Source organism: Paeniglutamicibacter sp. MACA_103 (genome assembly GCF_045798555.1).
Taxonomy (GTDB): Bacteria; Actinomycetota; Actinomycetes; order Actinomycetales; family Micrococcaceae; genus Paeniglutamicibacter.
On sequence record NZ_JBIXLN010000001.1, the window covers coordinates 1 to 57,671 of the forward strand.

43 protein-coding genes and 1 pseudogene (1 of these 44 running past the window's edge) are annotated in these 57,671 nt (G+C 65.6%); 19 read left to right on the forward strand and 25 right to left on the reverse strand.

Going from position 1 to position 57,671, the window contains the following annotated elements:
* The coding region (gene rnc, locus ACIPVK_RS00005) for a ribonuclease III (protein WP_407609935.1) at positions 1–649 on the forward strand (649 nt) is incomplete at its 5' end.
* A gap of 3 nt (positions 650–652) precedes the next feature.
* Positions 653–1,570, forward strand: a complete 918-nt coding sequence (gene mutM, locus ACIPVK_RS00010; RefSeq protein WP_407609936.1) for a bifunctional DNA-formamidopyrimidine glycosylase/DNA-(apurinic or apyrimidinic site) lyase — start codon at positions 653–655, stop codon at positions 1,568–1,570.
* A 27-nt stretch (positions 1,571–1,597) separates the two neighbouring features.
* Here mutM and ACIPVK_RS00015 read toward each other — a convergent pair whose 3' ends face one another.
* On the reverse strand, positions 1,598–2,419 hold the full coding sequence (locus tag ACIPVK_RS00015) for a serine hydrolase domain-containing protein (RefSeq protein ID WP_407609937.1): 822 nt from the start codon (positions 2,417–2,419) through the stop codon (positions 1,598–1,600).
* 136 nt (positions 2,420–2,555) lie between these two features.
* Here ACIPVK_RS00015 and smc point away from each other — a divergent pair, with 136 nt between their 5' ends.
* The 3 genes from smc to ACIPVK_RS00030 all read left to right on the forward strand — a co-directional run bounded on the left by smc (position 2,556) and on the right by ACIPVK_RS00030 (position 9,018).
* Entirely contained in the window at positions 2,556–6,146 is a 3,591-nt protein-coding gene (gene smc / locus ACIPVK_RS00020; protein ID WP_407609938.1) for a chromosome segregation protein SMC, read from the forward strand.
* A 107-nt stretch (positions 6,147–6,253) separates the two neighbouring features.
* A complete protein-coding gene (locus ACIPVK_RS00025) occupies positions 6,254–7,669 on the forward strand; it encodes a glycosyltransferase family 2 protein (RefSeq protein WP_407609939.1) in 1,416 nt (471 codons plus the stop codon).
* 131 nt (positions 7,670–7,800) lie between these two features.
* The gene (locus ACIPVK_RS00030; RefSeq protein ID WP_407609940.1) at positions 7,801–9,018 is read left to right on the forward strand and encodes a polysaccharide pyruvyl transferase family protein; all 1,218 of its coding nucleotides are present in this window, start codon (positions 7,801–7,803) and stop codon (positions 9,016–9,018) included.
* Between the two features lie 153 nt (positions 9,019–9,171).
* Here ACIPVK_RS00030 and ACIPVK_RS00035 read toward each other — a convergent pair whose 3' ends face one another.
* Positions 9,172–10,446, reverse strand: a complete 1,275-nt coding sequence (locus ACIPVK_RS00035) for an MFS transporter (RefSeq protein WP_407609941.1) — start codon at positions 10,444–10,446, stop codon at positions 9,172–9,174.
* Positions 10,447–10,482: 36 nt separating this feature from the next.
* On the opposite strand from ACIPVK_RS00035, the gene ftsY reads away from it, so the two are divergent.
* From ftsY to ACIPVK_RS00055, 4 genes are all read left to right on the forward strand, one after another.
* Positions 10,483–11,676 carry a signal recognition particle-docking protein FtsY gene (ftsY, locus tag ACIPVK_RS00040; RefSeq protein ID WP_407609942.1) on the forward strand — a complete coding sequence of 398 codons (1,194 nt, stop codon included), beginning with the start codon at positions 10,483–10,485 and terminating at the stop codon, positions 11,674–11,676.
* Positions 11,677–11,682: 6 nt separating this feature from the next.
* Positions 11,683–13,836: an acyltransferase family protein gene (locus tag ACIPVK_RS00045; protein WP_407609943.1), complete on the forward strand. Its 2,154-nt coding sequence runs from the start codon at positions 11,683–11,685 to the stop codon at positions 13,834–13,836.
* A 230-nt stretch (positions 13,837–14,066) separates the two neighbouring features.
* A complete protein-coding gene (locus ACIPVK_RS00050; protein ID WP_407609944.1) occupies positions 14,067–15,398 on the forward strand; it encodes an ammonium transporter in 1,332 nt (443 codons plus the stop codon).
* Positions 15,395–15,733, forward strand: a complete 339-nt coding sequence (locus ACIPVK_RS00055) for a P-II family nitrogen regulator (protein WP_407609945.1) — start codon at positions 15,395–15,397, stop codon at positions 15,731–15,733. The genes ACIPVK_RS00050 and ACIPVK_RS00055 overlap by 4 nt, the downstream gene beginning before the upstream one ends.
* An 81-nt stretch (positions 15,734–15,814) precedes the next feature.
* Here the strand turns inward: ACIPVK_RS00055 and ACIPVK_RS00060 are convergent, their stop codons facing one another.
* The 4 genes from ACIPVK_RS00060 to ACIPVK_RS00075 all read right to left on the reverse strand — a co-directional run bounded on the left by ACIPVK_RS00060 (position 15,815) and on the right by ACIPVK_RS00075 (position 23,094).
* Positions 15,815–18,133 carry a cell wall-binding repeat-containing protein gene (locus tag ACIPVK_RS00060; protein WP_407609946.1) on the reverse strand — a complete coding sequence of 773 codons (2,319 nt, stop codon included), beginning with the start codon at positions 18,131–18,133 and terminating at the stop codon, positions 15,815–15,817.
* Between the two features lie 196 nt (positions 18,134–18,329).
* Positions 18,330–19,643: a glycosyltransferase family 2 protein gene (locus ACIPVK_RS00065; protein WP_407609947.1), complete on the reverse strand. Its 1,314-nt coding sequence runs from the start codon at positions 19,641–19,643 to the stop codon at positions 18,330–18,332.
* A gap of 208 nt (positions 19,644–19,851) precedes the next feature.
* On the reverse strand, positions 19,852–21,126 hold the full coding sequence (locus ACIPVK_RS00070) for a CDP-glycerol glycerophosphotransferase family protein (RefSeq protein ID WP_407609948.1): 1,275 nt from the start codon (positions 21,124–21,126) through the stop codon (positions 19,852–19,854).
* Between the two features lie 246 nt (positions 21,127–21,372).
* Positions 21,373–23,094: a glycosyltransferase gene (locus ACIPVK_RS00075; RefSeq protein WP_407609949.1), complete on the reverse strand. Its 1,722-nt coding sequence runs from the start codon at positions 23,092–23,094 to the stop codon at positions 21,373–21,375.
* A 488-nt stretch (positions 23,095–23,582) separates the two neighbouring features.
* Here ACIPVK_RS00075 and ACIPVK_RS00080 point away from each other — a divergent pair, with 488 nt between their 5' ends.
* Positions 23,583–23,933: a hypothetical protein gene (locus tag ACIPVK_RS00080; protein ID WP_407609950.1), complete on the forward strand. Its 351-nt coding sequence runs from the start codon at positions 23,583–23,585 to the stop codon at positions 23,931–23,933.
* A 28-nt stretch (positions 23,934–23,961) separates the two neighbouring features.
* Here the strand turns inward: ACIPVK_RS00080 and ACIPVK_RS00085 are convergent, their stop codons facing one another.
* The 7 genes from ACIPVK_RS00085 to ACIPVK_RS00115 all read right to left on the reverse strand — a co-directional run bounded on the left by ACIPVK_RS00085 (position 23,962) and on the right by ACIPVK_RS00115 (position 32,804).
* Complete coding sequence (locus ACIPVK_RS00085) at positions 23,962–24,984, reverse strand: NAD-dependent epimerase/dehydratase family protein (protein WP_407609951.1); 1,023 nt, start codon at positions 24,982–24,984, stop codon at positions 23,962–23,964.
* Positions 24,981–27,569 (reverse strand): alpha/beta fold hydrolase, encoded by a 2,589-nt coding sequence (locus ACIPVK_RS00090; RefSeq protein ID WP_407609952.1) that lies wholly within the window; start codon positions 27,567–27,569, stop codon positions 24,981–24,983. The genes ACIPVK_RS00085 and ACIPVK_RS00090 overlap by 4 nt, the downstream gene beginning before the upstream one ends.
* Positions 27,566–28,591, reverse strand: coding sequence for a 3-oxoacyl-ACP synthase III (locus ACIPVK_RS00095; RefSeq protein ID WP_407609953.1), 1,026 nt, complete (start codon positions 28,589–28,591; stop codon positions 27,566–27,568). The genes ACIPVK_RS00090 and ACIPVK_RS00095 overlap by 4 nt, the downstream gene beginning before the upstream one ends.
* A 312-nt stretch (positions 28,592–28,903) precedes the next feature.
* Positions 28,904–29,662, reverse strand: a complete 759-nt coding sequence (locus ACIPVK_RS00100) for a hypothetical protein (protein ID WP_407609954.1) — start codon at positions 29,660–29,662, stop codon at positions 28,904–28,906.
* A 70-nt stretch (positions 29,663–29,732) separates the two neighbouring features.
* Complete coding sequence (locus tag ACIPVK_RS00105) at positions 29,733–30,131, reverse strand: hypothetical protein (protein ID WP_407609955.1); 399 nt, start codon at positions 30,129–30,131, stop codon at positions 29,733–29,735.
* Positions 30,132–30,558: 427 nt separating this feature from the next.
* The gene (locus ACIPVK_RS00110; RefSeq protein ID WP_407609956.1) at positions 30,559–31,425 is read right to left on the reverse strand and encodes a hypothetical protein; all 867 of its coding nucleotides are present in this window, start codon (positions 31,423–31,425) and stop codon (positions 30,559–30,561) included.
* 11 nt (positions 31,426–31,436) lie between these two features.
* Entirely contained in the window at positions 31,437–32,804 is a 1,368-nt protein-coding gene (locus tag ACIPVK_RS00115) for an AAA family ATPase (RefSeq protein WP_407609957.1), read from the reverse strand.
* Between the two features lie 507 nt (positions 32,805–33,311).
* Here ACIPVK_RS00115 and ACIPVK_RS00120 point away from each other — a divergent pair.
* A complete protein-coding gene (locus ACIPVK_RS00120; RefSeq protein WP_407609958.1) occupies positions 33,312–33,476 on the forward strand; it encodes a hypothetical protein in 165 nt (54 codons plus the stop codon).
* Positions 33,477–33,914: 438 nt separating this feature from the next.
* Here ACIPVK_RS00120 and ACIPVK_RS00125 read toward each other — a convergent pair whose 3' ends face one another.
* Entirely contained in the window at positions 33,915–34,664 is a 750-nt protein-coding gene (locus tag ACIPVK_RS00125; RefSeq protein WP_407609959.1) for a hypothetical protein, read from the reverse strand.
* Between the two features lie 119 nt (positions 34,665–34,783).
* On the reverse strand, positions 34,784–36,202 hold the full coding sequence (locus ACIPVK_RS00130) for a glucose-6-phosphate dehydrogenase (RefSeq protein WP_407609960.1): 1,419 nt from the start codon (positions 36,200–36,202) through the stop codon (positions 34,784–34,786).
* Between the two features lie 115 nt (positions 36,203–36,317).
* On the opposite strand from ACIPVK_RS00130, the gene ffh reads away from it, so the two are divergent.
* Together ffh and ACIPVK_RS00140 are read left to right on the forward strand one after the other, a co-directional pair.
* Positions 36,318–37,868, forward strand: coding sequence for a signal recognition particle protein (gene ffh, locus ACIPVK_RS00135; protein ID WP_407609961.1), 1,551 nt, complete (start codon positions 36,318–36,320; stop codon positions 37,866–37,868).
* 22 nt (positions 37,869–37,890) lie between these two features.
* Positions 37,891–39,075: a hypothetical protein gene (locus ACIPVK_RS00140; RefSeq protein WP_407609962.1), complete on the forward strand. Its 1,185-nt coding sequence runs from the start codon at positions 37,891–37,893 to the stop codon at positions 39,073–39,075.
* Between the two features lie 64 nt (positions 39,076–39,139).
* Here the strand turns inward: ACIPVK_RS00140 and ACIPVK_RS00145 are convergent, their stop codons facing one another.
* From ACIPVK_RS00145 to ACIPVK_RS00155, 3 genes are all read right to left on the reverse strand, one after another.
* Complete coding sequence (locus ACIPVK_RS00145; protein ID WP_407609963.1) at positions 39,140–39,376, reverse strand: hypothetical protein; 237 nt, start codon at positions 39,374–39,376, stop codon at positions 39,140–39,142.
* Positions 39,377–39,713: 337 nt separating this feature from the next.
* A complete protein-coding gene (locus ACIPVK_RS00150) occupies positions 39,714–40,667 on the reverse strand; it encodes a Ku protein (protein WP_407609964.1) in 954 nt (317 codons plus the stop codon).
* 57 nt (positions 40,668–40,724) lie between these two features.
* Positions 40,725–42,260 carry an FAD-dependent oxidoreductase gene (locus tag ACIPVK_RS00155; RefSeq protein ID WP_407609965.1) on the reverse strand — a complete coding sequence of 512 codons (1,536 nt, stop codon included), beginning with the start codon at positions 42,258–42,260 and terminating at the stop codon, positions 40,725–40,727.
* Between the two features lie 922 nt (positions 42,261–43,182).
* Between ACIPVK_RS00155 and ACIPVK_RS00160 the strand changes: the two genes are divergently transcribed.
* On the forward strand, positions 43,183–43,767 hold the full coding sequence (locus ACIPVK_RS00160; protein WP_407609966.1) for a hypothetical protein: 585 nt from the start codon (positions 43,183–43,185) through the stop codon (positions 43,765–43,767).
* Between the two features lie 582 nt (positions 43,768–44,349).
* On the opposite strand, the gene speB is transcribed toward ACIPVK_RS00160, so the two are convergent.
* Positions 44,350–45,348 (reverse strand): agmatinase, encoded by a 999-nt coding sequence (speB, locus tag ACIPVK_RS00165; protein WP_407609967.1) that lies wholly within the window; start codon positions 45,346–45,348, stop codon positions 44,350–44,352.
* A complete protein-coding gene (locus ACIPVK_RS00170) occupies positions 45,345–46,742 on the reverse strand; it encodes an MFS transporter (RefSeq protein ID WP_407609968.1) in 1,398 nt (465 codons plus the stop codon). Before ACIPVK_RS00170 ends, speB begins: the two co-directional genes overlap by 4 nt.
* A 210-nt stretch (positions 46,743–46,952) precedes the next feature.
* Between ACIPVK_RS00170 and ACIPVK_RS00175 the strand changes: the two genes are divergently transcribed.
* Positions 46,953–48,452 (forward strand): PucR family transcriptional regulator, encoded by a 1,500-nt coding sequence (locus ACIPVK_RS00175; protein WP_407609969.1) that lies wholly within the window; start codon positions 46,953–46,955, stop codon positions 48,450–48,452.
* Positions 48,453–48,874: 422 nt separating this feature from the next.
* The gene (locus ACIPVK_RS00180; protein WP_407609970.1) at positions 48,875–49,744 is read left to right on the forward strand and encodes a VOC family protein; all 870 of its coding nucleotides are present in this window, start codon (positions 48,875–48,877) and stop codon (positions 49,742–49,744) included.
* 97 nt (positions 49,745–49,841) lie between these two features.
* On the opposite strand, the gene ACIPVK_RS00185 is transcribed toward ACIPVK_RS00180, so the two are convergent.
* Complete coding sequence (locus ACIPVK_RS00185) at positions 49,842–50,801, reverse strand: GlxA family transcriptional regulator (protein ID WP_407609971.1); 960 nt, start codon at positions 50,799–50,801, stop codon at positions 49,842–49,844.
* A gap of 70 nt (positions 50,802–50,871) precedes the next feature.
* Here ACIPVK_RS00185 and ACIPVK_RS00190 point away from each other — a divergent pair, with 70 nt between their 5' ends.
* A complete protein-coding gene (locus ACIPVK_RS00190) occupies positions 50,872–51,483 on the forward strand; it encodes a cysteine hydrolase family protein (RefSeq protein ID WP_407609972.1) in 612 nt (203 codons plus the stop codon).
* A 169-nt stretch (positions 51,484–51,652) separates the two neighbouring features.
* A complete protein-coding gene (locus tag ACIPVK_RS00195; RefSeq protein ID WP_407609973.1) occupies positions 51,653–52,426 on the forward strand; it encodes a CatB-related O-acetyltransferase in 774 nt (257 codons plus the stop codon).
* A 44-nt stretch (positions 52,427–52,470) separates the two neighbouring features.
* Here the strand turns inward: ACIPVK_RS00195 and ACIPVK_RS00200 are convergent, their stop codons facing one another.
* From ACIPVK_RS00200 to ACIPVK_RS00215, 4 genes and pseudogenes are all read right to left on the reverse strand, one after another.
* The gene (locus tag ACIPVK_RS00200; RefSeq protein WP_407609974.1) at positions 52,471–53,796 is read right to left on the reverse strand and encodes a hypothetical protein; all 1,326 of its coding nucleotides are present in this window, start codon (positions 53,794–53,796) and stop codon (positions 52,471–52,473) included.
* 388 nt (positions 53,797–54,184) lie between these two features.
* A pseudogene (locus tag ACIPVK_RS00205) lies at positions 54,185–55,045 on the reverse strand (diacylglycerol/lipid kinase family protein); the annotation flags it as partial.
* On the reverse strand, positions 55,042–56,610 hold the full coding sequence (locus ACIPVK_RS00210) for an FAD-dependent oxidoreductase (protein WP_407609975.1): 1,569 nt from the start codon (positions 56,608–56,610) through the stop codon (positions 55,042–55,044). The gene ACIPVK_RS00210 and the pseudogene ACIPVK_RS00205, both read right to left, overlap by 4 nt.
* Positions 56,607–57,221 (reverse strand): TetR/AcrR family transcriptional regulator, encoded by a 615-nt coding sequence (locus ACIPVK_RS00215; protein ID WP_407609976.1) that lies wholly within the window; start codon positions 57,219–57,221, stop codon positions 56,607–56,609. The genes ACIPVK_RS00210 and ACIPVK_RS00215 overlap by 4 nt, the downstream gene beginning before the upstream one ends.
* 17 nt (positions 57,222–57,238) lie before the next feature.
* Between ACIPVK_RS00215 and ACIPVK_RS00220 the strand changes: the two genes are divergently transcribed.
* On the forward strand, positions 57,239–57,671 hold the 5' end (the start) of the coding sequence (locus tag ACIPVK_RS00220; RefSeq protein ID WP_407609977.1) for an FAD-binding oxidoreductase. The gene runs 1,244 nt beyond the window's last position; 433 of the gene's 1,677 nt are visible here — the first part of the coding sequence; its start codon is at positions 57,239–57,241; its stop codon lies off the right edge, out of view.

Below are 57,671 nucleotides of genomic sequence, written 5' to 3' on the forward strand. Positions count from 1 at the left end.
CACGCTTCGTCTTGCACTCACACACCGTTCCTACGCCTACGAGCATGGTGGCATCCCCACCAATGAACGCCTGGAATTCCTGGGAGACTCGGTCCTCGGCTACGCCGTCACCGACCACCTCTACAAGAATTACCCGGACCTGCCCGAAGGCGATCTGGCCAAGCGTCGTTCCGCCGTGGTCAGCACCCGTGCCCTGGCGGGCATCGCCCGTTCCCTCGGCGTGGGGGAATTCATTCTGCTGGGACAGGGCGAGATCCTGACCAACGGCAAGGACAAGTCGTCAATACTTGCCGACACCATGGAATCCCTGATCGGTGCCACCTTCCTGAACCACGGGATTGAAGAGGCAAGGCAAATGGTCATGCGCCTGATCCTGCCGCTGCTGCACGACGTGGACGTATTGGGGGCTGGCACCGACTGGAAGACCGCCATCCAGGAGATCGCCGCAGCCAAGAAGCTGGGGACCATCGAGTACCGCGTCACGGGTTCCGGACCCGACCACGCACGCACCTATGTAGCCGTCCTTCACATCGGAGGCACGCCCTACGGCGAGGGAAGCGGTCCTTCCAAGAAGGAAGCCGAGCAGGAATCGGCCGCGGCGAGCTGGAAAATGGTCCGCCCGCAGGACGACTCAGCCAAGGCCAAGTAAGCAATGCCCGAACTGCCGGAAGTCGAGGTGGTTCGGCGCGGCCTGGACGACTGGGTCGTCGGCCGCACCGTCGAATCCGTCCAGGTCGTGGATCCCCGATCCGTTCGCCGACACATCGAGGGCCCTGCGGACTTCACCGCGAGTCTCGCCCACACCCGCATTGGCGCCGCCGTGCGCCGCGGAAAATTCCTGTGGCTGCTTCTGGACGGACTGCCCGCCCCGAGCGCACTGGTGGCGCACCTGGGCATGAGTGGCCAGCTTTTGGTGGAGGAACCCGCCGCGCCGGACGAGAAGCACCTCAAGGTACGCCTTGGGCTCTCTCCCGAGGCCGGCAAGCCCAGCGAGTTGCGGTTCATCGACCAAAGAATCTTTGGCGGCATGTTTCTCTCGCCGCTGGTACCCACCGATGACGCATTTCCCGGGGGTATGGGTGCCGAGGTTGCCTGGATTCCGGCGGCGGCGGCACACATTGCCCGCGACGTCCTGGATCCCGCCTCCACGCCGGAGGCCCTCTATCTGGCGTTGCGCAAGAAAAACACTCAACTCAAGCGCGCCATCCTGGACCAACAGGTCATTTCCGGCGTCGGGAATATCTACGCGGACGAGGCCTTGTGGGCGGCCAAGCTCCACGGACTGCGCTCCACGGCCACAATCCGGCGTCCGGACGTGGCCCGCCTTCACGCGGCCCTCGTCGACGTGATGGGCCGAGCGCTCGACGCAGGCGGAACCAGCTTCGATTCACTCTATGTGAACGTCAATGGTGCTTCCGGATATTTTGACAGGGCGCTGAACGCCTACGGCCGTGAAGGCAAGGACTGCCGGCGTTGCGCCGAGGAAGGTCTGGTCTCGGTGATCCGCCGGGATCCCTTCATGGGACGTTCCTCGTACAGCTGCCCCCGCTGCCAGCGCAAGCCCCGCTAAGCCGACGCGCCCGGCAGGGCGCGGCCCCTAACCGCGGCCCTGCACCTCGGAAACCACGCCATCGTTGAACGGCGCCCATGCTTCGACTGCCCAAGGGCCAAAGGGTTTGTCGGTCAACGTCACGCACGCTGCTCCCAACACCGGGTCAACCCAAAGGAACGTGCCCGCCTGGCCAAAATGCCCATAGGTCTCCGGCGAGTTCAGCAGGCCGGTCCAGTGCGGTGACTTTTCGGAACGGATTTCGAAACCCAGCCCCCACGTGTTGTTCGTTTGGCGTCCGTATCCGGGCAGGATCCCGGGAAGATCCGGGAAGACCACGTGCGTGGCCTGGGAATGGGTTTGCACATCCAGCAAGGTGGGGCTCTGCAGTTCGGTGGCGAACGCCACGAGATCGCCGAGCGTGGAGACGCCGTCCGCGGCGGCGCTGCCGTCCAGGGACGTGGATGCCATGCCCAGGGGTTGCAGCACGGCCTCGCCCAGGTAGTCGGCGAAGCTCATCTCTGTCGCCTGCTCGAGGGTCTCGGCAAGCACCTCGAAGCCGACATTCGAATACAGCCGCCGATCCCCGGGGGCAAAGCGGACCTTGCGTTCGGCGAAGTCGTAGCCGGAGGTGTGGGCCATCAGATGCCTGACGGTGGAGCCCTCGGGGCCGGCCGGGGTGTCCAGATCGAATGCGCCTTCCTCCAAGGCCACCAGGAACGCATAGGAACTAAGCAGCTTGGTGACCGAGGCCAGCGCAAAGCGGCGCTCCGCATCGCCGTGCGAGCCCAGGACGGCGCCGTCGGCGGCAACCACGGCCGAGGCCGCATGTGTCGAAGGCCATGAATCAATGGCCAAAAGACTCTTCAAGGGGTCTTCTCCTAGCATTCTTGATGAAAATACCTGTATGCGGGGCTTGACCTACGCCGTTGAGCGACGGTGACTCGATAAGATGGAGGCCAGCCCACCGACCACTTTAGCCACCAAAAACCCAGGACGCTTCCACGTGCATTTGAAAACACTCACCGTTCGCGGATTCAAGTCGTTTGCCTCGGCGACGACCTTTGAATTCGAACCGGGTGTCACGGCAGTGGTCGGTCCCAACGGTTCGGGCAAGTCAAACGTCGTGGACGCCCTGGCCTGGGTCATGGGGGAGCAGGGTGCGAAGACCCTGCGAGGCGGCAAGATGGAAGACGTCATCTTCGCCGGCACCTCCGGCCGTTCCCCGCTTGGCCGGGCCCACGTCTCCCTGACGATCGACAACGCCGACGGCGCGCTGCCCATCGAATACGCCGAGGTCACCATTTCCCGGACGCTGTTCCGGGCGGGCGGCTCCGAATACGCCATCAACGGCAATTCCTGCAGGCTGCTGGACATCCAGGAGCTGTTGTCGGATTCCGGCCTGGGCCGGGAAATGCACGTGATCGTCGGCCAAGGGCAGCTCGACCGGATCCTGCACGCCACGCCCGAGGACCGCCGCGGCTTCATCGAAGAGGCCGCCGGGGTGCTCAAGCACCGGCGGCGCAAGGAAAAGACCGTACGGAAGCTCGATGCCATGCAGGGGAACCTGAACCGGCTCGAGGACCTCACCACTGAAATCCGCCGGCAGCTCACCCCGTTGGGCAAGCAGGCCAAGATCGCCCGCCGGGCCCAGGGCGTGCAATTCGAGGTGCGGGATGCCAAGTCCAGGCTCATGGCCGATGACCTGGTGAGCCTGCGCAGCGCCCTGGAGAAGGACATTGCGGACGAGGCCGCACAGCGGGCAGCGCAGCAAGTGGTCCAGGGCCGGCTCGAGGAGTCCCGGGCCGAACTCACCACGCTTGAAGTTGCCGCGGCCCATGCCACCCCGGCCCTGAACAAAGCGCGGGACCTGTGGTTCGGGCTGACCTCCACCCGCGAACGATTCCGCTCCCTGGGTGCGCTGTCCGCCGAACGCTCCCGCTTGCTCGGAACCGACGACGTTGCTTTTGACCCGAGCCGCGACCCCGACCGCCTGGAGGCCCAGGCCGAACGCCTGCGCGACGAGCTGGAGGAACTCGAGGAAAACCTCGAGATGCGCCAGGACCTGCTCGAGGAGGCGCTCGAGGCCAAGTCGGAGGCCGAGGAAGCGGCCCATGCCGAGCAGCAGCGCCTGACCACCGAACTTCGGGTGGCCGCGGACCGGCGGGAAGGGCTCGCCCGGCTCGCCGGGCAGGTAGGTGCCTCACGCAGCAAGGTCGAGGCCGCCGAGGGGGAGCTGGGCCGGCTGCGCGAGTCGCTTCAGGGCTGGGCAGCACGCCGCGAGGGCACAGCCAACGAGTTTGCCGCGCTGGAGCAGCAGGCCGCATCCGTCCAGGACGGCGAGGAAGACCTGGACACGGCCTACGAACACGCCGCCGACCGCCATGAAGCCCTGGTTGCCCAGATGGATGGCCAGCGCCGGCGGGAACAGGAACTTGCAACGCGGCTGGGTTCCCTGCGCGGAAGGCTCGAAGCCCTGCGCGAGGGGGCGGTCCGCAAGGATGCCTCGGAAGACGTGTTGGCCGGTGGCCATGAAGGCTTGTTGGGTCGCCTCTCGCAATACCTGGAAGTCGAAGCGGGCTTTGAGGTCGCCGTGGCAGCCGCCCTGGGTCCGATTGCCGAGGCCATAGCCGTCGAGGAACTGGACCACGCGCTGGCGATCCTTGGCGGGCTCCGGGAAACGGACGGCGGACGTGTCCATCTGGTGAGCGGAAACCTTGACGCGGCTGCCCACAAGAGCTCCACGCCTCCCCACGGGAAGCATGTGCTGGAAGTCATCAGCGCGCCCGACTCGTTGCGCGGCACCCTGGCTCACCTGCTGGGCACCACGGTGGTTGCCACGGACCTCGCCGAGGCGCAACGGCTCTTGGCACACGATGCGAACGCCCGGGCGGTGACCTTGGCCGGAGACATTCTCACCGCGGGCTCCGCCAGCGGCGGAACCACCGCGGCCCCCTCGCTGATCGAACAGAACGCGGCGATCACGGAAACCGCAGCCGAACTTGCCGAGGTCGAGGAAAGCCTAGGCTCGCTGCGCCTTGAGGCCGCGGACCTCACCGCCCGGCTTATGGCCGCCGAGGAGGCCGCCGACTCGGCGCTGAGCCGGTTGCACGATTCCGATGCGCGGATCTCGGCAGTGGCCCAGCGAATGGAACAGCTGGGATCGCTGCTGCGCCAGGGCCACGAGGAACGCGAACGCCTCGAACAGCAGATCGCCGTTGCCCAGGAAAATCTTGAAGTCGAGCAGGAGAAGCTCGCAGAGCTCATCGAGCGCCTGGACATGGCCCAGGAAGCACCCGAGGACCACGAACCGGCGACCGACCGGCGTGACGAACTGGCCGCGGCCGCCTCCGCCGCCCGGCAAAAGGAACTTGACGCCCGCCTGGCCCTGCGCAGTGCGGAAGAGCGGGCCAACGGGCTGCGCGGCCGAGTCGAGTCGCTCAGGCGCGCAGCGGAGACCGAACGCCGCGCCCGCGCCGAGGCGCAGCGCCGGGCCGAGCTGCGCCGCACGCAGGCACTGGCCGCCCGCGAGGTCTCGGCCAAGGTCGAGCGCGTCGTGTCCTTCATGGACATTTCCATCGAGCTTGCCGACCGGGAACGGGAGCAGTTCCAGGCCCGCCGCGAGGAACTGGAGGCCGAGCTGTCCGTGGTCCGCGGCCGCGTCGACAAGCTGAGCCACGAGCTGGCGGAGCTGACCAACTCGGTGCACCGCGACGAGATGGCACGGGCGGAACAGCGCATGCGCATCGAGACGCTGGAAAACCGATCCATCGAGGAACTCGGATTGACCAGCGAGCACCTCATCGAGAACTTCGGACCGCACCTGCCGGTGCCGCAGCCCGCCCCCGAGGACGACAAATGGGCGGCCCTTCGCCAGGAAGTCGACGACGAGGGCAACGTGATTCCCGAGGGAATCCCGTTCGACCGGGTCGAACAGGAGAAAAGGCTGAAGCGGGCCGAACGGGATCTCTCGGCCCTGGGACGGGTCAACCCGCTGGCACTCGAGGAGTTCGCGGCGCTCGAGGAACGCCACCAGTTCCTCACCTCGCAACTCGAGGACCTGAAAAAGAGCCGCAAGGACCTGCTCGACATCATCAAGGACGTCGACGAACGAGTTGAGCGTGCCTTCACGGAGGCCTACGACGACACCGCGGCACAGTTCGAGCGGGTCTTCGGCAGGCTGTTCCCCGGGGGAGAGGGGCGCCTGGTCCTCACCGACCCGGAGAACATGCTGACCACCGGCATCGAGGTGGAGGCACGTCCGGCAGGAAAGAAGATCAAGCGTCTTTCCCTGCTCTCGGGCGGCGAAAGGTCGCTGACCGCGGTGGCGCTGCTGGTCGCCATCTTCAAGGCCAGGCCTTCCCCCTTCTACGTCATGGACGAGGTGGAGGCGGCCCTGGACGACACCAACCTGGGGCGATTGATCACGATCTTCGAGGAGCTGCGCGAATCGAGCCAGCTCATCGTGATCACGCATCAAAAGCGGACCATGGAAGTTGCCGACGCGCTCTATGGCGTCACCATGCGCGGAGACGGCGTTTCCATGGTGATCAGCCAGCGCATCGACCGCCCGGTGCACGATGCCGGACTGATATGATGCTTGTCAATCTTCGATTCATACGTTAAAGGGTGGGCATGCGCTTGTTCGGTTTTGGCAGGAATCCGTCGAAAGCCAGTATTGCGAAGTCCGTCGAGCATCCCGAGGTGGAGCCGTTGTCCGCTCCGGCCCCGGTGGCCGAATCGGCGACGCCTGCCGTACCTGAAACTGACGTCCCGGCCGGGACGGACGGCTGTGTCATCAGCGTCATCATCCCGGTCTACAACACCATGCCGTACCTGACCGAGCTGCTCAACTCGCTCGAGGCCCAGGACCTGGACAAGAAGCGCTTCGAGGTCATCGCCGTCAACGACGGTTCGACCGACTACAGCGGCGAGATCCTGGATGTGTACGCCAAGCGCAACCAGAACTTCCGCGTGGTCCACCAGGAGAACAGCGGATGGCCGGGCAAGCCACGCAATGTCGGGATCGACGTCGCCCGCGGCGAGTATGTCTTCTTCTGCGACGGTGACGACGTGCTGGGACGCGAGGCGCTGCGCCGCATGGCCGACTACGCCCAGCGCCACGACGTGGACATCCTGATCCCCAAGATGGTCGGCCTGGGCGGGCGAAAGGTCATGTCCGGCCTCTACCGGGCCACGCGGCTGGACACCCCGCTGGAAGTCGCGCTGCGTTCGCTGAACCCCATCAAGCTCATCCGCCGCTCGATCATGGTCGAACAAGGGATCCGCTTCAAGGAGGAGCCGGTGCGCCTGGAGGACGGCATGGCCGTCACCGAGGCGTACATGGCCGCCGGGCGCATTTCGATCCTTGCCGACTACGACTACTACCAGGCACGTTCGCGCAGCGACGGGCAAAACATCAGCATCCGGCTCATCGAGCCGCTTGGTTATGTCGGCTCGCTGAGCGAGATCGCCCGGATCGTGACCGAACACGTGGCCGACGCTGAGCGCGCACGGCAGCTGGTGGCCGCCCTGTTCATCCGCAAGGGCCTGCGCTTCTACGAGGGCAAGCGGTTCCTGGACTACGACGACGAGGGCCGCGGCCAGTGGATGAGCGCGCACGCGCAGCTTCTGGACCGGTTCCTGCCGGGGGACACCACGGATATGTTCGACGGCGTGCACCGGGTACGGGTCGACGCGATCCGGGCCGGACGGCTTGACGAGCTGGTCAAGCTCGCCGAGGCCGACCTCGCCAGTGCCCGCAATCCGGATCTGGTCACCCTGGATGCCTCCGCTTCCGGGGTTCGGGTCCAGCTCCGAAGCTACGCGACGGACCGCACCGCGCGCGACCTGGTCATCGAGGACCGCGACACGGGTCAGAAGACCGGGGTCCCGCTGGTGGCCGGAGGGGACGGGCTGTTGATCGCCGATCTGGACAGTGCCGCGCTGGCCGCGGCCCTGCAGCGTCTGGGCAACGTGTGGCTCTCCTACAACACCGAGGCCACCGACCTGCGGCGCGTGGCGATGGACGGCGAAATCCCCGCCGCGGACTCCCGCAAGGTGCGCTATTACCGCACGGCGCACGGGTTCTTCAGCATTGATGTGCGCAAGGCCGGCTGAGGGATTCCTGTCCGGATCCCCGCATGCCTGTTGGTAGGCTGGTCACCCGGGGCCGCCGCTGGCGGGCTCCGATTCAACGCGTGGCACCGCATTGCGGTCCGCGGTCACCCCGGGCGAAAGAAACTCTTTATATGAAGACTGGAACGATGCGACTGCTGGTATCTGAATTGGCCAACAGGCCTGACGCGGAACGGCTTTTCACCAGCTTCACCACCGGCGAGGACGCCGTGCGTGCCACCTTGCCGATCCTCGGCTCCACGGTCGCGGTGCGTGCCGTGCCCGATACCACGGGGTACATGGTCGGCTTCGTTGCCCTCAACGCCGCCGCCCTCAAATGGCTCAACGACATGTTCACGACCAAGGCGTCCGTGGGCTTCGACGCCGCCGGAAACCCGATGCACGCCCTGGAGCGCGGGGTGCCGGGCTGCCTGCTGGCCGAAGCCATCGTCCGGGCCGCCGGCACCGCACTGGCCCTGCGTCGCCAGGAAGACGCGGGCGACTTCGCCGCGGGGAGCACTGTGGCCATGCACTGGTATTCGGCGAAGTTCAACTTCGGCGACTGGATCGGCCCGCAGCTCGTCCAGGCGTACACCGGGCGCCAGCCCGTGCAATCGGACCGGCCCGGAGTCGGCGGACGGGTTCTCTACAGCGTCGGCTCGATCCTCGGCAGGGTCACCCGCAACAATGTCGACGTCTGGGGCAGTGGCCTGATGCGCCCGCTGACGGCCAAGGAGATCGAGGTCCGCTCGGCGCTCAAGGGCGTGAAGATCCACGCGGTGCGCGGCAAGGACACGCGACGCGAGCTGCAGGAGTCGCTGGGCTGGGACGTCCCGGAAGTGTACGGGGACCCGGCGCTGCTGTTGCCCGACGTGATCCGCCCGGCAGAGGCCCCGCACGGAGAAGTTGCGGTGGTTCCGCACTACGTTCACCTGCCGCAGCTCGACCGGCAGGGAATCGGCGGGCGGCTCGTCGACGTGCGTGGTGACGTCAAGAGCGTCGTCGAGCAGCTGGCGGGGGCCCGCGCGGTGGTCTCCAGTTCGCTGCACGGCCTCATCGTGGCCCAGGCCTACGGGGTGCCCTGGGTGTGGCTGGACGTGACGGACCACCAGCTCGGTGGCAAAGACTTCAAGTTCGAGGACTTCTTCACCTGCCTGGACCGCGAAGCGGTCAGCCGCGTGCAGATCTCCAAGGAAGAGCTGGCCACCACCGATCTCGCCGCGTTCGCGGCGAAGGCCACGCTCCCGCAACTGCACATCGACCTGGGACTGTTGCGCGACGCCCTGCCGGTGGCTCCCGCCGAGGTCCCGCTGCGCGAGGAATACCGCGCCGAGATCTCGGTCCTGCGCTAGCCTTCACCGGTGGCCCCGACGTGCTGTGCCCCTCACCGGCAAGGACCGGTGAGGGGCACAGCACGTTAATTCGAATCCGTCCGCACCAGGGCCTTGGCGGGAAACGGGGCCCCTGCGTCCCCTCGGGCGCAGTGGCCGGGAGCCGGCAGGGCGTTATGGCTTGGGGGATTCCTGGGTGGCGGCCTCGCGCCGTTCCTTGACAGGCAGCCATGCGATGACGCCCAGGAGTCCCAGGGCGCCACTGACGGTGAAAGCCCACCCAAAGCCGGCCCGGTCGGCGATGAACCCGGCAAGGATCGGACCGATGATGGAACCGAAGTCGGTGGCCATCTGGAAGGTGGCCATGACCTTGCCGCCGTTGCGGCCCTGGCCGACCACGTCGGCAATGGCCGCCTGTTGGGCCGGGCCCATCAGGCCGGTCCCGAGGCCACCGATGACCGACAAGGCAATGAAGAGGGGAATGTTGTCGACCCAGCCGATCGCCGCGGTGGCGAGCGAGGCAACGCTCAGTCCGGCCAGGATCGGCAGACGCCGGCCGTAGGTGTCCGTGAGCTTCCCCGCGACGGTCAGGGCGGCACCGTTGCCCACGGCAAAGATTGCCAGCGCCAGGCCCGCCAACAGCGTCCCCTTCGAGGCAAAGGCGGCAACGGCAAAGAGTGGAATCAATGACATCCGCACGCCAAAGGCCATCCAGCCATTGGTGAATCCCGAGACCAATGCCGCCTTGAAGGATGCCGCGCCCCACGCCTCGGAAAGCGGGATGCGCTCCACCGCGGGCGCCGATTTCTCGGCCTCGGTCTTCACGGTTGCCCGGCGAGAATGGGAAAGGGAGAAATAGACGATCGAGGCGGCAACAACCAGTGCGCCGCCATAGATGAAGAACGGGATCCGGAACCCCATGCCCGCGGCAAGCGACCCGAGGACCGGGCCTGCGACGTTTCCGAGCAGGAACGAGCCGGAATACAGCCCGGCGATCCGGCCGCGGATTTGGGGCGGCGACATGCGGGCGATCAGCGCCATGGCCGAGACGGTGAACATGGTCGAGCCCAGGCCGCCTAAGCCGCGGAAGACCAGCAGCTGGGTGTAGGACTGGGCAAAGCCACAGAGGATTGTCGAGGCCGCCACGATGAGCACGCCGGTGACATATACGGTGGGCTCGCCGAGCCAGTCGGTGAGCCGCCCGCTGACCGGGGCGAAAACCAGGCGCGCAAAGGCAAAGATGCTGACGATCACGCTGGCGGCGGCAACACCAACGTTAAAGCTCGTGGCAAATTGCGGCAGGATCGGTGCAATGAGCCCGAATCCCAGCGCGACAACGAAGGCGGCCGCGACAAGCACGCGGATTTCACGGGGTACCGACGGCAGCTTTCCGGGGCCGGTATTGACCGACTTTTCCGGGAAGCTGGAGGTCGAGGCATTCTTAGGCATAAGTAACACAAGTTTAGTCTGTGAGAAGCTAGGAAGGTGTCAGAACAACTTAACTTGATCATTGTCCTCGTTGCAGTGGTTGTCGTCGTCGGTATTGGTGCTGCCTTCTTCCTTGTCCGGGGCCGCAAGGCTCCCAAGGGAACGTACACCGGTCCGCGTGACGCCAACGACCCAGCGCCCACGCTCACTACGGATGCACCGTCCACCGAAGCCCCCGAGGTGGCCCCGGTGGAAGCCCCGGAGGCCCCCGAGGTTGAGGTTGCCGACGAAACCACCGGCAAGGTGTTCGTCCCCATCGACGTCCCCGAGCCCGTCCAGGGCCGCCTGGCGCGCCTGAGGGCCCGCCTGACCAAGTCGAACAACGTCCTGGGCAAGGGCCTGCTGGCCCTGTTGAGCCAGGACAAGATCGATGAGGACGTCTGGGACGAAATCGAAGAGACCCTGCTGCTGGCCGACCTGGGAACCGAACCCACCCTTGAACTGGTTGATGCCCTGCGTGAGCGTGTCAAGGTGGAAGGCAGCCGGGATCCCCAGCGCGTCCACGACATGCTGCGTGAGGAACTCATCAAGCTGGTCGACCCGACCATGGACCGAAACTTCATCCCCGTCCGCCACGCGGACCGCCCCAACGTCATCATGGTCGTTGGCGTCAACGGCGTCGGCAAGACCACGACCATCGGCAAGATGGCTCGCGTGCTGGTTGCCGAGGACAAGGACGTTATCCTTGGCGCCGCCGATACCTTCCGTGCCGCCGCCGCCGAGCAGCTTGCCACCTGGGGCGACCGCGTGGGCGTGCCCACGATCAAGTCCGACATCGACGGCGCCGACCCGGCTTCCGTGGCCTTCGAGGCAGTGACCGCCGGCATCGAGCAGGAAGTCGACATCGTCATGATCGACACCGCCGGACGCCTGCAGAACAAGGTCGGACTGATGGACGAGCTGGGCAAGATCAAGCGAGTCATTGAAAAGAAGGCGACCGTTGACGAGGTTCTCCTCGTCCTCGATGCAACCACCGGCCAGAACGGCCTGAACCAGGCGAAGGTCTTCTCCGAGGTCGTCAACGTCACCGGCATCGTGTTGACGAAACTCGACGGCACCGCCAAGGGCGGCATCGTGGTTGCCATCCAGCGGCAGCTCGGTGTTCCGGTCAAGTTGGTCGGACTGGGCGAGGGCCCGGACGACTTGGCACCGTTTGATGCAGCGGCGTTCGTCGACGCACTACTGGACTAAGGATTTATGATTCAGGAAACCCAAGAGACCACCGAAATCAAGGGCCGGCATTTCGCCGAATCGAACGCCCAGGGAACGTACGCCGGAGCGCGCACGGGAAAAAGCGGAGGCCAATCCAAGGCCTTCCGAGGCGATATCCAGGGACTGCGCGCCATTGCGGTGTCCCTGGTGGTCGTCTACCATCTGTGGCCGGAAAGGCTGACCGGTGGCTTCATCGGAGTCGACGTCTTCTTCGTGATCTCCGGATTCCTGATCACCTCCCACCTGATGAAACGTCCGCCAAAATCGTGGTCCGATTTGCTGACCTTCTGGATGAGGCGGGTCAAGCGCCTGCTGCCCGCCTCGTTCCTGGTCCTGGGCGTGACACTGGCCGCCATCCCGCTATTTGCCCCGGTGACGGTGTGGAAGGACTGGGCCAGTCAGATCGTTGCCTCGACCTTCTACGTCCAAAACTGGCGTCTGGCGTCAACCAGCGTGGACTACCTGGCGGCCGACAACGCGGTCTCGGCGGTGCAGCACTTCTGGTCGCTGTCCGTTGAAGAGCAGTTCTACCTTTTCTGGCCGGTGATCATCGCCGGGCTGGTGGCCCTGGCGGTCATGCTGCGCAAAAAGCCCACGGTCGTGGTCGCCTTGGGCATCGCCCTGATAGTGGCAGCCTCGCTGGTCTTTTCCTCGATTTCCACCGTGACCGAACCGGGGATTGCCTACTTCTCCACCTTCACCCGGGCCTGGGAACTCGCCATCGGCGCCTTGGCTGCGGTGCTTCCCGCGGCGACCACTTTGCTGCGTCACTCCAGGTTCAACGCCATCCTCGCCTGGATCGGGTTGCTGGCCATCGCCTATGCGGGTGTCACCTACAGCGGCGCCACCCCGTTCCCCGGCTACGCCGCTGCCTTGCCGGTTCTTGGCACCGCGCTGGTCATCTGGGCCAACGCCTCCCATGCCCACTCGCCAAATGGCCTGCTGAGCCATCCGGTGGCACGGTTCCTGGGTGACCACTCGTACTCGATTTACCTGTGGCACTGGCCGCTCATCGTGTTCCTGCCGTTCTACAGCGGCGACCTCGGGCTGCTCGACAAGGCGGCGATCATCGCGGCGACGATCGTACTGTCGATGCTATCCAAGCGCTATGTGGAAGACCGCTTCCGTGCCCGGCTGGACACCGGCAAGATCCTGACCGGCGGAAGATTCCTGTTGGTCGGGACGGTGGTCCTCGGCCTGCTCGGGACCGTCGTGGTCAATGCAGGCTCCAGCAATGAGGAAACCGGCGACAAGCTGGCCACCGAGATCCAGCGCGTGCAGGCACAGGTCGGCGTGGACTGTTTTGGCGCCGCAGCGATGGTGAACTCCTGTGCCAACACGGGCGCGTCCCCCATGGTGCCCTCGCCGGCCGCGGCCAAGAACGACAAGTCCCAGGCATACGCGGATGATTGCTGGTCCAACGGGGACTACAGTGATCGGCCGGTCTGTACATACGGGGACGGCGAGACCCAGGTAGCGCTCACCGGAAACTCCCATGCAGGACAGTGGCTGCCCGCGCTGACAGAAATTGCCGAGCGCCGCGGTTGGACGATCACGACCTATATCGCATCAATCTGTGCACCTTCGGATGCTCCGATCGCCCTGGACTCCCAAGCCAAGGCCGACGGTTGCCTCGACTACGGGAAATGGGTCAAGGAGCAAACTGCGGGCGGCAAGTTCGACCTCATCATCACCTCGAACCGCCAAGGGTTGCCCGTGCAGGGATACGACTTGGGGAACACCGGCAAGCCGGCCGAGGCGGGCTACGCCAGTTACCTTTCGGACTGGGAATCGGCAGAGGCGCCCATCGTGGTGATCCGCGATTCCCCGTACCCCGGCAACACGGTGGACAACGTTCCCGACTGCCTGGCCACCAGCAACAACCCGTTGCAGGATTGTTCGGGTACGCCCAAATCGTGGGAGTCGTTGGATCCACTTGCCACGGCGGCACAAAAAACCAATCTGCCCTTCGTGAGCACGATCGACATGACGGAGTACTTCTGCAATGACGAAACGTGCCCGGCGGTGATTGGCTCCGTGGTTCCCTACTTCGATGCCTCGCACCTGACCGCGACCTTTGCCCGTTCGCTCGCGGACCAGTTGGAGAAAAAGATCGCTGGCGCGGTACCCCGGCTGTAGGCTCCGCGCATACGACAGCTGACAACGGCGGCCACGGAATTTTCGTGGCCGCCGTTGCCATGCCGCCAAGTTCCCGGAAACAACCCCGAAATATATGCGACACCTGCCTTTTACGTGAAGGCGGATTCGGTAACCACGACGAAACGGTGGGTCGTGCCGGGTGTAACACCGACAGGGAATTCTTGAATCAGGCGAGAAAGACTCGCAAGCGATTCAGGGAGGCGTTAGACATGGAGCTAACAACGACTCAGGTATGGATGATGGTGTGCGCCGCACTCGTCCTGCTGATGACCCCGGCACTGGCATTCTTCTACGGTGGAATGACCCGGGCCAAAAGCGTACTGAACATGATGATGATGAGCTTCTCGGCGATCGCCCTCGTCACCGTGGTGTGGGTGCTCTGGGGCAACTCCATGTCGGGCGGCGGCGCAAACGTCGGCGGCTTGTTTGGAAACCCGGCTGACGGTTTCGGGATGGGATCAATGCTCGGCACCGATGGCTTCATTACCGCCGGTTACGGAGCGACCTTCGCGATCATCACCGTTGCGCTGATTTCCGGTGCCGTGGCGGACCGCGCCAAGTTCAGTGCCTGGCTGGTCTTCGTGCCGGTCTGGGTGACCCTTGTCTACGCTCCCATCGCCTTCTGGGTCTGGGGAGGCGGCATCCTCGGCGAAGAGGGAGCCATTGGCTCCGTGGTCGGGGAGGCCATCGACTTCGCCGGCGGCACCGTGGTCCACATCAACGCCGGTGTGGCGGGCCTGATCCTCGCTCTCATCCTCGGCAAGCGCAAGGGCTTCGGCAAGGACCCGAGCCAGCGCCCGCACAACATCCCGTTCGTCATGCTCGGCGCGGCCCTGCTCTGGTTCGGCTGGTTCGGGTTCAACGGCGGCGCGGCCAGCACCGCCGAAGAGGCCGGATTGATTTGGATCAACACCCTCGCCGCTCCCGCCGCCGCACTGCTGGGCTGGCTCGGCGTTGAACGCATCCGCGACGGACACAGCACCTCGCTGGGTGCGGCATCCGGCATCGTCGCGGGCCTCGTGGCCATCACCCCCGCCTGCGCCAACATCAGCCCCGTTGCAGCCATCGGCCTCGGCGTCATCGCCGGTGTCGCCTCGGCCCTGGCCGTCGGCCTGAAGTACCGCTGGGGCTACGACGACTCCCTCGACGTGGTCGGAGTGCACCTGGTTTCGGGCATCATCGGAACCCTCGCCCTGGGCTTTATCGCCCTTCCCGTTGACGGGATCGGCGGCGGCCTGTTCTACGGCGGCGGACTCGCCCAGCTCTGGGCCCAGATCGTTGCCTGCGTCGTGGTCATGGGATTCACCGCCGTCATGACCACCATCATCGGCCTGGCCATCCACCGGATCATGGGCTTTCGCGTCTCCATCGAGGAAGAAATCGCCGGCATCGACCTGATGCAGCACGCCGAAACCGGCTACGAGTTCGGCGGACTGGGCACCGGCGGAACCTTCGTTCCGCACCCGGCCACCTCCGCACACCTGAAGTCCACCGCCACCGAAAAGCCGGCGGACCGAAACAAGGAAGGGGTCACCGCATGAAACTCGTGACAGCCATCATCAGGCCCGAAAAGACCGACGAAATCCGCGAAGCCCTCGAGTCCTATGGCGTCCAGGGAATGACCATCAGCCAGGCCAGCGGCTACGGCCGTCAGCGCGGCCACACCCAGGTCTACCGCGGGGCCGAGTACACGGTCGACCTGCTGCCCAAGGTACGCCTGGAGATCCTGGTGGAAGAGAGTTCCTGCGACGACATCCTGGACGTCCTGATCTCCACCGCGAACACCGGAAGCGCCGGGGACGGGAAGATCTGGGTCACCAACATCGAGGAAGTGATCCGGGTCCGCACCGGGGAACGCGGCCTGGCCGCGGTCTAGAAGGCAAATTCCCTGCAAGGAGCACCAACGACAAAGCCCCAACCATGGTTGGGGCTTTGTCGTCAGCGGGGAAGCCGGGTGTCAGCAGACATTCGGCTTGCCGTCCGAACGATAGGCAACCGTTGAATCCAAGGCAAGCGGACCACCGAGCAGCACGTTCGTCCAGCCCTTCATGGCGACTAGGGCGCTGGACACCGAGGCGGGCAGGCAGCTCTTCTTGGCCAGCAGCAGCGGCGCCCCGTTGTAGGCGGCGGCCACGCCCCCGGTCAACCCGTCCGCGAAGTCCGCGCCGGTGGCGATGAACTGGCGCTGCGAGCCGCCGGGCCAGAACGCCTTGGCGATGATCGCGTTGGTGTCGTAGAACGTGGCACCCCCGTAGCGAATCACCGTCGCGTTCGGCAGCGCCTGGCTCACCTGCGACTCGGCGGCCGAGGAGATGGACGGAGTGCCGCCGGCCAGGTAGACGCGGCTCGGATTAAGCCTCTTGAGCTGGTTCAGCGTGGTGGCCGGGACCGAGGCCTGGCTGGTCAGCAGCAGCGGGGCCTTGCGTCCGGCGGCCACCGCGGCCAGCGACATGGCGTCCTGGAAGCTCTCGCCGGTGGCGAGGAACGCCGTCGGCGCCGATCCCCAGTACCCGGCGATCTTGGAGCTGGTGTCGTATCGGCTGTTCCCCGCCACCCGGGTGACCGGCGCGTAGGCCTTCAGCTTGGCGATCGTCGCATCGCTGACGGACAGCGGGCCGCCGAGCACGAGGATGCTCGTGGGCCGCAGCCGTTGCAGTTCGGTGGCGACCGCAGCGGGCAGCCCGTCCCGTTGCACCAGCAGCAAGGGGGCGTTCTTCAGCCTGGCCAGTGGCGAACCGGCCAGCGCGTCGGGGAAGGTCTCGCCCGAGGCGATGACAACGGTCGCGGCGGTGGACGGGAACGTGCGCCGCGAAACAGCCACGGGGGTGTCATATCGGGTGGAACCCGACAGTCGGACCGGAGCCAAGCGCGTGGGCCACACGTCGGCGTTGCCGAGGTAGTCGGTGATCATGCGGTAGTGCGTGGAGCGCGTGTTGCGCGCGAAATCGCGCAGCGAGGTCAGGTCGCCGTTCCACACGTTGGCATCCACGTCCTTGTCCGCACCGATCAAGTCGGCGTTGGAGGCGTACTGCCAGATGTTGAACGTCGTCCAGCCCTCGGGCAGTTCGCGCGGGTTCTTGGGAACCTCGGCGGTGGGGAAGAGAGAGACGTGCAGCGGCCAGCCCTTGAAGGCGGTGGAATCGCCGGTGCAGGTGTCCCACCAGGACTGGGCGGTGTAGACCATGGGTAGGCGCCCGGTCGCGGCCTTGACGGTGTTTCCGAAGTCGCTGATCCAGGTGACCAGCTGGCTCGGCGTCATGCCGTAGCAGACGTCGCCCTTGCCGGCGGCGTAGGACGAAGACGTGTACGGGTTCCACTCGATGTCCAGCAACGGCGGGAGCGTCTTGCCGTCGGCGGACCAGCCGCCGCCGTTGGCGAGGAACTGCTTGGCCTGCGCGGCTCCGGAGGAGTGGGCGGGCATGGCGAAGTGGTAGGCGCCGCGCATCATGCCTTGGTTGTAGGAGCCGGTGTAGTTCTGTGCGAACTTGGGATCCTTGTAGAGCGTGGTGGGCCATGACTGGGTGGCCTTGATGTAGGCGAAGCGGGTGCCCTTGCCCCATGCGTAGGACCAATTGACATCGCCCTGGTGGTGGGAGACGTCGATGCCGAGCACACCCGGGGGACGCCAGGTGCGCAGGTCCGCAAGGGAGGCGGGGACAGAGACGCCGGCAAGGGTGGCCTCAAAGGCAGCGCCGGTGGTGGCCGGCCCTGCCGTGTCGGCCTGGAAGGCGCTTCCGGGCTCAAGAGCCGTTCCGGCGGCAGCGGGGGCCGGGGTAGGGACGTCCAATTGCTCGGGCGCAGCCGCTGCCAGTTCCTCGGTGGCGGACGCCAGGGACTGAAGTTCATCCAGCGTCGGGGCCTTCGGGTCCCCGGATTCCTCGATGCGTCGCTGGCCTTGGCCGAGCTGCGCGTCAAGCGCCTCGATTCCAATGGCCTTGAGAGCCCGCTCCGACAACTCGACACGCTCGGTTGCGGCGAGCTTGCCCCCGGATTTCAGTTCGTCACGGATGTCCTTGGCGGCCGCGGCGGCGGCACTGGGATCAAGTTCCGGGACGTGGAGGTCCTTCTTGGCCGGCGTGAGCGCCGATTCCAGCAATGTTGCGGCATCCGATCCCGGGGCCGGTTTCTGGTCGGGGGTGCGGGACGTGGCAGTGCCGGCCGGGTTCTCGGCCGTCGAGGTTGCCGCGGCCGGACCGGCCACCGCGAGGGGGACGACCAGCGCCGCAGCGACGGAAAGGGCGAACAAGCGGGGCAGTGGTGACCTGAATTCCGGCATGGGTGGTCCTTGGGATCGGGGACGATATCGAGGGCTGCGCGATGGCCAGTATACAAAACCGGCCACGTCCGGCACCGGGAGCGCGCCGTGCAACATGGCTCGCGCCTGCCGTGTCCGTCATTGGACGGCCGGGACGGTTCGTCAAGCCGAAAAACGGAGCCCTGGGGCAGACGGCAAACCGGGAGACAGCGCTCGGTCAGCGGCGATCGATGCTGAGGTTTCCGTTGACCGTCGAATAGACGCGTGTGCCGTCCAATTCCAGCGGCAGGCCGGCATCCGGTGCCGCCACGCGACGCAGCGGTCCCCGGACGCCGTCGATTTCCAGCTCTACGAAGAGGTCGGCCAGGACATTTTCCACTCCCGCGAACTTCTGTGCCGGCGAGTCCAGGACATACTCCTGGCCGTCCGTCCGAAGATCAAAGGCACGCATGGTTTCAGCTCCCCGGACCTGGGCCAACAGGCGTACAGTCGCGAAGCCGGCCGACGGCTGCAGCCCGAACCGCAGTTCGAGTCCGTTCGGGTTCGGCTCGGCGGCCCGGCAAGTCGCCCTCAGCTGTTCCTCGGTCCCTGCCAGCTGCAGCAACCCGGCGGCATCCTCGTTCCGCACCAGCCGGGAACGCTGCAGGAAGGGGAAGCCCAAATCCGCTTCCAGTTCCGGGGGGATGTGTTCACGCACGAATTGTGAGTGCGCCGCGACCCAGCGACGTTGCCGATCGGTCGACATGGCACGGTAACGGGCGGGGACGTAGAAGCGAAGTGCCTTGCGCCGGTAAAGGTCCAGGACCAGCTGGTCCGCAAACGCGGGATCGGGGTGCCCGTCCTTGATGATCCGGGCAATGGTGGACACCGACTCCGTGTAGCCTTCGGGCTCGGCCCGTCCGCTGCTGATGTTGGCGCCGACCTGGCGGGTGCGGATGAAGTAGTAGTCGTAGTCGGCAAGGATCGCGTTGCGGCGCGAAGCCAGATAGCACCGGGTGAGCATCATGCCGTCCTCGAGCCTTACCTTGCCCTCGGGGAACCTGATGCCGTGCTCCTCGAGCAGCTCGCGCCGGATCATTTTCTGCGGGGAGAGGGTGCCAAGAATCGTTCGCAGCGGGGCATCGACGAGCGTGGAGGCAAACAGGGTTGCCGCAACCCGTCGGCCGCCGATGCCGACCAGCTTCGGTGCAAGGACATCGACGTCGTGGGCGTCCGCGAATTCGACCATCCTGCGCAGCGACTCCGGGCCCAACAGATCGTCGGCGTCGCAGAAGAACACATAGTCCGACAGGCTTGCGTTGATTCCCACATTGCGCGGTTTTCCTGGCCAGCCGCTGTTGTGCTGGCGGATGAGCCGCATGTTGGGCAGCCGGGCCGCGTAGGCATCCAGTAGTTTTCCGCCGCGATCGGTGGAGCCGTCGTCGACGGCGATCACTTCAAAGAGTTCCGGATCCATGTCCTGTGCCTCGAGTGAATCCAGGAGTTCCCGAAGGTAGGGCATGGAATTGAAGACCGGGATGACGACGGCCACGCGCGCAGTCTCGGCGCTAGCGCTGGGGCCGGTGTCCGATTCCCGGATCGTGGCCTGGCGTATCCTGGCAGCGATCCTGGACGCTCTGCGTCGCAGGGATCTCCGAACCATGGCGTAGTCCATTGTCTGCCTTCCAGGGGGTGCGTCGTGGGTGCGCCGAACGAACCCCCGTGGGAGGTGCTGGCTGGTATGCCGGCCCATGGTGCGCTTAGTCGATTTCCCCCGAATCCGCGCCCTGGCCGTGGAACTCATAGTAGCGCAGCAGGACTGCGCGTTCATCGATCAACTTGCCGACTGCCTCAATGAACGCATTTGTTGAGGACCCGCGCTCGCGGTCCCCGAAATAGAACTTGCGCATCTGCAGGCGTTCCCCGGTCCCGGAGGAATCCAGCAAGAGCGACAGCCCGGTCAGAAGCTGCTCCCGGGTGGATTCGCTGAGGACCGGACAGGCCCTGCTCACGGGCACCTCGCGGTTGAGCTTTTCGAGGTCATCGCGCCGGTCCGTGAGGATCAGCGGCTTCTCCGGGTGCAGGTACAGGAAATCAAGGCCCACGCTTGAGACGTCGGTGACCAGGGCATCCACATCGCCAAACAGCGCCAGGATATTTTCCAACTCGGCGATCAGATGGTGCCCGCCCGCGGCCGTGCGTTCCTCGAGGATCTCACGGATGCGCTCGTGCGCCTGGGCGATCGCGGGTGTTGTGGATCTGCTGATCCGTGGGTGGGGCTTGTAGATGACCCGGGTGTTTGGCAGTGCCACCAGCGCCTCGATGATTCCTTCGCCGAAGAGGTCCATGGAGGTGTAGTTGTTGGCGTCGTTTTCGCCTTCCCAAGTGGGTGCGTACATGACGGTCCGGCCGGGGAACGGCGGCAAGACGGAGTCAAAACGCGTGTCCAGTTGGGGCCGCCCGATGGGGATCAGCCGGTTGAGGTCGAAGTCCAGCAAGACGGAGCGGTGCCGCTCGACGGCCGCGGGACCCGCCACGAGGATCCTGTCATAGGCCTTGGCCTGGTTGGAGACCATGGAAAGCTTGTCGCTTTCGCCGTGGTTGATGTGGACATGCACGGGCCTGGATGCGCTCAGGGACTGGAAGTTCGCCACGCCGTTGTTGACATAGAGGCACAGCTTGAAGTTGTTGAAGTCGTAGAGATTGACCAGGTCGTCGAGGCGACGGACGAAGATCTTGGGCAGGTCGGTCAACTTGCGGAAATGGCGCATCGTGGGGATCTTGCGAAAGACCAGGACCACACGGCGGGTTTCATGGAGTTTTTCCAGCGTGGGAAGCCACTGTTCGAGTTGGTAGGACTTGTTGAGCACGTCGCTGAAGTAGACCACCACGTCGCCGGGCACCGGAATGTGGTCCAGTTCGTGGTTGGCTACCTGAGCGCTTCCCAGCCCCAGCCACCTTCGAGTCTTGACTCCGGTTCTGGAGCCTATGGCGGCTTTGAGCTGTTGGCCCAGCCAGTCTTTTATCTGCATCATCTGCCTTCGTGGCTCCTCGCTCTTCAGCCGTGCGCTGCACAGCCCGGCTCCCGGGCCGTCATGCGGAATCGCTTGTCCCAAGACCGTTTCACGCCCAACTGTCCAATTCATGATGAGGGGCTGTATGGTCCCTATGTTCCGGCATGGTCGGAAGCAAAGATAGGCCTGTGCTGCCGTCATCAGGGCTTCCCGGCCGCATGCTCCTGCATTCCCCGCGGGCGGACCAAAGGGAGACCTGTTGGCTGGCTACTTCAGGCTGAGATTCCCGTAGACGGTGAAGTACGGGGTGGTCTGCATCCGGGGGCCCGCTCCCAGCCGCATGGTTCGGGTCATCGACCCGATGCCCAGGACGAGGTTCAGGTCCAAGGCCTCACCATCGGGCTGTTGCGCCCGGAGGTCGGCAGGCAAAAGGAAATGGAAGGACCGCTCACACTGGCGGTGGTGTTCGATTTTCCGTCCGTCGGAGTCCGGGACGCCGCGTTGCCGGCTTTCGAGCCAGACGCTGTCCAATTTCTCCGCGCCGGTCTCCACGTCAACCTGAAGGTCCATGGCGCCGTCCGGGCGGAACATGATCCCCGCGATCCGTACGCTGGCCGCGGCGAGGGCGTCACGGGTGGCCTTGTGGGTTCGTGCCATGTCCAACGCTTCCATCCATTGCTCGAAGATCAGGTCACTGCGGTACCGTTGCGAGTCGTGGAATGCCTGGCTCGACAACGCCTCGCACAGGCAGTCGTCCGCCAAGAGCCTGGACACGGCCCGGGCGGCGACATCGTGCTCGCCAAAGGGAACCAGGAATCCGTTGCGCGGGTTCTCGATCATGTCCCTGGGGCCGAAATCAACGTCGTAGGCCACCGGCACGCAACCGTGCGCCTGGGCCTCGAGGACGGCCAGCGACTGGCCCTCGAACTTGCTGCACAGCAACAGGACGCGGGCCCGGTCGAGCCGTTCGGCCACGTCATTGACGTGGCCATGGAACGTCACGAGGTCTTCGGCCCCGAGCTCGCGCACCCGGTCCTCGAGCACCCGGCGTTGCTCGCCGTCGCCCACCAGGTCGAGATGGACCGGGGTCCCGTCCAAGGCGACCTTTTTGATGATTTCCAGCACGTCGCCGATGTTCTTGCCCATGGTGAATCGGCCGACGTGCAGGACGGAGCGTGGTTCGCGGGCCCCGAACGCCGGCAGCGTCCGAGGGCCATCGACAGGGTTGCTGATCACCACGGTGTTGGAGGACTCCCCGAAGCGCTTCACGAAGGCCGTGCGCTGCGATTCGGTCAGGAAGGTGATCCCGTCCCAGGCATCGCGGTTTTGGATGATCTTCTGGTGCGCGGTGGAAAGTTTCCCCGTCAGCGGATCCTGCCCGGCGGCCACGTGGGTGCTGTGGAAGTTCACGAACTTCACCGCTTGGGGGTGCTTCCACGCCCAGAGGAATCCTGCGGAGTACTTGCTGTCAACGACGACGTCGGCGTGTGAGAGGTCCACCAGGTCGGTGAGGAAGCGGCGGTAGAGCTTGGCGGGGCTTGCGAGGGTGGCCGCGACGTTTCCGTCCGGGTCCACCAGTTCCAGGGTGCGCGTGGGTTTCTGGTTATCGCCGTCGGCGGGAAGCGCCGAATCGATGAGATACACCGTTCCGTCGCGGCGGTGGTATTCGCGCCGGGCGGCGGAGTCTTGGCCAGGCATCCGGTAGTCGATGTGGAAGAGCGAACCGTCGCCCGAGCGGTGGGTCCTGCCGCTTTCCACCCATTCGGGGGAGCGCACCCGGTCCTGGGGCTTCTTGGCGGAAAGTGCCGGTGAATGTACCGCATAAAAATCATGCAGGTTCAGCAACGGGACCTCGGGATGGAGCCTTCCGGCATCGACCAGGTTCTTCCGAAGTTCTTCGATCGAGGGGTTTGCATCGAACGTGACCACGGCGCTGGGAACGCCGCGTTCGTGGAACAGTCCGGCACGCTTGAGGCACATGGCCGTCATTCCGCCGAAGCCCTCCCTGATTGACCACGTGACCATCAGGACCGGCCGGCCCGGTTCCCTGGGATGCGCTGGCCTGCTCGGTTGCCCGCTGGGGATACTCGACCCGGGGACGTGTTGCATCGAAAGGTTCTCCTCTGGCTGGTTGGATCGGTTTCGGAGTCTCGATGGGGCCCACCCTAGCCCGTGAGTCTTGGAGCTACCAGCTAATGCGCACAGTTGTTCGGTTTCAACCGTCGCCGTCGCTGACCGTCGTGCCGCCGGCGACCGGCCGGGTACGCGGGCCGAGGACCTTGGAGATGGCCATTCCTTCCGTCTCCGGAACAAAACCACGTGGTGGCATGGGCCGATAAGATCGCTGGGAAGACATCCGAGCAGTCCCCGAAAAGCCGAACGCAGCCACGCGCATGAAACTCCATTCAAGGAAGCTGCTGCTGCAATTGTCCTGGGGAACCGCCGCGGTCCTTGCGGCAGTTCACGTCTGAAGCCTGATGCTGTTGCGCGACAGGCTCCCGGAAGCCCTGGGCGACCACTGGGGGATGGGCGGGACCATCCATGGAACGGTAAGCCTGCCACAGAGCATGTGGGGCGGAGTCGTGGCGATCGTGGTGCTGTGCGGGATGGCCAGCCTCGGCCTGTTGCCACCCAGCCGCGGCAAGACGGAGGCAGGACCGCTGCTGCTCGGGATATGCACCGGCAGTGCGGTCGTTGTGGCAGGAATGATGCTGGCGGCAGGCCTGGCCTGGGGGATGGACAGCGCGCTGCTGCTGAATGCCTCCGCACCGGATGCGCCACTAGCCGCCCTCGGCAACGAAGCGACGGATTCCGGGCCCCACGACTGAGCTGCCCTGCCGTTGCCCGGGCCGCGGGTTACCGCCCTGGAGCGGTGCCGCCGTAGTGGGCGGCGAGGCGCCTCAGGCCCTCGTCGATGCCGACCTCCGGCGTCCAGTCCAGCACCTCGCGGGTCTCGCGCTGGTCGAACCAGTGCGCGGTGGACAGCTGCTCGGCCAGGAACCTGGTCATGGGCGGTTCGTCGTGCACCAGGTTCCGTGCCCCGGCGGCCAGCCACACTCGCTCGATGACCGAGCCGGCGCCGCGGGCCAGCCAGCCCGGGACGCTGATGCGTGGTGCCGGGGCGCCGCCGGCGCGGCAGATCCCGGCGATCAATTCGCCCACGGGGCGCGGTTCGCCGTTGGTGACCACCAGGGCGCGGCCGTGGGCGTGCTCCATGCGCTCGAGCCCGCGCACGATCGCGGATGCCGCGTTGTCGATGTAGGTGGTGTCGATCAGCGCGGCGCCGCCGTCGAGCAGCGGAAGCCGTCTTCCCTGGGCGCGCTCGATCACGCGTTCCACCAGCTGGGTGTCTCCGGGTCCCCAGACCACGTGCGGCCTGATGGCCGCGACGCGGAAATCGGGGGAGTTCTGGGCCAGGGCGTTGAGTTCGGCCGCGGCCTTGGAGCGGGCGTAGTTGCCGCGGGCGCGGTCCGGGTCGGCTACACCGGCACCGGCGCCGGCCAGCGGCTCGCCGAAGTGGGCGACCGAGGGGGAAGAGACGAACACGAAGTCGGCCACGCCAGCGGCGCGGGCTTCTTCCAGCAGGGTCTTGGTGCCGGTGATGTTGGTGGCCACGAAGTCGTGCCAGGAGCCAGTGAAGGAGACCTTCGCCGCGAGGTGGATGACCGCGTCCATGCCCTCAACGGCGCGGCGCACCGCGGCCGGGTCGGTCAGCGAACCGCAGACCTCGTCGACGGCCCCGGCGGTTGCCCTGCGCTGGAAGGTGCGCACCCGGTGCCCCTGGGCGCGCAGCAGTTCCGCCACGGCCCCGCCGAGCAGGCCGCTGGCACCGGTGACCAGCACGCGGCGCGGGGCCCGGGGCGTGGCTTCGTTGCTCATGGGTTGCGGATCCTGCCGCCGGCCAGGGCCTCGGTGGCCCAGGCGGCCAGGGCCGCCCGGTCGATCTTGGAATTGTGCCGGATGTCGGTGGGCAGCGCGGGCACCACCAGGACGGCGGAGACCTGCGTCCCCGTGCCGGCCACCGCGGCGCGCACCGCCCGGGCCAATGCCTGGGGTGCCGGGGCCGCGCGGCGGGCGGGCGGCACGGTTTCCATGACCACCACGGGCACCTGGGCGCCCGCGGGCCCCACGCCGACCAGGGCGGCGCGGGAGGCACCGTCCACGGATTCGGCGGCCTGCTCGCCGGCGACGGGCGTGGTGGGCCCGGCGGAGGTGTTCAGCACGTGGCCGAGCCTGCCTTCGACCCAGAGCCGTCCGGCTTCGTCCAGATGCCCCACGTCCCCGGTGCGGTGCCAGCCCGGGATCGAGGTGCTGAGCTGCTCGGTGATCCAGAGCCTGTCGTAGCGGTCCTTCACGTGCGGGGCGCGCACCAGGATTTCCCCGGTGGTGTCGGGGGTTTCCTGCGGCTGGTCCCCGGCGTTCCCGTCGGCGTCCAGCGGCGCGATGGCCACCTTCGCCCCGGCGACGGGGGTGCCCACGCAAACGCCGTTGCCGGCACCGGCCGCACGGATGCCGGCCAGGTCGATGTCGGTCACCGGAAGGGCCTCGGTCATCCCGTAGGGGGTGTGCACGCGGGCCGCGGGCACCAGCTCCTGGACCTTGGCCAGCAGCGGCTCGGGGATCGGCGCCCCGGCCGAGAGCAGCAGCGAGACGCCTGCCAGGGTTGTGCGCTGGGAATCATCCAGGGCTTCGCGGGTTTCCAGCACGTTGGCCAGGGCCGCGGGGGAGGCGAACACCGTGGTGGCATCCACCGCCGCGGCGGCATCTGCCAGTGCGGCGGCGGTGAGCGTGCGCGGCGCGGTGACGTCCATGTCCGGGGTCACCGAGGTGGCGCCCAGCGCGGGGCCGAGCAGTGCGAACGGGGCGAAGCCGGCCACCAGTGCCGAACCGGCCTTGAGGTCGTAGGTCTCGCGCAGGGTGTCGCGCATCGCCGCCAGCTGGCGGTGCGTGTAGACGACTCCCTTGGCCGGTCCCGTGGATCCGGAGGTGAAGAGCACCGCGGCGTCCGCGTCCGGGTCGGCCGGGGCGAATACCGTGTGCTGGGCAGCGGCGTCCGTGCCGGCGGCGAGCAGTTCGGGCACGGTGTGGGCCACGCCGAGCAGCTTGCGCTTGGCCGCGGGCATGTCTTCGGCGGCGATCCGGATGCCGGGCCAGCCCAGGAACCTGGCCCCGGTCAGCGCGCGGTCGATCCCGATGAGGTAGCCGGGGCCTGCCCCGCGGATGGCACGGCCCAGTCCCTGGGTGCCCAGTCCCGCGTCGGCCACGACGATCACGGCGCCCAGGCGCAGGCATGCATAGATCAGGGAGGTCAGTTCGATTCCCGGGGGGACCAGCAGGTTCACGCGGTCCCCGGGCTTCACGCCGATTCCGGCCAGGCCGTGTGCCAGGGCGTTGACCCGGGTGCCCAGCTGCGCCCAGGACAGGGAGCCGGCCGGGTTGATGTCCACCACGGCGGTGCCGGTGTCCTCGGTGCGCTCGTCGAGTTCGGCAAGCATCGGCCGGTACGCGGCCAGGGCCTCGCCGCGGTTCGCGGTGTGCGGGTTCTTCGCCTGGCCAAGCCAGTCAAAGACCGGGGTGGCGATGTCGCGGTCCTCGGGGAGCAGGTGCCCGGCTCCCTCGAAGCGGTGCACCGCCGCGTGCGGCAGCCGGGAAACCAGGTCGCGCAGGTAGCGGTCGGAGAAAACGGGGTCCTTGGGGCCCCAAAGCAGCAGGGCGGGAACCTTGAGCGTGCGGATGCCCTCGGCGATCGCGTTGAGCGCACCGCGGCTGGGATGGTCCTCGGTGAAGGGGATGTCGGCAACGAAGTTTGCCACGCCGGTTCGCCTGGAAGCATTGAGATAGGGAGCCATGAAGGCCTTGCGGACGTCCGGTTCCAGGGCCGGCTGTGCCAGCGAGTGGGTGGTGCGCAGGAAGGCGTCGGTGCTCTTGGTTCCCCAACCGTGGACCGCCGGGTGGGAGGCCAGGCGCAGCGCGGCGGGCAGCTCGTAGCCGGCCGGGTGCACCGCGGTGTTGGTGAGCACCACGTTGGCCAGCTGCTCCCGGTGCGCCAGAGCCCAGCCCAGGGAGATGATGCCTCCCCAGTCGTGGCCCACCGTGGTCACGTCCCCGGTGAGTTCCAGCGCGCCGGTCAGGTCGCCGAGGTCGTTGACCCGGTCCTCGAGCCGGCGGAACACGCCGGTGCGCGCGGAGAAGCCCATGTCCAGCTGGTCCACCGCGACCACGCGCCACGGCAAGTCGTGGGAGGACACGTGCTGCAGCAGGCTGCGCCACAGGTAGGACCAGGTGGGGTTGCCGTGCACGCACAGCAGCGTGCCGATCGGCGTGATGCCCTTTTGGGCGAGCTCGGACTCGTTGTCCAGCAGGTGCCATTGGTGGCTGGTGCCCGGTGCATCCACCGCCGAAGTGCAGGGCGCCATGACACGGCGGGAGTACCGGCGATCGACGCCGGGGAAGATCTCGGTCACCAGGCAAGCTCCATCATGGCGGTGTTCAGCCCGGAGCCGACACCCATGCACAGCACGCGGTCACCGGGCTTCAAGGTCTTGGCTTCCTGGGATAGCGTCATGGGCAGCGAGGCGGGACCAACATTGCCCCACTTGGGGAACGTGATGGGCACCCGTTCGCGGACCAGGCCCACGGCCTTGATGATGGCGTTGGTGTAGGAATTGGAGACCTGATGCGTCACGTAGCGGTCCATGGATTTCCAGTTCCACCCGGCCTGGTGGGCCTCGTCCCAGGCGTCGACCACCAGGTCCAGGCCGTTGTCCAAGAGGCCCTTGGTGTCCGTGTACATGCCGGAGGGCCCGCCCACGCAGAGCTTGTGGTGCTCGGTTCCGGCGCGCGACACCCCTCCCAGGATGCGGTGCGCGCCGGGGTGGGCGTCGGCCGGGCCGATCACCGCGGCGGCGGCACCCGAGCCCAGGGTCAGGGTGGCGAATTCCCGCAGGTAGTCGTCGCGGGTCGAGTGCTCGGCGTTGAGCCGGCGGAACGTGGTCTCCTGGGTGGGCTGGGCGTCCTCGCCGGCGACCACCAGGGCGTACTTGATCTGCCCGGAGTCGATCATGTTTGCGGCCAGGGTCATGCCGTTGACGAAGCCCAGGCAGGCGTTGGCCACGTCGAAGTTCATGGCCGAGGAAGGCAGTCCCAGGTCGTGGTGGATCTTGGAGGCGACCGAGGGCTCCAGGTTGCGGCGGGTCACCGAGGTGTTGATCAGCAGGCCGATCTGGCCCGCCTCAACGCCGGCCTCGGCCATGGCCTTGCCGCCGGCCTCGACGGCTGCATCGTCGAAGCTGGTCCCCTCGGACCACCAGCGGCGTTCCATCACGCCGGCAACGCGTTCCAGCAATTTCTTCGACAGGCGCAGTCGTTTCAGGCTGGGGGCCAGACGTTCGTCGAATTCCCTGGAGGTCATGACCACCGGGGCCTGCACGCTGGTGACGGCCAACAGGGCCGAATTGTGGTGCCGAAACGTTGCGTTGCCGTTCAAAATCTAGCCTTTGTGTCGGGGCTGTCGTGCCGGTGTCGGGCGCGAAGAATGCGGACGTCGGATCAATCGCATGATCCGTCGGTCAAAAATGTCCTTGTCCTACCGTATTCCCTTGGCGGCCCCGGGGCACACACGGGCGCGCCCTTTGCTTCTTGTGGCGGCCAAGGCCGGTGCATTCCGTGGAGCTGGAAACCATGCAGAATCAGGCCGAATTTCCGTGGCGAACATCGGGAGTTCGATCGAGAAAACCCCGTACCGGTTTCCCTAAGAGCCGAGCACCACCAGGGTGAACCGTCCGGGTAATGGGGCTCCCTAGGCTGCTGCCACCGTGCGCCGAACCACGTCCCCGGCCCCGAAGGGCATTGCCGCGGCCGCGGCGCCGGTTGACACCGCCATCACCGTCTCGGTCCACCGGGCGTCGTAGTAGCTGCCGGCCATGATGGGTGAGATCACGTAGGTGGCCGCGAGGTAGCCGACAAAGCTCGTTCCTGTAAGGAACACGCATGCGGCGCTGGCCGCCGGCAGCCTGACCCGCCAGAGACCGGCAAGCGCCAATGGTTTGACAAGCCCCGTCAGGAGCAGCGCCCAGAGCAGCACCGCTGCATCTTGGTACCCGGAAGCGTTTCCGGAGAGCCCCGAGGGGAAGGTATGCGACCCGATCACGGCGAAGGAGGCCGCGAGAATGGCGGCAAGCAGGGCCTCGAATGCTGCAATGGCGATCCCGACACTTCTGATGTGGTCCACCGTCGGATCCGGCAGGAACAGGACTCCGGCAGCCATGGCCAGGATTCCGAGCGCCTGGACCAACAGGGCCTCCTCGAGCAACACGGCGGTCGTCCCGAGCGGTTCCCACGTTGGCGCGGGGAAGTAGTAGTCGTAGCGGTGGTTCTCGACCGAGAGGCCGCTGGTTCCTCCGGCGCCGGCCAACACCACCCAGCGCTGCAGGGCCGCGACCAGTTGCAGGAGGCACGAGACCAGGAACAGGGCGGCGGCAATGAGCAGCCAGAGGATCTTGGTCCTGCGAAAGCGCAGGTTTTTCTTGCGCACACCAGCGTGGTTGCTGCCCGACATGTCCCAACCGTAACAACTTCCTCGGATGAGTCATGGGTTCTCGAGGTGGATATGCCAACCGACGATTTGTTCAGCTGGCACGCATGGTGCTCAACACCACCGTGCCGGCGGCACAGAGCATTGCGACACCCGCCGCCGCGGCGGATGCGGCGACGACCAACTTATTCCACTGGGCCGTGTCGTGAGAGATGTAACCAGCGAGCATGGGAGCGATCGTGAAGTTGGCGATGAAGTTCCCTGCCGTGGTGGAGCCGAGCAGGATCAGGCAACCGATCATCTCCGGGAGCGAGGTGCCCCGCCAGTAGGTGGCCATTGCAATCAGATCCACCAGATTGACCACGAACGGCACCCCGAGCACCACCGTCGAGTTTCCCATGGTGGTACGGGGATTCGGTAGTGCCGGAGACCACGAAGAATACGAATCCTGCCCGGGCCTGGCGCCCGCCCCGGCGGCTTGGCTCTTCGACATGTCCATACGCTAGCAACCCGCGTGGAGGAGTCAAAGGGGTTGCCGTGAGTACCGGCCCAAGACTGCGCCATGCTGCACGACCGGAGCCGGTGGCGAAACAGCCGGCTCCTCAGTCCGCGGCTGGCATACCGGCTCCGAGTGCCAAGGCAGCCCCGAAAGCTCCGGCGAAGGGGGAAGCACTTTCGGACCAGCGTCCGGCTGCGCCGAAGTCAGCACCTCCGGCTCCGAGGCCTCGGGCGGCACCGCAGGTCACGGCCCCGCTCAAGCCGAAGCTTCGCCCGAAGGTCGCATATGCCCCGAATCGCTGACCGCGCATTTGCGGAGCTGATGACAAAGGCCCCTGATTACGAGTCAACGACTTGTAATCAGGGGCCCTTGTTCTTTACAACGGCTCGAGACAACTATGGATCGGTGCCTATATTTTTAGTCAGGCAGCAAGAACAGAATCAGCCTGGCAGGAGAAACCTCGTCGGTTATTCAGCTCACACCATTTCTGTATTTCCTGGAACCAGTGGGTGCCGCTCAATGCCGCGCATGTAACAGCGAGAATAAACGCTTTGTGAAGAGAATCTCCACTGATAGATATATTTATTCGTTTTAAAATTCTGGCAAGTGCTGAAAATAGGTCATGGTCACCAATCGGTTCTATTTGTAGCTGTAAAACTTCGGCGTGAACGGAAATGGATTCACTGATCAACTCGTCTAGATCTTCTGGCCTGCACTCATTGCGTACAAAAATTGTGTTAGCTATAACCTCTACTTTAAATTCATGTTCTTTCAGGCCGCCGAACGAGAAGCGCGTGAAGTCCAGAGCTAGGCTGCGCCGGGCGTTAACGATACGAACGGCGGCTAGGGCCGTAGCCAACGAAATCGCGTCCGATTCAATCACGCTCGAATGCGGGATCGGTTTCACATTGTCCGGGCGCCTACGAGCCGAATCGGAAAATACGTCAATTACTCGTTGGAGTATTAGTGGTTCGCTTGCGGAGATGTCCAAAAAGATGTCGTGCCTCGTGCTGGCTAGAACGTTGTCCTGATGCGTGCCGACAGTGGTGCGAAAATCGTCATAGTCGCGGTCGACAAGGAACCGAACACCTTTGATATTTCGCTCACTCGCGAGGCGTGCCGCTCTAAGCACTTGTTCTCGCCCACCGGTACCTGAGAGTAGGTTGAGATCTGGTGAGCAGTGGTCCTTCAATGCAAGATGATCGTCGGGACCTTCCACGACGAGCAGTAGTGAACTGCTCTCCTGGATGTATAACGCTACAGTCGCAAATAAGGTGTTTTCATTCAAGAACTCCTTCACTAGAACGCTACCTCATGAGGTCCGAGGCGAATCGCACGATCCCAGTCACCGTTAATAATCTGCGGTGAGTGTGTAGCCACCACGAAACGGAACCCAGCCAGTTCAGCAATCCGTTTTACATCTGGAATAAACGCCATCTGCCACGCCACGTGGAGTGAAATCTCAGGCTCGTCGATGAGTACCACTGCTCCTCTCGGGACGTTGAACAGCAAATCAATCATCAGGATGATGACGTGTTGTTCGCCCGAAGAAAGGGAATCTAAGGTAATGGGCCTACCTGTGAGTGAATGTTCAACCGACAATCCTTCGCCGTCAGTTACCCGCAATTCCTTGTTGAGGAGACGATCATTAATTATGTGCTCAAGCAATTCTATTTTCTTTAGGAGAGCCTCGAAAGGTTCAAGTTTCTCGTCCGCGTCATCCAAGTAGAGATTCAGTAGCCTAAGTGCCCATCCTTCGATGTCACCGTCAGGAAGGGAAAGTTCGTCATCCAGAGAAACCGATGCCACCCGCCCAAGGCGGCTTCTGAAATCATTTTGTGCGTCGTATCGTTCGCGAATAAGATCCGGATCAATGTCGGCTTGCAACCTGTTGGAAGTGGCCCTAAGCATGCGGTTGGGGAATGTGCGGTCAAGACGCTGTGTAATTCGAGAATGCTCTGTCTGCGCTCCGTTCACGAGAGCGCGGATTTTCTCTGCCTGCTCAGTTATTCGAGATTGTGACCGCGTGGAAGTCCTGTTGGAGCCGAAACGAGTTGTCCCAGGTTTAGGGCGCATCTGCTCAATTCGGAGTCGCTGCGTTTCAATTAGGAAGCTCGGCACCAATTTCACGAAGTCCTGAATCGATTGCGGTGCGACCCCCCGCTTTTGCGTCCGCTTGGTGTTCCGGAGTTCATAGCGCGCCCGCAAATCGTCTACGTGGACAATCTCCCCATCGGACGGGTCCTGCCACATTAAGTCGGAAACTTGTTCGTAAGGAAGGTGTTTGCGGATTACTTCGGCGAAATCATCGTCAGTGTAGTTCCACGAAATGATCTTCTGTCTCGGTCGCTTGAGCGTGAAACGAACCGATGAAGCGGGGGCCGCAATCGCGTCAAGTCCTTCATCCTCGACTGAGTCTCGGACTACGGACAGCTCTGAAGCATCGGAGTACGTTAGTACTGCGGATGCAAACGGAAGGTTTGACAACGTGAATCCTTGCAAGCGCGATAAGGCGTCAACGATCTCAAGGAATTTGGTCTTGCCGACTCCATTTGGTCCGTAGATGATTGCGAACTCATCGGATGACCTGATGGAAAAAGAATGATCGTATTCGCCTAGCACGCGAGATGCTGATGCGCTCACTAGCATCAATGTAGATTGGTCCATTTGGCTCATTCTGCCAGAGGGCTGAGTAAGCGGGAGATTCGTAGCGGCAATTACGACTCCGGTGAGTCGTTATTTGTTTGTGGTGTCCCTATCAGCGTTCTTGAATGCACCGCGTTGCACACGCTCCTGAGCCATAATGGCTGTGGACCCGCCAGTGGTTCAGTGACCTCCATAGTCGAGCACATGGTATGCAATCCAGGTATCCAGGACTTGTTTCTTGGCGCGGCGAATTATCTATCAACGGTGAGCACGCTCGAGATGAATGCTGCCGCTGAGCACGTGATGCAATTAGCGTGCCGGGAAGTCTGTCCAGTTGAGAATGTTCCGGCTCCGCCCTACCAGCCTGCTGTAGCGGTAATGAAAGATACGCACTGACTCCGACTCGTGGTGCAATGTGGCCGGAGATTGACGTTTATGAAGGTCCACACACTCAACATTCGAACGGGGAGCTGAACTTTTCCACATTCCGAAGGCATGACGCTCCTCCGAGCGGATAGGACCCGAGCAGTGACTATCGAGTTTAGTGAATTTGGTGAAGCAGACATCGCAGAGATCAGCGGGCAACGAACCAAGTCCGAATTCATACGCGCCGGGTCGGGGTCATGGGCGGTGATTTACGAATACGAAGGTATCGAAGAAAGACATTTCTCGGCCAGAACATTCCCTGTGTAGGCACCTCCTGCATTGAGGCCGAATTTCCTGAACGCAGGTGGGTGGGATGCTACTACCGGTCTGGCCAGCCCGGCACCATCACTACCTATGGCGAGACAAAGTCGAGTTCTTACCTGCCCTTTGGCAACGACCAAGGTGTGGAACCTCTCGTGATTGTGACTGACTCTGCGAGAACGCGAAAATCTGAGATGTTGATCAATGAACTTAATTCAAAACTAGCTGATAAACACGCCCCATGCTGGATCGAGGCCTGCTGTTTGATGAGCACCGACGCGAGGAACAGCACGGCGGCTGCGAGCAGGAACTTGAATGAAGCCGTGCGGAAGCGAACGCTGAGCTTGCCCCGGATCGAATCGTTGAAGGGCGACTTTGCCTCACCCAAGCGAGGCGACGGCTGAAGTCAATGGATGCGCACCCCGCCGGCGCCGGGGCCCGCCCTCACGCCCTTGCACGGCGGTGGCGACGCACGCCGCTCCAAGCGGCGAAGGCCATGGCCAGGGCTGCCGCGGCGCTGGAGGACGCGACGACGCTTTCCAACCACGGGGTCGTGTCGTGTGAGACGAAGCCGGCGATCATGGGCGCGATGGTGAAATTGGAGATGGCGGAGCCCGGAAGGGTGGTTCCCAACAGGAACAGGCACGCGGCCACGGCACCGCGTGACATCCCCATCCATAGCCACGCCAGGGCCGCCAGGGATTCGAAACCGCCCCAGACCATGAACGCCACCAATCCCTGCGAATCTTGCATTGTGGAGGGAACACCGCTGATCCTCGAGACCAGGGCATGGGTCCCCACGGTAAAAAACGACGCGGCAACCAGGATGGCGAACACTGTCTCGGAGATGACGCCGATCCTGTTCGGTGCCACGCGCGGCACGGCCAACACGCCCAGCGCCATGGCCAGGATTCCAACGGCCTGGACCATGGTGCCCGCCCCGAAGAGCTGGGCCGCGGTCCCGATGGGTTCCCAGGGGTCGGAAGGGAAGATGTAGTCCAAGAGGTGGTCTTCGACCGAGGGTTCGTGGCCCGGGCGCTGGCCCCTGAGCACGACCCAGCGCTGGATGGAGGCCAGGTGCTGCAGGAGAGCCGAGGCCAGAAAGAGCACAGCGGCTGCGAGGAACCAAGCGACCGCGGCCTTGGGGAGGCGGGCAGCCAGCTGGTGCTGACCGGTTTCGTTGATGGCCGACATGGCCTCACAGTAGCCTCGGTACGCGGTAAGTCAATGGCGGCTCGTCCGGCCGCAGGATATCCTTCCGGGCCGGCGCATCGAGGCGTCACACACTCGGCGCTGCTGCCGCTGCCTCGGCCCTACAGCGTGCAATTGGTGTCCCAGCCGGCCGGGCCGTTTCCGCCCGCAGGGTACTCGTCCAGCGGCACCGCGTCGTCGGCCCAGGCCGTGAGGATCGGGTCCACGATCCGCCAGCATTCCTCCGCGGTGTCCCCGCGCACCGACAGCGTCGGGTCACCGGAGAGCACGCCCAGGAGCACTTCGCCGTATGGGAGCAGGTCCGGGGAGTTCAGTTCCGCGGCCAGCGTGACGCGGTCCAGGGTGTAGAGGTCGCCCGGGCCGTTGACGTCCAGGTCAAGGGAGAGGGTGTCGGGGCCGAAGCCGATCCGCAGCTTCGTGGGCTTGTCGGTGCCCTTGAATCCGGTGGGCAGGTGGGAGACCGGGCGGAAGGTGATGATCGCTTCCTTGCGCGCGGTGCCCAGCGCCTTGCCGGCGCGCAGGATGAACGGGACTCCGGCCCAGCGAGAGTTGTTGATGTGCAGCGTGACCTCGGCCAGCGTCTCGGTCTGCAGCGCCGGTTCCACGCCCTTCTCGGACGCGTAGTCCGGTACCGGTCTTCCCTTGGAGGTGCCGGCGGTGTAGCGGGCCCGGCGCGTGGACTCGGCCGCGGTCCCGGCCAGGGCGGTGGCGCGGATCACGGAGCCCAGGTGGTCGCGCACGTCGCGTTCCTTCAGCGTCGCCGGCGCGTTCATGGTCAGCAGTCCCAGGATCTGGAGCAGGTGCGACTGGATCATGTCGCGCAGGGCGCCGGCGCCGTCGTAGTACCCGGCCCGGTCCTCCAGGGCCAGTTCCTCGTCGTAGAAGATCTCCATCTTCTCCACGTGCTCCGCCGTGAACAGGGGCTCGAGCAGGTGGTTGGCGAAGCGCAGGCCCAGGATGTTGAACACCGTGCCCTTGCCCAGGAAGTGGTCGACCCGGTGGATGTTTTCCTCCGGGACCAGGCGGATCAGCGTGCGGTTCAGTTCCTGCGCGGACTGCTGGTTGGAGCCGAAGGGCTTTTCCATGACCAGCAGCGTGGTTTCGGGCAGCTCGCCGGGTTCCAGGACCTCGCAGGCCTTCTGGCTCACGGCGGGGGGAAGCGCGAAGTAAAGCGCCACCGGGCCCTGAAGGGATTCCACCAGCGAGGCCAGTTCGCCGGGCTTTGTGACGTCGAGTTCGGCAAAGCGGGTGTCGGCGGCGATCTTGTCCAGCTCCAGGCTGCCGGCCTCGGTGGCATGCTGCTTTGCGGTTTCGCAGACTTCGTTGACGCGCTGCTGCCATTGCTCCTGCGAATAGCCCGGGCCCCCGGCCCCGGCCAGCTTGAGCCCGGAGGCGCGGCCCGAGCCGATAAGCCTGGCCAGGCCCGGAAGCAACAGCCTTCCGGTCAGGTCCCCGGAGGCTCCAAGGATCAATAATGTGGTTACGTGGGTGCCGGTCTGTCCGCTTGAATCTTGGTTCACATACCCAAGCCTGCCACGTGTTGAGAAATAGGGGGCGTGTTGTTGGTAATCTTGGATGTTGAGTCCAGCGGGTTAGACCGCGCCTGAATCCCACAACGAAAGAAGTGCACGGCACGTGTTCAATTCACTCTCCGACCGCCTGACATCCACCTTCAAGAACCTCCGCGGCAAGGGACGGCTTACCGAGGCCGATATCGACGGCACCGTACGTGAGATCCGCCGTGCCCTGCTCGACGCCGACGTCGCCGTCACCGTGGTCCGCGCCTTCGTGGCGCACGTCAAGGAACGCGCCCTGGGCGAAGAGGTCTCGGCCTCGCTGAACCCGGGCCAGCAGATCGTCAAGATCGTCAACGAGGAACTCGTGGGCATCCTGGGCGGGGAGACCCGCCGGCTGAACCTGGCCAAGGTCGCCCCGACCGTCATCATGCTCGCGGGCCTGCAGGGTGCGGGCAAGACCACCCTGGCCGGCAAGCTAGCCAAGCACCTCAAGGCCCAGGGCCACACCCCGCTGCTGGTCGCGTGCGACCTCCAGCGCCCCAACGCCGTCAAGCAGCTCCAGGTCAACGGCGAACGCGCCGGCGTGCCGGTGTACGCGCCGCACCCGGGCGTCTCCTCCGAGTTCGAGTCCGCCACCGGCGATCCGGTCGCGGTCGCCCGCGACGGCGTCGCCGAGGCGAAGACCAAGCTCCACGACGTGGTCATCGTCGACACCGCCGGACGCCTGGGCATCGACGCCGAAATGATGCAGCAGGCCGCGGACATCCGCGCCGCCATCAACCCGGACGAGGTCCTCTTCGTCATCGACGCCATGATCGGCCAGGACGCGGTCAACACCGCCCAGGCGTTCAACGACGGCGTCGGCGTCACCGGCGTGGTGCTCACCAAGCTCGACGGCGATGCCCGCGGCGGCGCCGCCCTGTCGGTGGCCTCGGTGACCGGCAAGCCGGTCATGTACGCCTCCACCGGCGAGAACCTCGATGACTTCGAGATCTTCCACCCGGACCGCATGGCCTCCCGGATCCTGGACATGGGCGACATCCTCACCCTGATCGAGCAGGCCGAGCAGAACTGGGACAAGGGCGAAGCCGAGCGCATGGCGAAGAAGTTCGCCGACCGCGAGGACTTCACGCTCGATGACTTCCTGGCCCAGATGGCCCAGATCCGCAAGATGGGATCGATGAAGAAGATCCTGGGCATGATGCCCGGGTCGCAGATCTCCCGCCAGCAGCTCGAGCAGTTCGACGAGTCGCAGATGGACCGCATCGAGGCCATCGTCCGCTCGATGACCCCGCACGAGCGCGTGGCCCCGAAGATCATCAACGGCTCGCGCCGCGCCCGCATCGCCAAGGGCTCGGGCGTGCACGTCTCCGAGGTCAACTCGATGCTCGAGCGCTTCGGCGAGGCGCAGAAGATGATGAAGAAGCTGGCCTCCGGCGGTGCCATCCCGGGCATGCCGGGCGGCCGCGGCGGCGCCAAGAAGGGTGCCAAGGGCGGGAAAAAGAAGCCGGCGAAGTTCGGCAACCCGGCCAAGGCCGCGCAGCTTGCCGCCGCCGAGGCCAACAAGGTCAAGACCCCGTCCGGTGCCGCCTTCGGCGCCGGGAACAAGGACTTCGACCCCTCGGAACTGAACCTGCCGAAGGGGTTTGAGAAGTTCCTTGGCAAGTAGCCCCCAGGTGCCGGAAGGAGGCGTGACGCCCGAGTGGCTGATCGCCTCCATGGCACTGATCTTCGATGAGCCCTCCGGCATCCAGGCCCACCGGCGCATCAAGGACACCCTGCGTGCCCGCCAGAGCATCTCCCTGCTGGCCGAACCCGTCTCCTGGGGCGAGCTCTCGGTCATCGAGATGGTGGTGGCGGTCAACCCCGAAGGATTCATCGTCATGGCCGACGAATCCGGGGAGATCGCGTTCGGGCAGCAGATCGAGGGATTTGCCATTGCGCTGAAGCGGGGGACCGGCGCCCGCTGGGCCGACTTCGACGGGGTGGATGCCGAGAGCGGGGAACCGGTCGGCGACGAGGCGCTCGAGCACCCCACCGGCGGGCGCTCGGTGCTGCTGGGTTCCTTCAAGGAATCGGAGGTGGCGCTCTTCGCCGGGGCCACCAAGACCGCCTGGCACCACTTCTCCACCGAACACGGGGACGTGGCGGTGCACGAGGGCTACATGCCCGAGATCATGCTCTCGAAGTCCAGCTTCCCTGCGATCATGCTCTCCCGGCTCGGCCCGCGCTTTTCCATGGTCTTCTGGTTCGAGGGCCAAAGCCGCAAGCTCCACGGCTACCCGGGCTTCGGGCACGGCTGGTCGGTGGCCGCCCAGCCCGTGCTGGACACCGTGCCCGGCACCAGGGCGGACGAGGTCGCCGCATTCCTCACCCGCGAATGGCTGGCACCGGACCTGGAATCCATCGCCGAGCTGTCCACCTACGGCATCGGCCAGGACGTGATCACCCAGCTCAACGAGGCGCTTGCCGGCAGCGGATCGGTCGACAAGCTGCGCACGGTGCTGGAAATCTTTGGCCGCTCCTCCTCCCTGGCCGACTACGTCGAGGAAGGACCGCTGCCTCAGACGGCAAGGTTGGTCGAGCCCCGGGGAATCGGCGGCACGATCGTCAGCGGCATGCGCGCCGACGCCCGCGCGGCCAAGGGCATCCGCAAGTTCTTCAACGTCCTTTCCTGGCGACCGCGCACTCAAGTGATCTGGGGCGTGGCCGAGGCCCTGGTCGCCGTTGCATTGGTGGTGCTGACCGATTGGCGCCAGCCGTGGTGGCCCTTCTGGGCCGTGGCGGTCATCGCGGCGTTCTGGGGCATCGACGCGTTGACGAACATCGGCGTCGGCGCCTGGCGGATGGCCAGGGCGCGCCGTTCGGGTCGATAGCCCGGTACGTGTCGCCGGAGTTCCTCCACGGCCATTGCGGTTGTGGGCCGGGTAGGCGCATCCCTTAGCCTCGTTTCGCCGCGGGCCTCCCGGAACCCGGGCCGCGAAGTGCGGCAGGTGTCGGGTGCTCGGCCGCGGCGATTTGATTCGCGGGAATTCCGTGCTCCACCGCGGTGCGCGTGATGGCGTCCAAGGTCTCCAGGCGCTGTTTGAGCAGCAGCCGGGCGGCTTCCACGTCCTCGGTCGCTGCGCGAATCAAGTCCAGCTGATGTTCGTCATGTCCGATGCTGTGCCGTGCCATTTTGGTCCTGGACTCCTGTCGATTCGATTACTCCGGGTGGGCATGCTCGTGCGTGGCCCATGGTTCCGGTACGCTGCCTGCTGCGGCCGGCGGGTGTTCATCGCCGGTTGACCGTGCCCGGCCCCCTGGTTCACCGGCGGGTACCTCTTGTGCCGGAAGCCGCTTCGATGGGACATGCTGCCCCTCGGCAATCGATGTTGTGCGGGGATGTCTTCGCGCTTACCCAAAGTCAAGCATCACCAGGCGGGCGTATCAAGGACTTGCGCGCCGTTTGCCGCGAGGGTTCCGCCAGGTTCAGGGGGCCGAGTCCCTTCCGCCCGCCGGGTCCGTCGTTCAGCTAGGCGCCCTTGGCGGATTTGGCCTTCGTTGCCGTGGGTGTTGCCGCGGCCTTGGCGGTGGCCTTCTTCTTCGGGGCGGCCTTCTTTTTGGCCGGCGGCTTCGGAGCGGGGGAGCCCGCGGTCTTGGAACCCGCAGCCGTGCCGCCGGTTTCCTTGGGCTTGGCCTTGCGGGCAATGCTGCGCTTGAGCGCCTCCATCAGGTCGATCACGTCCCCGGTGTCGGCCGCCTCGGCCACCGTGTCAGTCGCCCCGAAGGTCGCCTCGGTGTCCAGCGAGTCGCCCTTCTCGAGCTTCGCGTCGATCAGCGTGCGCAGCTGGACCTGGTAGTCGTCCTCGAATTCGGCCGGGGTGAAATCGGTGCTGAATTGCTGGACGAGGGCCGCGGACATCTTCATTTCCTGCGCAGAGATCTTGCTGGTGGCCGCGGCCTCGGGGAATTCCGCCTCGCGGACTTCGTCGGCCCACAGCAGCCCCTGCAGCACCAGCACGTCCCCGCGGACCCGCATGGCGCCCAGCCGGGTCTTCTGCCGCAGCGCGAACTTCACCACGGCGGTCAACTCCGTCTCCTGAAGGGTGCGGCGCAGCAGCGTGTAGGCCTTGGGGGACTTTGAATCGGGGACCAGGTAGTAGCTGCGCTCCAGCATGATGGGATCGATCTGGTCGCTCGGGACAAATTGCACCACCTCGATCTCCCGGCTCTGTTCGGCCGGAAGCGACCCCATGTCCGCGTCGGTGAGCACCACGGTACGCTCGCCGTCGTCAAAGGCCTTGTCGATGTGCTCGTAGGCGATTTTCTTCCCGCAGACCTCGCAGTGGCGCTGGTAGCGGATCCGGCCGCCGTCGGCGTCGTGCACCTGGTGCAGCCCGACGTCGTGGTCCTGGGTGGCGCCGTAGACCTTGACCGGAACATTGACCAGTCCGAACGCGATGGACCCGGTCCAGATAGCTCTCATGGTTCCAGTGAAGCACCGCGAGCGGCCGCTGGCCAGAGGATGCGCAGGGCCCCGGGATCACGCCTCGTGGTGGTCAGCCGGCTTCAGGTCGCTGGTCGCCGGGCCCTCGATCACGGTGCCGGCGGGCGTGAAGCGCGAGCCGTGCAGCGGGCAGTCCCAGGATCGTTCCTCGTCGTTCCAGGTGAGGATGCCGCCCAGGTGGGTGCACACCGCCGATACGCGGCAGGTGCGCCCGTTCACGGTTGAGACGGCCACGGGGTGCATGCCCTCGTGGACCACCCTGCCCTCGGGTTCGCCTGCGGCCGGGCCCGGGTGCCCGGTGTCCTCGGGTTCCGTCGCCGGCTCGGTGTCCCGCAGGGCGTGTGCCCAGCCGGTCACCAGGTCCTTGGCCACGTGGACGTTGAACTTCCCGGTCTCGGCCAGTGCCGCGGCGCCGGAGGTCCGGTGGCCAAGCACCGCGCCCCACGGAGTCTCGCCGCCCAGGATCGAGGCGGACAGGCGCAGGGCGGCGGCCACCGCGTTGGCCATTCCCCATTTGTTGTAGCCGGTGGCGACATGGATCCGGCCCCCGCCGCGGGGCATCCGACCCACGAACGGCACCGCATTGACCGAACGGTAGTCCTGGGCCGACCAGGCATGCGTGCGCTCGGCCAGGCCAAAGTGCTCCCTGGCCCAACGGTCCAGTTCCCGGGCGGCTTCGCGCGGGTGCCCCGCTCCGACCCGGTGGCCGTTGCCGCCGACCAGCAGGACCGGGTTTCCCCGGTGGGTTGCCGTGCGCAGGGAACGGGCGGGAGCGTCGATCGAAAGGTACATTCCCTGCGGCAGGGGCGCGGCATCCGGGGCCAGCGTGTAGGCCGCCAGGTAGGACCGCGAGGGCTCCAGCTTGGCAAAGTACCCGCCGCGGTCCAGCACCGGGGTCCCGGTGGCCAGGACCAGCTGGTCGGCGCCCAGCGTTCCCCGGGTCGTGGTGATCTCCAGCGGCGCCGAATGGGTCGACCCCGTCAGGCGTGAATCCTCGTACACCTTGACGCCGCGGTTGCGCAGGTCGGTGCAGAGCGCTGCCAACACGTGAACGGGATCGAACTGGCTCTGGTCGGCAAGGCTGAGCGCGCCGGCGATGGGGTACGGCAGTCCGATGTCCGGATCCTCGAGCATGCGCACGTCAAGGCCCGTCTCGCGGCTTGCCTCCGCCTCCGCTTCGAGCGCCTTGAGGCCTGCGGCGCCCAGGGAATAGGTGAAGGCGTCCTTGGTTTCGTGATGGACCTTGTTTTCGTCCATGTAGTCCCGCAGCCATGACTGGCCTTCCAGGTTCCCCTGCACGTAGGCGTGGGCGACCTCGGCTGGAAAGTTCTTGCGGATCTCCTGCAGGGTGGTGCCCTGCAGGAGGCTGAGCTTTGCGGTGGTGTGCCCGGTGGTCCCGGCACCGATGAACCGCGATTCGAGCACCGCGACGCGCAGGCCGGCACGACTCAGCAGCAGGGCGCTGACCAATCCCGTCAGGCCGGCACCCGCCACCACGACGTCGAAGTGACCGCCCGCGACAAATGGATCGGTTTCGATCGCTGGCCGGGGGTCCAACCACATCGAATCCATGACTTGCTCCTTGGAGTTTGCTGGTCGGCCCTTTGGTTGGCCGCTTCATGGGGGCGCCGTTCGCCGCCGAGTCTACGGGACCCTTGCCGGCATGGAAACGGTCGCGATACCGTCATTGGGCCGCTGCAAGCAGCACAACGTGCACCGATGCCGCTACCGATCGGATCTTCCGCGGACCTGCGGATCGTTCGACCGGAGGCAGGACTACCGAAACCGGAGGCCTGATAGACCCAATTGTCCAGGAATACGGCCCAGGAAGAGGCGAAGCATAGGCGCCAGTCCCTCCCGAAGTGACGACCTTTATGGGGGTGACCCAACGGATCAAGTGGTGTATGCCTAGCAGCACAACAGTGATGATGGCCAAGAGCGAATACTCGATGCCGCACCGGCCATTAGAGAGGATCGAGCCGTGTGCCGCCATGGCTCAATCCCCGCCAATAGGTAGAGAAAATCTTGTCAAAAAATGGCACGAGTAGCGTCCTCTGCGGGATGCGCTGGATTCATGTGAACCATGGGTAAATAGGTCGGCGTTCATGGAACCTCGGGCGTCTGCCGGCAGCCTCCGTAAAATCAGGTCACAATCTCCACGAACCATCCTGCGACAGTTGCCCGACTGGGCCTTGTCGATCGACCTTAGTGGCCTCCTTCCATGGCTGGAAGGATATTGCATCGAGTGCCGGTCGTCTCTCGCATTCGGCGCGAAAGAGAGCCAAGAGACCCTAAGTGGACGCCTGCGTTTCTCATGACACGGTTCGGAATACCATTGGATTCCGCCCCTCATCACACACGATGCGCGGTATTACATAAATCGAGGAACTTACGGCGTGGCGTTAGAAAAGGCTTGCGGCGGCGTTACTGGGTCGTTACATTGGGTCTTGTCATCCCGCTAGAACAGGGGTCGAAGATCCAAAGGAGAAGAATCATGTCAGATGAATACAACTCCGAACAGTTCGGAAACCAAAACGAAAACGAGGAGCAGAACCTGACGGGCGGGGAAGCCAATTCAGGCAACTTCGGCAACGACCAGAGCTCCGGTGATTCTTCGGAAGGCCAGTACGGCAACTCCGGTGGCAGCGATGAGCAGTCCGGTGGCTTTGGCAGTGACCAGGGCTCGAGCGGTTCTTCCGAGGGCCAGTACGGCAGTGACCAGGGTTCGAGCGGTTCTTCCGAGGGCCAGTACGGCAGTGACCAGGGTTCGAGCGGTTCTTCCGAGGGCCAGTACGGCAGTGACCAGGGTTCGAGCGGTTCTTCCGAGGGCCAGTACGGCAGCTCCAGTGGCAGCGACGAGCAGTCGGGCGGCTTCGGCAGCGACCAGGGCTCGAGCGATTCCTCGGAGGGTCAGTACGGCAACTCCGGTGGCAGCGACGAGCAGTCGGGCGGCTTTGGCAGCGACCAGAACTCCGATGAGACCGAGTCGGGCCAGTACGGCAACTCCGGTGGCAGCGACGAGCAGTCAGAGTTTGGCGGAGAATCCCAGCAGGGTGGCTTCGGTAGCGACGATCGCTAGAAACCATGCCAAGCGGCGGCTTCTACCAAGTGGTTGAAGCGCGGTCCGTTTGAGCGAGCGGTGACAGTCGTAGCAAATGAAAGCAAATGGGTGCGGATTCCATATCGGGATCCGCGCCCATTTTCGTCTCCGGGTACTCGCATCATTCGGTGTTGACCTTGGGTCGGGCCATCCGGAGAGCGGTGCCAGCGGCAGGGGTGCCGGAAACCGGGATGGCCTGCTTAATGGAGGTGGGAAGATTCTTCCGACCGATACTTGGAAGTCCCCGGCTAGGACTTGTAGACCTCATTGACCTCTTGGCTTCCGGTATTGCGTCGCTTTCGCCCGGGCTGCAATCGACGGACCATTCCAACGGCACCAAGCACCTTGCCGCCAGAGTGACTTTGCTTGAACCAGTGCCTTCATGACCCTCGTGGTCCCGCGATTGGAGGGCGTGCGCGGGCGGTGGCACTGCTCCCGAGCTTTGCCGGTGGTTGTTCCCTTGATCCGCTGTTCGGTATCGCGCAGAAAAGCGCATTGCCCGGGCAACGAAGGAATCGTTGCCCGGGCAATGCGCGGCGGTGGTGTAACGCGTTCGCTGATCTAGACGGCCGCGCCCTCGAGGACGGGCCGACCCTCGGTGGAGCGCAGGTTTCCCGAGTTGACCATCAGTCCCATCATGTCGAAGACCACGGTGGCCGCGGCCAGGGAAGTGATGTCGGCGTGGTCGTAGGCCGGGGCCACCTCCACCACGTCGGCTCCGACGATGTTGATGCCGTTGAGCCCGCGTAGGAGGCGCAGCAGTTCGCGGGAATGCAGGCCACCCATTTCAGGGGTGCCGGTGCCCGGTGCGAAGGCCGGATCCAGCACATCGATGTCCACCGACAGGTAGACCGGGGTGTCGCCCAGGCGTTCGCGCACCTTCGCGATCGCCGCCTGGACGCCGATCTCGTCGATGTCCGTGGAGCGGATGATCTGGAAGCCGAACTCGTGGTCGCGCAGGAAGTCGTCCTGGTCGTACACCGGGCCGCGGATGCCCACGTGCATGGACTTGTCCTCGATCAGCAGGCCCTCCTCGAAGGCCCTGCGGAACATGGTCCCGTGGGTGATCGGCTCGTCGAAGTAGGTGTCCCAGGTGTCCAGGTGCGCGTCGAAGTGCAATAGCGCCACCGGCCCGTGGACCTTGTTGACCGCCCGCAGCATCGGCAGGGCAATGGTGTGGTCACCGCCGATGGCGATGACGCGCTTGTCCTTGGCCAGCAGCGGCAGCGCCTGCTCCTCGATCTGGTCCACGGCCTTGGTGATGTCGTACGGGGTGCAGGCCACGTCGCCGGCGTCGACCACCTGGACGGCCTCAACGGGAGTGACGTCGAGCTCGACGTGGTAGCCGGGGCGCAGCAGGCGGGAGGCCTCGCGGACCGCCGCCGGGCCGAAGCGGGCACCGGGGCGGAAGGACGTGCCGCCGTCGAAGGGGACGCCGAGCACCGCGATGTCGTAGTCGGGGACGGCATCGATCTGCGGGAGGCGGGCGAAAGTGCCGAGCCCGGCAAAGCGGGGGACCTTCGTGGCTTCAACGGGGCCAATGGGCTGGTGCTTGCTCATACGTGGGTTCCTTTGACGGTGATTTCTTCGGTAGTGCGGTTGGTCTTGGTGTGCTTCTTGTTGTCGTCCCCGGAGATCTCGGCCAGCGAACGGTTGGCGGTCTCGGGGGCCAGGATGAAGGTCGCAACCAGCCCGACCAGGGAGATCCCGGCACCGATCAGCAGGGCACCGGAAGCGCCGAAGCTGATGATGGCCACCGGCATGAGGTAGGTGCTGGCCGCCGAGCCGACCCGGCTGATCGCGGTGCCGAAGCCGACGGCGGTGGCGCGGATCTCGGTGGGGAACAGCTCGTTGGGGTAGACGACCTCCAGGAAGCTGGAGGCGCCGGAGGCCAGGGCGAAGATGGCCAGGGCCGTGAACAGGCTCTTGGGGCCGACGCCCGGGATGAAGGCGGGGGCGGCCAGGGCCACGACGATGATGCCGAAGGTCCACAGCAACAGCTTGCGCCGACCGATGCGCTCGACCAGCCACAGGCCCGGGATGCCGCCGACCACAAAGAGCAGCGAGATCAGCAGGGAGCCGCCGTAGAGGTTGGCGTCCCCGTCCATTCCGAAGGAGGAGAGAAGTTCGGGGGCGAAGGTGTAGACGGCGAAGAGCGGGATCACCTGGGCGGTCCAGAAGATGGAGACAAAGAGCGTGCGCCGCCAGAACTTCTTGTTGAAGATGTCGGTGAAGGTCGCTGCGCGCTTGCCGCTGTCCTCGTCCTCGCCCAGGGAATCAATGTCGTAGTCGTTGCCGTAGACCTTCTTGATCACGGTGCGTGCCTCGTCGACCCGGCCGCGGGAAAGCAGCCAGCGTGGGGACTCCGGGGTGCCCAGGCGGAAGAGCAGGGTGATGATGGCAAAGATGGCCGGGCTGGCGAGCATCCAGCGCCAGGCGTCCGGCCCCACGCCGCGCATGGCGAATCCGACGGCAAAGGCCGCCGCCGCACCCACGGCCCAGACCACGAAGGTGGCTCCGAGCAGGCGGCCGCGGTGCTTGCGGGGGAGGAACTCGGCCAGGAGCGAGGTTGCGATCGGGTAGTCGGCACCGATTGCAACGCCCAGCAGGAAGCGCCAGAGGACCAGCTGCCAGATGTCGGTGGAAAAGGCACTGAGGATGGAAAAGACCGCCAGGGCGATCAAGTCCAGGATGTACATGGTGTGGCGGCCGACCTTGTCGGTCACCCAGCCGAAGACACCGCCGCCAAAGAAGATGCCGACCAGGCTGGCTGCGCCAACCATGCCGATTTCCTTCGGTCCCAGGTCCAGGGCCGGCGTCATGGTGATCAGGGCGATGCCAATGATGGACAGCGCGTAGCCGTCAATGAAGGGGCCGCCTGAGGAAAAGATGGTCAGCTTTTTGTGGAACCGGGTTAATGGCGCATCGTCAATGAGGCGAACGGAGGTGCTCATTGCGGGCTCTTTTCTCTCTGGGTGCCGGGAAATCCGGGCTGGCTTTTGATGTAATTCAATCATTCGTGAGCGGAGTCACTTCGACAATCGACAAGTGTCAACTATTGCAGACACACACTAGACATTTGTTTGAACGACAGCGTTTGATTGGGTGGGCCCGCCGAAACCGTTGGGGGCTTGGAAGGCAGATGAAGGGAACGCGCGATGGCCATGAGTGTCAAGGAGCTGTTGGACGAGCCGCAGCTGGGTCTCCAATTGGTGGCCGGGGGCCGGGGGCTGGGGCATGCCATCACGTGGTCGCACACCTCGGACCTGCCGAATCTCTGGGAATGGGTTTCGCCGGGCGTCCTGCTGATGACCAACGGCCTCTCGATTCCCGCCGAACCCGACGCGCAGGTCCAGCTGGCCGCGTCCCTGGTGGATGCCGGTGCAGTGGCGCTGGCAGTGGGCGAAAAGATGCATTCCCCGGATTTCTCCGACGAATTCCTTGCCGCCTGCGACAACCTTCCACTGCCGTTGGTCTCCGTTCCGTACCCCTTGCCCTTCATGGCAATTTCCCGGTCGATTGCCGAGGCGAGCCTGCTCGAGGAATCGCGCCGGATCAAGCAGACTGCACGCATCTACGACCTGTTGCGCAAGGCCACCACTCCGGGGGAGACCTGGTCCCAGCTGCTGAGTGGGATCGGCGAGGAAATCCGCGCGCGGCTCTTCGTGGTGGATGACCGCTGCCTGCATCCGTGGCAGCCGGGCGATGCTTCCCTGCCCGCGGACGTGTTGGAACGGGTGCGGCGGATTAGCTCCGAATCCACCGCGGAGACCCGGCACTTCCTCTGGAGCTCCGACGGCGGGGACACCATGTTGGCCATGGAGATCCCCACTCATCCCCACGCGCTGCTCGTTGTGTTGCCCGAGGGCCAGGCGCGGCCGGACGGGGTGGTTTTGCTTCACACGGCCACGGTGTTGGGGCTCGGGCTTTCGCGCTCGGCGTTGTCCATGGAAAGCCGTTACCGCTCGGGCGGGGAATTCCTGTTGCAGTCCTTTGCGGGCCGCGTCGGTGCAGCCGAGGCAGCCCGCCGCCTCGAAGATTTCGGGCTGCCGGCCGGCGACATGCGCTTGGTCTCCGTCCCTGCCCAGGCCGAGGCGGGTTTGCCACAGGTCCACCGGTCGCTATGGCGCCACGGGGTCAACAGTGTCTGCGTGATGGGGGAGGGGAAGCTTCATTTGCTCGTCTCCGAACATTGCCCGGAGCAGCTGTTGTCGCATATCTTCGACGCCAAGCTGCCGATCGGGCTAAGCACCCCGGTCGGTGTTGATGAGATCCAGCGCGGGCTGCGCGAGTCCCTGTGGGCTTTGGGCCAGGCCATTGCCCAGGGCGTGCGGCTGGTCGGGTACTCCGAAGATGCCCCGTGGTTCGGGATGGCTGGGCACCGTGACGGCGCGGCACTGGTGCAGCGGCTCCTTGGACCGGTGATCGAGCACGACAGGGCCAACCGGACCGAGTTCATGCTCACCCTGCGGAGCTACCTGGAAAACCAGCGTTCGGCGCAGAAGGTCGCTGCGTTGCTCTTCGTGCACCGGCAAACCATCATTTACCGCATCCGCAAAATCTGTGAACTCACCGGGCTGGACCTGGCCGAAACCTCATCGGTCGCCCAGCTGTGGCTGGCATTCCAGGTCCACGAGGCCATGGGGTCTGCGGATCGTCCGTGAGCGGGTTCCGACTTCGGTCTGAGCCGTGGAATAGCTCCCGCCGTCAGGCGGGGCGTCGACGGCAGAGATTGACCAGGCCGGGGTGCACTACGAGCGTGCCCTTCTAAAGAGGCAGTTTGGACTAAACCGAAATTGACCCACGGCCGAGGTCTTGGTGGCAGCAATTCCGTAAATACCGCTGCCAACATCGGAGTTCCAAGAGCGAGGACTTCCCGCCAAGCAGATGAGTACGATTGCGGGCCGCTCATGCGAGGTGGAGACCGATAGCACGCGGGACGGATTTCCTGGGTGCCTTTGTACGCTGGGTTCCGGCCTACCTTCAAGGTGACGAGCGGAACACCTTCAATAGTTGTAGCTTCAAGTAAGTCGTGCAATACTTGAACCAAGAACAATCCGCAGCCGCATTCCAAGGAGTCACCACCATGGGCGTCACCACCCAAGATCAACTGTCCGCAGACCTGGCCATGGGCACCGTCATGCTCAAGGTCGGGGACATGAAGAAGATGAGCGACTACTACCAAAAGGCCCTCGGCCTTGAGGTCCTCTCCGAGAGTGCGACCGGCACCGGCCTGGGGCGTCGCGGTCTCGAGCTTGTCCACCTCTCCGACGGCAAGGGCCTGAACCTGCCAAGCCGCGGCGAGGCCGGACTCTTCCACACCGCTCTGCTCTTCGACACGCAGTCCGACCTGGCCGCCACCGTGCTCTCGGCCGCCCAGTATGACGGCTCGCTGTTCACCGGCAGCTCCGACCACCTGGTCTCCGAGGCTTTCTACTTCAACGACCCCGAGGGCAACGGCATCGAGCTCTACTTCGACCGCCCGCGCGACACCTGGACCTGGAACGGCGACACCGTGGCCATGGACACGATCTACCTCGACCCGAACGTCTACCTCAACAAGCACGTCAACGAGGCTGCCCTCACCGGATTGACTGCGGCAAACGCCGGCATCGGACACGTGCACCTGCAGGTCGGCGACGTCGCCACCGCCGAGAAGTTTTACGTCGACACCCTGGGCTTCGCCAAGACCACCAGCTTCCATGGCCAGGCGCTCTTCGTCTCGGCCGGCGGCTACCACCACCACATGGCCATGAACGTGTGGAACTCCCGCGGCGCCGGTCCCCGCAAGGACACCCTGGGCCTGGGAGAGGTCGTCATCACCGTGCCGAACCAGGACGAGGTCGGTGCCCTGGCTGAGCGACTCAAGGTTGCCGGGATATCCAGCCACCACACCGGGGCCGAACTGCGCTTCGAGGACCCGTGGCGCAACCAGCTGCGCGTCGCGGTGGGCTAACACCGAACGTCTAGCTTGACGGCGGGCCGGGAAAGCAGCGTATTTTTGCGCAGCTGCCCCGGCCCGCCGTTTGCGTGGATGCCCTCGATGCCGACGGCTACGGTGTCGGCGGTTGGTGGCCCATCGTTGCCCGATACGCGCTGGGCGTCAGCCTGAACCGTGACGTGAAGTGCTGGCGGAAGTGGTCGGCATTGCCGAATCCTGCTCGATGGGCAATGCGCTCGATGGTGAGGGTCGTTGTTTCCAACAGGGACCGGGCCTCCTGCAGCCTGATTCCGGTGACCCATTTGCCCGGTGCCACCCCCATGATTTCCTTGAATCGACGGTGAAAGGTGCGGGTGGACATGTTGGAGTGCCGTGCCAGTTCCCCCACGGTCCAATCGCGGCCCGGATCGTTCTGTATCGCAACGGCGAGGGAGGCAAAGGGGTGGACCACGGATCTGGTTGGATTCGGGGCGAACTGCGCCTGGCTGCCCTGGCGGCGCGGGGGCGTCACCATGGACCTGGCGATGATGTCCGCCGTGGCAGCCCCGGCGATCGACTCCACCGCAGCCAGCAGGGCATCGACACCGGCACTTACACCGGCAGACGTCCAGATGTTGCCGTCCCGGGCGTAGAGGCCATTGGTTTCCCCGATGATTTCCGGGAAACGCGAGGCCAGCAACTCGGCAAAGCGCCAGTGCGTCGTGGCGTGCTTCCCGTCGAGCAGGCCGGCCTCGGCCAGGACGAAGGCGCCCGTGCACAACCCGATCACCAAGATTTCCGGATCGGCCGCGTGGGCCCGGAGCCAGTCGATTTCCTGCGTGCCGATTTCCCCCATGCGCCGTTCCGAGCCCGGCACCACAATGATGTCCGGCTTGCGCGCGTGCTCCCGCATCCTGATGCAGGCGACAGTCGGGCCTTCGTCCGTCGTGATGCTTCCGGTCCTGCCCACAACCACCACGTCGAATCCCGTGGACAGCATTTCGGGACGGTCCCCGAACACCTCACGGGCAATGGCAAAGTCGTAGAGGCGCATGCCGTCGTACGCCAAGATGTCCACACCGAATCTACGCATGGCAGGATTCTATGTGAACATGGCATTTATGCCACTGTTTGCCGTGCCGGCGATCCGATTGACTTGATCCATGACCGAACCATTTGAGATCTCTACGGCCGCTCTTGTCCTCGTCGATGTCCAACAGGGATTCCGCGACCCCGGCTGGGGACGCTCCCACAATCTCGACAACGCCCATGCGAACATCATGAAGCTCGGGAATGCCTGGACCAGCCTCCGGCTGCCGATAGTGAAAGTCCGCCATGACAGTGTCCACCCATCCTCCACCTTGAGGGTCGGGTCCTTCGGCAACGGGTTCATGCCCGGTATCCGGGAGCTGCACGAGGACCAGCTGGTCACCAAGACGGTGAACTCGTCCTTTTTGGGCACGCCCGACCTGGGTCAGTGGCTTCGCGCGAACGGCCTGGAGACCATCGTGGTCGCGGGAATCCAGACAAACCTGTGCGTCGAAACCACGGCACGGATGGGAGGAAACCTGGGCTTCGACGTCATCGTGCCCCTCGATGCGACGGCAACGTTCGACCTGGAGGGGCCGTCACTTGCGGGCGGAGCGCCCCTGCGGCTCAGCGCGGAGGAACTGATGACCGCAACGGCCGTGAACCTTCACGGGGATGGCTTCGCGCGGGTCACCGATACTGCCAGCGTTCTTGCGTCGCTGGGGATCGCCCGTTCCACCGCGTAGGTCCGGTCCCACGGGAGTATGGAGCGTTCAACGGGCCGTTCCCCGCCGAGTGGCGATCGGCCCGGCGACCGACTGCCGGCGCTGGGTCACCGGGGGTGCCCATGCCCCGGTCATGGTTTTGCCAGCAAACGCCAACCCAACCAGCGGGATTCCCCGTTAGCGTCGAAAGATGCATTTACGCCTCAGTGAACTTCGCCCGCACCTGGTCCGCTCCCGAATCTTCCTGATGGGGCCCGGGGCCAAGACCATCGAGACGACCGGGGCCAGCTACGGCGAGGAAAGCCTGATCAAGTTTTCGCCCGGGCTGCGCCTGGAACCCTATGCCACCTATTGGGCGGGCAGCGGCAGGCACCTGGCCAGCTTGGGTTCATTTTCCTACACCCATTCCCGCTTGCCGCTGAACGCCCGGGTGGGGCGCTACACCTCCATCGCCAAGGGCGTGAAGGTCATGGGCGCCATGCACCCACACGAATGGGCCTCCACGTCCCCGGTCTTCTACAACCGCCGGCTCATGATGGAAACCTATGAACGAGATCGGGGCGAGACGCCCACCTACCGGAAGTTTGACTACACACCGGAGCCCGTGACGATCGGCAACGATGTGTGGATCGGCGAGAACGTCACGCTGGGCCACGGGGTGCACATCGGCGACGGGGCCGTGGTGGCCTCGAACGCGGTCATCACCCGCGACGTGCCGCCCTACGCGGTGGTCGGCGGGGTGCCGGCCAAGATTATCCGGCAGCGCTTCGACGATGACACCGTCAACGAGCTGGTGCGCAGCGCCTGGTGGAACTACTCGCCCACGGCCCTGAACCAACTCGATGTCAGGGATCCGGGAGAGTTCGCCCGCGGCGCCAACAACCTCATCGATGCCGGCGCCATCGAGCCCTACGAGCCGGAGGTGCTCACCGGCCGCGAGCTCGCCGCTGAGGTCGCGGCCTAAAGGCAGCAACGGCGCCTGGGACGGCCAAGAGACCCGACCCTTCCCTACGGCCTCGTCCGGACCGTGCCGTTCGGTGCTTCGAGGACCAGGCCCCCGATATCCGTCGCGTTCCCGGTGCCGGTGCGCACCGCGGTGCCGCCTGTGCCGTGCGCAACGACCTTGCCGCCCACCGACACCGTGTCCACCGGTCCCTCCAGATCCACCGTGGCCACGCCGTCGCCGGTGGTGACGATGTCCCCGCCCACGTTCACGGTCCCGATGTGGCCGGTGGGCTTCACGCTCAGCGCGATCGCCGACAACGGCATCAGCACCCCCTTGACCAGCGATTCGCCGGTGCCGCCGGAGGTCGACAGGTTGCCCTTGATGGTGAGTTTCGGCAGCTCGCGGCTGACCTGCACTCCGACCGATCCATCGCCCGTGGTGGTGATGGACTCGAAGGTCGCCTCGTTCAGGGAACCGTCGTAGACGTTGAACCCGCGCGCACCGAGCCCGGTGGTTTTGATTGGCGCCTCCACCTTCAGCACGCCGATGTCACCGAAGTTCACGAATCCGATGCCGCTGGGCCCGTGCGAGGTGACCGGTGCCTTGGCCGTCCATTCCTCGACCTGGCCCCAGTTGTCCAGGACCATGTCGTTTTGCCCGTACGTGGTGGTGGTGCCCAGGTTCAGGACCAGTTCCGCCCGGGCGCCGCTGATGATGAACACGCCGCCCGAGATCAAATCCGGGGTGCCCGGTGCGATCCCGCCGTCCGAAAAAACATCCCCGGTGCTAAGCAGTTCCAGCTCGACGGTTCCGCCATCGCCCTTGCCCGCGGAATCGCCATGGCCGCCCACAAACACGCCTCCGCCGCGCACGGGGGAACCGGCGGAACCCGCAGAGATGTTTTCCAGCCTGGCGCCCAGCACCACAGTGGCATCTGGCTGGCGGTTCCACAGGGTAAAGGCACCCTGCATGGCCTCCACACCGAATCCGGCGGGCCTTGCGGTTCGGCCCCGGGTATCGGCCTCCGCCACGTGGACTCCGTCGGCCTCGACGCGGCCGGCGCGGATGCTGCCCTCCGCGCTGAGGTAGACCTGCCCGTGGCAGGTGATATTGCGCAGGCGCAGCGTGCCCAAGTCGGTCACGGTCGGGTCGTTGTAGATCGCCAGTTCGTGGGTGGAGGTGCGCACCGTGAGGTCCTCGATGGTGTTGTCGCTGGTCAGCCTCAGCCCCTTGGCTCCGAAGACCAGTTCCCCGCCGCGCAGGGCGACACCGGGCGGCAAGGTCAGCGAGGGCATGCCGGAGATCGTCCCGGCAACCTCGATGTCCGTGGCACCGGCGACCAGGGCCTCATTCAACTGGGCAACGCTTTCAACCTTCGTGCGCGACATCGCGGCCACCTTCCGTTTCCGTGCTGGACGTTGATTCTGCGGAGTCCATGTGGACATCCAGTTCGTATGCTACCTCGACAACCCGGGACAAGAAATCCCCGGGCACGGAGGGCATACCGCTCCGGGGTGATGGAATCGGGCCGCCCACCAGGCCGTCTGTCCACAATGCGGCGACCCAATCGCTCGCGGCCGGCTGGTCGGGACTGCCGTGGGAGAATTCGGGGCTCTTTCCCCGCCGGAAAGATCGGTAACTCGCGTACATTTTCGCCGCCCCGCCCCGAATCGAATGAATTGCGAGACTGCTGGCCAGATAAGGCTCAGGCCAGCAGAAGCTTCCGTCGTCCGTTCAGCCAAAGACCGGTGAGTCCCGTGGCACCAGCATCTTGACGGCTGCCGGTGCGATCGTGATCCTGGCCGGCAGCGGGCCGACCATTTCCCCGTCGGCATAGATGTTCAACGGCTTGCTGGCGCTGATCGTGATCTCGCTGCCGCGGCTGAACGCGATGTTGCGTCGGCGCAGGTGGGTTCCCCGGTAGGAGCGCAGGAACGTGGCCGCCACCCCCAGGATCGAGGCCCGGCCCAGGGCCACCACATCCAGCAGTCCGTCGTCGGCCTTCGCCTCCGGGCAGATGCGCAGCCCTCCGCCGTACTGGCCGATGTTCCCCACGGCGACGAACCACCCGGGAATGGTGCTGCGGGTTCCGTCCACCTCCAGGGTGAAGGTGACGTTGCGCCATTGAATGAAGGCCTTCAGCCCGCCGTAGACATATACGAAGGGCCCCAGGTTGATCCGGGCTCCGTTGCCGTATTCGTTGGCCAGGCCGTCGAAGCCTACGTTGGCGACCCCCAGGTAGGCCCGGCCGTTGACCATGCCCAGGTCCATCTCCCGCACCATCAGCTGTGGGAGGTTCTTCACTGTCGTGACGGGGTCCAGGTCCAGGCCGAGCCTGCGGACCGTGTCGTTTCCCCTGCCCCCGGCCAGCGGCAGCACGACAGCGCCCGAGTCCTTGGCGCCGGCGGCCGCGGCCCCCAGGAACCCGTCTCCGCCCAGCACCGCGACCAGCGAGTCCGCGGCGGCGGTGCGCGCCCTTTCGGTGGCCTCGTGCAGGCTCTCGGTGATGCGCACCGCGGGGGTGAATCCTGCCGCGTGCAGGGCGCCGGCGGTTTCTTCCCAGCGCTTCAGCCCGCGGCCGCGTCCCGAGGCCGGATTGACCAGCAGCAGGGCCGGGCCGTTCGAGGGGGTGGTCATGTTCCGCTTCCCGGCGTGGTCTTGGCGGCGAGCGCCAGGATCTCCGCGGCGCGCCCGCGGGCCTTCTCCGCGTCCTGGGGCACCAGCGCCAGCCGCGTCCGCCGTTCGAGCAGGTCCTCGACGCTCGACGCCCCCTCGGCGCGGATTCCGAAGAGCAGCTCCGCGCCGGTGGTGGCCGCCCCGGCAAAGAGCGGTTCGGACAGCAGGGGATTGTTGCTCCCGAGCCGGTGCACCGCGGTGGCCTCGGTGCCGTACGCTGCCACCAGGCGTGGAGGTGCGTCGATTCGGGCCAGCGTGCTGCGCGGTGCGGCGCCCACGAGCGGAAGCCTCTGGGTGCGGCAGGGCGCATCGGAGCCGAGCCGCGCGGCGGCGGCATCCACCGCGTCGCGGGCCATGGCCCGGTAGGTGGTCAGCTTTCCGCCCACCACGGTGATCGGTTCCCCCGGAATGTCGTGCACCAGGTGCCGGCGGGAGATGTCAGCGGTGCCGTCCGGCCCGTCTGTCTGCGCCGATTTCACCAGGGGGCGCAGGCCCGCAAACGACCCGACGACGTCGTCGCGGGTCAGCGGCACCTCCAGCACCCGGTTGACGATTCCCAGCAGGAAGTCGATGTCCGCCTCCGGCACCGCGGGCCGGTGGCCGTCGGCGTCGCGGTCCTCCTCGTCGGTCAGCCCGATGTACGCGACCCCGGTGGGCTGGGGCAGCACGAACACGTAGCGGCCGAAGTGTCCGGGCACCGCCACGGTGTGGGCGGCGTGCGGGTTGCCCAGGCGCTCGGCACGCACCACCAGGTGGGTGCCGCGGCTCGGGACCAGCTCCAGGCTCTCATCGAACCCGGCCGCCCACACGCCGGTGGCGTTCACGACCACCCCCGCATCCACGCGCAGGGAGGCGCCGGTGCGCGTGTCGGTACCCTGCACGGAGGAAGAGGTGAGGCCCCTGGCACGGAAGTCCCGCACCACGTGGGCGCCGCGCCCCGCGGCGGTGCGCACCACGCCCATCACCAGCCGGGCGTCGTCGATGACCTGCCCGTCCCAGTAGAGCAGCCCGCGGCGCAGCGATCCGGTGTCCAGTGCCGGGACCATGGCGGCGACCGCCTGCCGGGAAAGCAGCTGCGGGCCCGGCAGGATGGAGGAGGGCAGGCCCGAGGCGCGGCGCAGCAGGTCGTAGAGCACCACGCCCACGGACGCCGCGGCGGTTTCGCTGCGCCGGGTCCCAGCGGTGTCCGGGATGACGAACCCCAGCGGGCGCACCAGGTGCGGGGCGATGAACTGCATCAGCCGGCGCCGTTCCACCGCCGATTCCCAGGCAACGGGGAGATCCCGCTTGGCCAGGTAGCGAAGCCCCCCGTGGACGAGCTTGGAGCTGAATCCGCTGGTACCGGAGCCGAAGTCGTCGGACTCCAGCAACGCCACCGTGAACCCTCGGCTTGCCGCATCCAGCGCCACGCCGGCCCCGGTGATGCCGCCGCCGACCACGGCCACGTCCACGGCGTGCGTGGCCAGGTGCTCCAGGGAGCGGAGTCGGGTGAAGTCGTTGATCCAGGTCGGATCGCCCCGGCTCATGGTGCGTCCTGGCCGGTGCCGGCACCGGTGGCTTGCGGGGTCAGGTGTCGCTCAAGCATCTTTTCCAGCTCCGCCAGCGCATCCTCGAACCCGCCGGTCTTGCGCAGCAGCCGGGCCGAGAGCGCCACCCCCTGCAGGGTGAGCAGCAGCGTGGTGGCGGTGGCCGGGCCCGCCTCGAGGCTGCCGTCCGCCTGGCCGGCCTCGATCAGGGCCTCGAGCGTGTGCAGGATCAGCTGCTGGCTCGCGCCGAACCTGTCGGTGACATAGGGGATGAGGAACTCGGGGTCGCGCTCGGCGATCGAGCCCAACAGCTCCGAGGTGGCGAAGACCCGCACGGCGGCGATGGCGAAGTGCACCAGCTGCTCGCGCCCGGTGCCCGCGGGGGCCGCGGAGCGGACGTCTGCCGCGCCCGTGCGGAACTCCCGGGTCAGGGTGGCCAGCACCGCGTTCTCCACCGAGCCCATGCGCCGGTAGAACGTCATGCGGGAGACCCCGGCCCGCTCGGCGATGTCGTTTGCCGTGGTGCGGCGCACCCCGTGCAGGACCACCGCTTCCCGCGTGGCTTCCAAGAGCTTCTCGTCCCCGGGGCTACTGGTACGTTGTGACGTCATGTGTCACACTGTATCGCATGGTGACGCAGATAACAGAGGAGATTCCCCGCTCGGTTTGGTACGGCTGGGGAGACCCGACCCGTGCCCGGCCCCTGTCGGCCCGTGCCCTGGAATACCTGCGCACCACCTTGGGGCTAACGAGCGTGGACGCGGCCCACCCGCCCGTGGAGCTCGCAGCGGTCATGGTCGGCCCTTCCGTGCTGTCGGTGCAGGCGCTCGCGGAGCTGGCTTCGATCTGCGGGGCCGAACACGTATCCACCGACAATACCGAGCGCATCATGCACGCCGGCGGCAAGAGCACCCCCGATCTGCTGCGGCGCCGCGGCGGGGACGCGGCCGGCGCCCCGGATGCGGTGCTCTTCCCCGGCAGCGCCGAAGACATCCGGAAGCTCCTTGACCTATGCGCTCGCCGGGGGATCGCGGTCATCACCTTCGGCGGCGGGACCTCGG

Excerpts from the sequence above, each read along its gene's own strand:
- mutM (WP_407609936.1), top strand. The coding sequence starts at position 653 with ATGCCCGAACTGCCGGAAGTCGAGGTGGTTCGGCGCGGCCTGGACGAC.
- ACIPVK_RS00030 (WP_407609940.1), top strand. The coding sequence starts at position 7,801 with ATGAAGACTGGAACGATGCGACTGCTGGTATCTGAATTGGCCAACAGG.
- ACIPVK_RS00035 (WP_407609941.1), bottom strand. The coding sequence starts at position 10,446 with ATGCCTAAGAATGCCTCGACCTCCAGCTTCCCGGAAAAGTCGGTCAAT.
- ACIPVK_RS00045 (WP_407609943.1), top strand. The coding sequence starts at position 11,683 with ATGATTCAGGAAACCCAAGAGACCACCGAAATCAAGGGCCGGCATTTC.
- ACIPVK_RS00050 (WP_407609944.1), top strand. The coding sequence starts at position 14,067 with ATGGAGCTAACAACGACTCAGGTATGGATGATGGTGTGCGCCGCACTC.
- ACIPVK_RS00055 (WP_407609945.1), top strand. The coding sequence starts at position 15,395 with ATGAAACTCGTGACAGCCATCATCAGGCCCGAAAAGACCGACGAAATC.
- ACIPVK_RS00060 (WP_407609946.1), bottom strand. The coding sequence starts at position 18,133 with ATGCCGGAATTCAGGTCACCACTGCCCCGCTTGTTCGCCCTTTCCGTC.
- ACIPVK_RS00070 (WP_407609948.1), bottom strand. The coding sequence starts at position 21,126 with ATGATGCAGATAAAAGACTGGCTGGGCCAACAGCTCAAAGCCGCCATA.
- ACIPVK_RS00075 (WP_407609949.1), bottom strand. The coding sequence starts at position 23,094 with ATGACGGCCATGTGCCTCAAGCGTGCCGGACTGTTCCACGAACGCGGC.
- ACIPVK_RS00080 (WP_407609950.1), top strand. The coding sequence starts at position 23,583 with ATGCTGTTGCGCGACAGGCTCCCGGAAGCCCTGGGCGACCACTGGGGG.
- ACIPVK_RS00085 (WP_407609951.1), bottom strand. The coding sequence starts at position 24,984 with ATGAGCAACGAAGCCACGCCCCGGGCCCCGCGCCGCGTGCTGGTCACC.
- ACIPVK_RS00100 (WP_407609954.1), bottom strand. The coding sequence starts at position 29,662 with ATGTCGGGCAGCAACCACGCTGGTGTGCGCAAGAAAAACCTGCGCTTT.
- ACIPVK_RS00105 (WP_407609955.1), bottom strand. The coding sequence starts at position 30,131 with ATGTCGAAGAGCCAAGCCGCCGGGGCGGGCGCCAGGCCCGGGCAGGAT.
- ACIPVK_RS00115 (WP_407609957.1), bottom strand. The coding sequence starts at position 32,804 with ATGGACCAATCTACATTGATGCTAGTGAGCGCATCAGCATCTCGCGTG.
- ACIPVK_RS00125 (WP_407609959.1), bottom strand. The coding sequence starts at position 34,664 with ATGTCGGCCATCAACGAAACCGGTCAGCACCAGCTGGCTGCCCGCCTC.
- ACIPVK_RS00145 (WP_407609963.1), bottom strand. The coding sequence starts at position 39,376 with ATGGCACGGCACAGCATCGGACATGACGAACATCAGCTGGACTTGATT.
- ACIPVK_RS00150 (WP_407609964.1), bottom strand. The coding sequence starts at position 40,667 with ATGAGAGCTATCTGGACCGGGTCCATCGCGTTCGGACTGGTCAATGTT.
- ACIPVK_RS00155 (WP_407609965.1), bottom strand. The coding sequence starts at position 42,260 with ATGGATTCGATGTGGTTGGACCCCCGGCCAGCGATCGAAACCGATCCA.
- ACIPVK_RS00160 (WP_407609966.1), top strand. The coding sequence starts at position 43,183 with ATGTCAGATGAATACAACTCCGAACAGTTCGGAAACCAAAACGAAAAC.
- speB (WP_407609967.1), bottom strand. The coding sequence starts at position 45,348 with ATGAGCAAGCACCAGCCCATTGGCCCCGTTGAAGCCACGAAGGTCCCC.
- ACIPVK_RS00170 (WP_407609968.1), bottom strand. The coding sequence starts at position 46,742 with ATGAGCACCTCCGTTCGCCTCATTGACGATGCGCCATTAACCCGGTTC.
- ACIPVK_RS00175 (WP_407609969.1), top strand. The coding sequence starts at position 46,953 with ATGAGTGTCAAGGAGCTGTTGGACGAGCCGCAGCTGGGTCTCCAATTG.
- ACIPVK_RS00180 (WP_407609970.1), top strand. The coding sequence starts at position 48,875 with ATGGGCGTCACCACCCAAGATCAACTGTCCGCAGACCTGGCCATGGGC.
- ACIPVK_RS00185 (WP_407609971.1), bottom strand. The coding sequence starts at position 50,801 with ATGCGTAGATTCGGTGTGGACATCTTGGCGTACGACGGCATGCGCCTC.
- ACIPVK_RS00190 (WP_407609972.1), top strand. The coding sequence starts at position 50,872 with ATGACCGAACCATTTGAGATCTCTACGGCCGCTCTTGTCCTCGTCGAT.
- ACIPVK_RS00195 (WP_407609973.1), top strand. The coding sequence starts at position 51,653 with ATGCATTTACGCCTCAGTGAACTTCGCCCGCACCTGGTCCGCTCCCGA.
- ACIPVK_RS00200 (WP_407609974.1), bottom strand. The coding sequence starts at position 53,796 with ATGTCGCGCACGAAGGTTGAAAGCGTTGCCCAGTTGAATGAGGCCCTG.
- ACIPVK_RS00210 (WP_407609975.1), bottom strand. The coding sequence starts at position 56,610 with ATGAGCCGGGGCGATCCGACCTGGATCAACGACTTCACCCGACTCCGC.
- ACIPVK_RS00215 (WP_407609976.1), bottom strand. The coding sequence starts at position 57,221 with ATGACGTCACAACGTACCAGTAGCCCCGGGGACGAGAAGCTCTTGGAA.